Origin of the sequence: Streptomyces subrutilus, assembly GCF_008704535.1 — a bacterium.
Classification (GTDB): Bacteria; Actinomycetota; Actinomycetes; order Streptomycetales; family Streptomycetaceae; genus Streptomyces; species Streptomyces subrutilus.
Map to the genome: position 1 here is coordinate 342,199 of NZ_CP023701.1, position 57,078 is coordinate 399,276.

Genomic DNA, 57,078 nt, shown 5'->3' on the forward strand with positions numbered 1-57,078 from the left:
CGGGGCGGCCGGGCTGGTGGGTCGCCTACGGGGAGGTGCCCTGCTCGGCCTACATCGGGATGGAGATGGAAACCTCCTCGATCAGCTCCTACGAACCCATGGTGGTCCCTGGGCTGCTGCAGACCCCCGCCTATGCGGCCACGGTCATCGCGGAAACGATCCCGCGGCTCTCGCCGGAACACGTTGCGGCCCGTGTGGAGGTACGGATGCGGCGCCAGCACCGGGCGCACCATCCGGCCCGTCCCTTCCGACTCCGGGTCGTCCTGGACGAATCGGTACTGCTGCGTGTCGTCGGAAGCCCCGACGTCATGCGCGAACAGCTTGAACACCTGAAGCGCCTCGGAGCGCAGCCGCACGTCAGCGTGCAGGTGCTTCCTCACGGTGCGGGGGCCCATCCCGGGCTGTGCGGACAGTTCTCCCTCCTCCGTTTCGCCGACTCCCCCGGGGCGGGGACGGTCCATCTGGAGCGGCTGACGAGCGACCTCTACCTGGAGAAACGATCGGAGGTCCGGAGTTACGGTGCGCTGTACGACCGTCTGCGGGCCCAAGCCCTGGACGCGGAAGGCTCCGAGCACCTCATCGCCCGGGCGGCGATGGCCTATGCGGACCGGGCGGGCGAACCCCCGCCGCACCCGGCCGCGTTCGATCGGGCGCCGGGCGGTGCGGGCTGCCTGCCCTGTGAGGGGACCTTGCCGGGGGCCGAGGAGGCCGGCGGCCAGGGGACCTTACCCCGGCCCGCCCGGCGACACAACGCGGCCAGTGAGGCGTAGAAGCGGTCGGGGAGGAACACGGCGTCCGCCACGATCATCGCGCCGGAGAAAAGGGGCAGTCCCATGATCAACGCGATACCGAGGTGCATCCCCAGCAGCATCACCAGCACCGGATACTTGAGCCTGCCGAAGAGCACGAAGGGAAACGCCACCTGGAGGAGCACAGTGGTGTAAGTGGCGATCGCGATGAGGAGCGGGTACCCGTCCACGAGGTGGGAGAGGGCCGGCCAAGGCCGGAAGAGTTCGAGGTTCAGGACGTAGTGGAGTGCGGTGCCGCCGCCCCAGGAAGTGCCCTGGACCTTGTACAGGCCTGCGGATCCGTACAGGAAGCAGACTTCTGCCGCCATGACGAAGAGTGCGCAGTTGTGCACGACCGTCGTCAGGGTGTCGCGCGCTTCACGGACGGGGTGCGGCGCGCGGCGCGCGTCGTGTGCGGTGGCGCCGGGTGCCCGGGCCGCGCCGCGGCGTTCCCTGCGAGCGTCCAGGGACCAGCGGCGCCCGCACGCGGTGAAGGCGAGGTAGACGGACATCAGCAGGATCAGGTTGTCGCCTCCGTCCGTCATGAAGATCGCCTTGGCATGGAACGAGGTCACCACGACGGCGAAGAGGACGGACACGGCACGGGTCCGCCAGCCCAGCACGAACAGCGCCGACGTGAGGAGGGCGGCCGCGTAGCAGAGTTCGAAGTAGAGGCGACTTTCGGACAGGGCCAGGATGCTGTTCCAGCCCGTCTGGTCGAAGAGCTGCCGGGAGAGCGCGGGTGTCCAGGGGGAATCGGCCCCCCAGATCTCGTGTCGGTGCGGGAACTCGCGCAGCAGGAAGAGCAGGTAGAGCATTCCGTACCCGGCCCGCATGACCGATACCGCGTACAGCGAGACGGGCCGGCCCGTGACGACCGCGAGCCCGCGCTGCGCGCTCGCCCGCACGTTCCTGCCCAGGGTGCCCGACGGCGCGACGGCGCGAGGCCGAGCCGGGATGTTGTGTTCGTCGCTCACGGGGACGTCACCTTCCACCAAGGCAGGAGCCGCTCGTCGGGGGGACCCGGCGGGCGGTGGCCGGCCGCAGCGCCCGGTGCGGCAATGGGCTTCGTGAGAACGCGGAGTTGGATGAAGTCGATGGTGTTCGCCTCGGTATGGGCCTTGACGCGGTCCACGGCGATGTTCCGCAGATAGGTCTGCATCATCACGGCGCGTTCCGAGTCCGCTCCGTCGTTTCCTCCGTGGGTTTCCACGTAGGAGGTCCAGGCCCGACGCAGGAGGTTCTGCGCCGTGTGGCTCGGGAAGGCGTTGTGACGCACGGCGGAATGGTCCACGGCGCTCAGGTCGCTCCATGCACTCACCCGTACCGGACCGCCCGGAGTCGTCTGTGCGGTCCTCGCGAGGATACGCCGGTTGACCGAGTCGGGTTCGGGGGCGAAAAGACGCCAATTCTGTTCGAAGAGGGGGTAGACCCAGGCGTTGATCTGCGGGCCGAAACGGTTCGATACGGAGTTCGCGGGCGCCACGTGGAGGAAAAGCATCAGCACATGGGTCGCAGTAGTGAGCAGGCTCAGGACGACGGCGGTACGGAGCGCCACCGCCAGCACACGGGCACTACGCGATGATCGCCGGTGCGCGGCCGGATCCTCTCGCTGTTCCTGCCGGTCTGGATCAGGTCCGGCCTGTGAGTACTCCTTCACGGCCGCTGATTCGGTGCCGCTCAACTCACCTCACCTGACTTTCTCGTACGGGCTGCTCACGCTCGCCCTTCTGCTTGACCCGGGGGTGTGCGGCGGAGCCGATGGAGGCTCCGCCGCACACCGTGGTCCGGTTCGCGGATTCGTGCGGTCCGCGTCCCGGCCGTCGACGGCCTCGTGCTAGAAGTTCACGGGTTCGGCGCCATAGCCGTGGTGCTCACCGGGCTTGTCGTCGTGGCCGGGCTTGCCCGGGCCTTCACCGTGCTCGTGACCCGGCTTACCCGGACCCTCGCCGTGCTCGTGACCCGGCTTGCCCGGGCCCTCTCCGTGGCCGGGCTTACCCGGACCGTGACCCGGCTTGCCGCCGTGGCCCCCGCCGGTGTTGCCGACGGTGCTGGCTCCGGTCGTGTTGCCCGCGATGTTCCCGGCGACGTTCCCCGACGTGTTCCCGGAGATGTTCCCCGAGGTGCCTCCGGTGACGATGCTGGCGATGGGGCCGCCGAGCAGGCCGCCGCCCGTCGTCACACCGCCGAGGACGCCACCGAGGACGCCGGAGGTGCCGCCTGCCGTACCGCCCGTGGTGCCGGCAGTCGTACCTGTCGTGGTGCCGGTCGTGGTGCCCGTGGTCGTACCGGTCGTCGTACCGCCGATGGTACCGCCGGTCGCGCACGTCCCCAGGAAGATCCGGTTGGTGTCGAGCGAGACGGCGCCGTTGCGAGCCAGGGCCCGGCCCTCGATGTTCGTGCCCGTGGTCACACTGATCGAGGTCAGCGCCATGATCGTCCCGACGAAGGTGGAGTTGGTGCCGAGCGTGGCCGAACTGCCGATCTGCCAGTACACGTTGCACGCCGAGGCACCGTTGGTGAGCAGCACCCGGCTGGACGAGGCCGTGGTCAACGCCTCGGGGATCTGGAACACCCAGACGGCATTGGGATCTCCTCCGGCGTCCAGGATCAGGTCGCCGGTGAGCCCCACACCGGCCACGGCCGTGTGAACCCCGGGAAGCAGGGTGGTGCCCGTGCCGATTCCCGCCGGCAGCGCGAAGTCGGTGGCCTGGCCCGCAGCGTTGTTGTAGGCCACGACCAGGTCGCTCTTGGCCTGGAGGGCAGCAGCATCGGCGGAGTGCACCGCACCCTGCACCAGGCCGGGCGGGAATCCCGTGATGGCCGTGCCCGGATGTACGCCGAGGTCATGACTGATCACGGACGGGCCGGTGTTCGTGACCTGCGAGCCCGCCAGCACGGAATAGCTCGCCGCCGTGGCCAGCGGTACCGGCGTGGCGATCGCCAGTGCCAGCGTCGGGGTACTGGCGACCACGACAGCGGCAACCGTCGCGGCGACACCCGCGGCCAGCCCGCTGGACACAGCGCGGCGCCGGGCCGCTTGAAGGATTCTCAGTTTCATCATGAGGTCATTTCCTTGAGGGGCCGTGGCGTGCCGGGCCCTGCCCGATCGCCCGAAAAGCCTGATGGACGAGACGGCATATCACGCAGTGAATTGCACCGGGCAACGACCGCTGCGGGCACGGAGGGGGCGCAAGGTGGCACAGGACAGCGAAAGATGCGCCGGTAATATCCGAAATCACATGGGAGATCATCGGATATGCGACCTGAACACCACGAGCGCCTACTCCACGCGAGCCACGACCTCTGACTCTCGCGCGATAATCACACCCGCTTACCCGTGGGAAGATTCCGCCATTCTGGCGATTTGAAGAAATCCCGGCGCCGGGTGTGCCTGCCAGGATTTTGCCTCTGCGAGTGGAGTGGATCGCGCTGCTGCGAGCGGGCTGAAGGGGCATGCGCGTCTCCGGAGTGCCAATGCAGCTGTGCGCGCCGCGGTCGCGATGGCAACGCGGCCGAACCGGGCGGCAATAGCGGCGTGCCACTCGTCGACGGCGGACGTGAGCGTGGTGCGCGGCCAGGGCCCAGGACGCGCAGGTCGGTCACCAGCAGTGGTCCGGCGACGCCACCTCTCCCCCGGCCAGGTGCGTGGGGCCGCGCGGGGCAGGGTCGGACATGCTGGCGGAAGAAGCGGTCGGGCCTGCCCGGCTTTTGATCGCCCTCCGCGCCCGGCGGCGCGGCGGCCTGGAGGCGAGCGGCTTCGGTGGCGGCCTCGCGAGAGTCGTCGTGCGCGTGGCAGGTGGCCACACGGCCGCGGCTCCGGCCGTTCAGCCGTCGCGCTGCGACCGTCGGCGACCCCCGGGCGTCTTCGGCTCGCCACGGAACACTGCAGACCATGGCGGCGTTCGATGCCGTCTACCGGCCGGGGCACGATGGCGGCTACGAGGTGCGACGGCGCCGAGGCACTCCTCCCGGTCCTCCGCTACGGCCCTGCCATCACGACCAGCACGGGGCCGGCAGCCGAACTGCGGGCGGGTGGTGGCCACGACGGCCCCGTCGGGGCGGTTGACGGCGTACCGGCTGTCGGCGGCAGACCAAGAGCGGGCGATGGCGAGTGGGGCGGGTAGGGCGGCCATGTGCTCGCGGTCCAGGGGCGAGTCCGGTCTCTTCGACCAGCGCGCCCGGGACCGGGCCTGTCCGGCCGGCCCGGGAGCAGGGAGTCCGGCCCTCGCCGATGCGTCACCGGAGTTGTCGATGGACGCCTTCGATGAGATCGGCACCGCAACAGCCTGGCCGCGGACCGCCCCGCAGGGCGAGGCTGCGGCGGTCAGGACACGCCTCGGCCGACAGCCCAGCCGCTCACGATCGCTGCGTTCGGCACGAATCAATACCTGTCCCGGCGGTCTAAGAATTCAATGGACCTCGCAAGGAGAGTTTCTCTCACCGTGCGTCGGGTGGAAATATTTCACGCACACAACCCGTCGCAGCGTGCTACTGTCGATCTCGGTTGCAGTTTTGGTACCCAAAAACTTCAAGCGACTCGGACCGGCCTCACCTCTGCATCGAGCGCTTCATATTTCCGGTCATTTCCGGGCGGGGCATCATCGCGGCGACACGGTGTCCGCACTGTGCGGACGCTGCTGTACTGCCCCAAAGGAGATATGACATGGCTGCTGGCACCGTGAAGTGGTTCAACGCGGCAAAGGGATTCGGCTTCATCGAGCAGGACGGCGGCGGCGACGACGTCTTCGCCCACTTCTCGAACATCGCCGCCCAGGGCTTCCGCGAACTGAACGAGGGCCAGAAGGTCACCTTCGACATCGCGCAGGGCCAGAAGGGCCCGACGGCCGAGAACATCGTTCCCGCCTGACACTGACGCACATTCTGTAGCTGGGGCCCGCATCCCTCGGGGTGCGGGCCCCAGCTGCACACTTCCCCGCAGTGCGTCCTCCTGCGGGACAAAACGCTGAAGAATGCACCCTCCTTGAGGCTGCATTCGAATAATTTCTCTGGATTTATCGCGTCCGCATGACGCCATCCCGTTCCAGCGCCTGCGCCACCGCTGATTCCCTGTGAGCCAGTTGCGCTTTCGCATTGCATTCGGCCCGTTCCTGTGATTCCCGCACCGCTCTTCCACTGCCGGAATTCCTTGATGGGTGCCGCAATCAAGGAAGGTTCTGAATGAACCCCACACGTACGAACAACCGCTCCTCCTCCCGCAGCCGCACCGGCGGCCCCGCTTTCGGCACTGCCGCCGGTTCGGGTCGAACCAGCCGCTTCGGCTCGTCGGCCCCGAGCCGCTCCGGAGGCCCGAGCCGTTCGAGCGGCCATGGCCGACGGCCCGCGGCCGTGCAGGGCGAGTTCGCGCTGCCGAAGACGATCACGCCGGCGCTGCCCGCGGCCCTGGCCTTCGCCGATCTCGACATGCCCGAGCAGCTGCTCGCCGCCCTCACCGCGCAGGGCGTGAGCGTCCCCTTCCCGATCCAGGGCGCCACCCTGCCCAACACGCTCGCGGGCCGCGACGTGCTCGGCCGCGGCCGCACCGGCTCCGGCAAGACGCTCGCCTTCGGCCTGGCCCTGCTGGCCCGCACCGCCGGCCAGCGCGCCGAGCCGCGCCAGCCGCTCTCGCTGATCCTCGTCCCCACCCGCGAGCTCGCCCAGCAGGTCACCGACGCCCTGACCCCCTACGCCCGCTCGGTCAAGCTCCGCCTGGCCACGGTCGTCGGCGGCATGCCCATCGGCCGCCAGGCCACCGCGCTGCGCGGCGGCGCCGAGGTCGTCGTGGCGACGCCCGGCCGGCTCAAGGACCTCATCGACCGCGGCGACTGCCGGCTGAACCAGGTCGCCATCACCGTCCTCGACGAAGCCGACCAGATGGCCGACATGGGCTTCATGCCGCAGGTCACCGCACTCCTCGACCAGGTGCGCCCCGAAGGCCAGCGGATGCTGTTCTCCGCGACCCTGGACCGCAACGTCGACCTGCTGGTCCGCCGCTACCTGACCGACCCCGTCGTCCACTCCGTCGACCCCTCGGCCGGCGCGGTGACCACGATGGAGCACCACGTGCTGCACGTCCACGGCTCCGACAAGCAGGCCACGACCACGGAGATCGCCGCCCGCGACGGCCGCGTCATCATGTTCCTGGACACCAAGCACGCCGTCGACCGGCTCACCCAGGACCTCCTCAACAGCGGCGTGCGGGCCGCGGCCCTGCACGGCGGCAAGTCCCAGCCCCAGCGCACCCGCACCCTGGCCCAGTTCAAGACCGGCCACGTCACCGTGCTCGTCGCCACGAACGTCGCCGCCCGCGGCATCCACGTCGACAACCTCGACCTCGTGGTGAACGTGGACCCGCCCACCGACCACAAGGACTACCTGCACCGCGGCGGACGCACCGCCCGCGCCGGCGAGTCCGGCAGCGTCGTCACCCTGGTCACCCCCAACCAGCGCCGCGACATGACCCGCCTGATGGCCGCCGCGGGCATCGTCCCGCAGACCACCCAGGTCCGCTCCGGCGAAGAGGCACTGAACCGGATCACCGGCGCCCAGAGCCCGTCCGGCATCCCCGTCACCATCGCCGCACCGGTCTCCGAGCGGCCCAAGCGCAGCGCAACGTCCCGCGGCCGGCGCAGGCCCGTTTCGGCTGCCCGGCGCGTGAGCGCGCGACAGTCCGCCTTCGACGCGGCGGCCTGAGCGCCAGTGATCCGGAAACTGACCCATCTCTGCAGGAGGCACGTGTTGACGCTGGTCCAGATGCAGCAACGCCCGGCGAACGCCCCGGTGGCACCCCGGACGGTGGACGACGTGATGGAAGCGGCCGGCCCGCAAGTCTGCGACGACATGACGGTCGAGGTGGCCTTGGCCGTGATGGCCAGTGCCCGCGCGGACCATCTGCTCGTCTGCGACGAAGACGGCCTGTGCACCGGGCTGGTCACCCAGTCCCAGCTCGCCGCCATCCGCGACAGCGCCGCGTACACGGACCGGGTCCGGCTGCGCGCCGTACTAGGCGATCGCGGGCCGTTCGCCTCGCCGGCCACCACGATGGCCGAGGCGGACCACGCGATGCGCTACCGCAGGCTCGATGCCCTGCCCGTGGTCGACGAGCAGGGAAGCGCGCTGGGCGTTCTCGCCCTTGCACGCTGACTGGCTCGCAGCGGCACGACCGTCCCCTCCTTCTTCTCCCTGTGAGGCATCATGCGCTGCGTCATCGCCCGCTTCCCGTTCGACCTGACCAAGAGCGGTGTCCTGGAGTCCATGAAGGGCGTCAAGCCCGAGCAGGTCTTCGGTGAGTCCGTGATCATCGGCCGACGCCACTATCCCGTCAAACAGGTCGGGCAGGTCGTCACCCGCCAGGACCGCCGTGACTTCAGCGCCGGCGAGGTCGTCCGCGCCATGACCCGGCTCGGCTTCACCTGCCGCAGCCTGCCCCGGGTCGCCACCGTGCCCGCGCGCGTCCTCAGCCCGCTCCAGCGGGCATCCGCGATGCTCGGCGTCCCGGCGACCGTCTGACGGAGAGCCGGCGCGCGCCGCCATCCGAGCAGGGGGCAGCGGCCCGACAGATGTGTGCCTGTCGGGCCGCTGCCCCCTGCTCGGATGGTTCCTCAGGCAAATGTCGGGTCGGTGAGCGGAGCAGCTGAAGTCGCCCACGGCCCAGGCGCTGACCTCCGCGATCGAGACCTGAGCGGGTGACGGTCGGCTGGCGGTGGACGTCTCGCCGTGGTTGCGGCCGGATGCCGATGCCATTTCGGACCCGCTCCCTCTGCCATGGCCTCGGCAGGGGCCTGGGCAAGCACCAGTCGGTCGGCGGCCGACGTCGCCGCCGGTCACTTCGGACGGTCCCTCCGGTCGTCACCCGCGTGGGAAGCCCGTGCTGTCGGTTGCCCCGCGATGATGGTCCCAGCGATCACCGGAGCTCTGGAAGGGAAACCATGGCACACGTCTGGATCATGCGGAACACCGAGGGACAGTACGGCCAGGAGGAGACGTCCGGGCTCGTGCGGGCCGACGCCGTCACCTACATCCGCACCACCGTGGGACGCAAGGTCGTGGTCGCCGATGTCGCCTCGCAGGAAGTCGTGACGCTGGCGGACGAACAGGACGGCGTCCAGCACGGACGGCCACCACTGCCCCGGAACTTCCACACCCAGCTCTTGGCCCGCCTCAACGACCTCCGCCAGAGCGTCCTGGGCGACGACGACGAAGACCGGTTCGTCACCGCGGAGATCCGGGAGGGAAACTGGGTCTGGGCCACCTACACGTTCTCCGAACTGCCACAGAACTGACACCGCCCGAACACTCCGAGACCCCGAACACTCCGAGACCCGCGCTCGCCGGCGCTTGCGCTCGTCGGCCGCCCGCGCGCGACCACGACGGCGATCTGAACGACGCCGTCGCCCGTCCGAACCGGCGCGGCGAGAGGCCCGCGGGTCCGTCCGCCCCGGCCGCTGCCGCCGTGCGCGAACCCGTGTCGGCCCTGTGGGTGCCGCGGGCGTCGACGCAGCCGCCCTGAGGCTGTCGGCGACGCTCCAGTCCCGCCGTGATCAGCATGGCGACGACCGGATCGCAGACCGTCAGGTCATGACCAGTTCTGGCGGGCCATGCGGTCGGCGTATGCGTAGCTGTTGCGGGGGAACTGGTCGCACGGGGCCGCGGACGGGGAGGCCGTGATGGTGAAGACCGCGGCAGCGGACAGCGCGAGGAGGACCAGAAGGCGACGCATGGTGCTCCCTGCCACCGCTGCGCCTTTCGGGTGAACAGGGCTCGGCCATCGGGCATGTTGCGGAAGGCGGCCATGACGCGGCCGGTCCAGGAGCCGGAACATGGGCTGCCGGGCCGCCGGTGGGGCGGATGGTGCGGTTCTCTCTCCGGCTGAGCAGTCATGGGTGCCCGTGACCGCGGGTGGGGGCTGGCGGGGGTGCTTGCCTCTGACGAGGGGTATCCGGGAGAGTCCCGGCATGGACGTTCTGCCTCCGCCCGCGCCGCGCCCGCCGGGCTGGGGGGATCCGATCGCCGAGACGCTCGAACTGGCGGGGGCGCGCTGCGTGCTGACGCGCGGCTTCACGTACGCGGGCCGGTGGGCCCTGGCGTTCCCGCCGCCGGGGCGGATCAAGGTCCACGCGGTTCTCGAAGGCACCACCTGGCTGGTGATGGACGGCGTCCAGGAGCCACAGCCACTGCAGGCCGGGGACGTGGTGGTCCTCGCCGGTGACCGGCGCTACGTCCTGGCCAGTGACCCCGCGGTGGCCCCGGTGGAGGCCCTGCCGCTCCTGAAGGCGACCGTGGAGCCCTTCCATCACACGGGCCCGCCGGGCGTCCGGGACGTGACGGCGCTCAGCGGCCATGTCGAACTCGAAGCACCGGGGAAGGACCTGCTCCTCGGCGCCCTGCCGCCCCTGATGCACATGCGGGCGGGGAGCGTCGAGGCCCCGGCTGTCCGCTGGCTCCTCCACGAGGCGTTCCACGAGATGCGCGAGGACCGGCCCGCGGCCTCGTTCGTGGCGGACCACCTGGCCCGGCTCCTCTTCGTCCACGTGCTGCGCACCTTCCTCGCGGAGGCGGACGCCTTCCCGGCCGGCTGGCTGCGGGCGCTGGCCGACGAGCAGATCGCCCCCGCGCTGAGGCTCATGCACGGCGACCCGGCCCGCCAGTGGACCCTGGCCGAGTTGGCACGGGCGACGGCCATGTCACGCACCAGCTTCGCCGACCGGTTCAAGGCCGTCGCGGGCGTGCCGCCCGTGACGTACCTCTACAACTGGCGGATACGACTGGCCCGGCGGAGCCTGTGGCGCGAGGACACTCCCGTCGCCGAACTCGCCTCGGCCCTCGGCTACGCGTCGGAGAGCGCCTTCAGCAACGCCTTCAAACGCACGACCGGCATGGCCCCGCGCCACTACCGCCACTCCGCACGCATGGCGGGGACCGCACCGGTGCCGGTCGCGGCGTCGTCCGGCAGTGGCTCCCCGTAGCGGCGGCTGCGGCTGGCGGGAGGACGGTCCGGCCCGGGGCCCCTCGGAGGGCGTGAGCCGAAGCATGTGCCATGAAGCACCGAAGACCGGCCGGGACGGCTCACCGAGTATCAGTGGACCGTTCGGCGGGAGGCAGGAAGTCGACCGAGCACGACACCGGCACTGCCACCAGCCGGTTGTCGCACCAGCCGGTCGAGCGAAGTGCGCGCAATGCCCCGGACGCAGCAGCGTCCGGGGCCACCTGCTTCACGCGATGATGGGAGCAATGACGGGTACGAGGTACTCGATGACGGCAAGTACGTGGTCTACCCAGTTCATGACGCCAGGCCTCCTTTGTGTGATGGTCGCACGGGCAGCCGCATCCTCTCGCCCCGGAGGTGCGAGGGCCAGCCGTTCACTCACTGACCCCACCCATGGGTGAACCACCCGAGCCGGAGAAAGCCCGCCGTTCCGACGCTCAGGGAAGGAGAAGCGGGGATCTGGTCAGGTAAGGCGTTGGCCGTTTTCGGCGGAGCCGCGTGCGTACCGGACGATCCGGGTTCCGCCCCTTGTGCGGGCCGCGGCGCCCTCCTCCGCGTCGGGGGATGGAGACCAGCAGCCGCAACGGCGGGCCCTTAACGAAAACCATCGTTTCGGTTTAGATTGGAGGCGTGCCCCGGCTGACTGAAGAGACGAAGGAACTGCGGCGCCGTCACATCCTGGTGAGCGCGTGGAGCTGCTTCTCACGTGATGGCTTCCACGCCACCTCGATGGACGACATCATCGCTGCGACGGGCATGTCCTCCAGCGCCGTCTACCGGTACTTCCGCGGCAAGGACGAGCTCGTCGACGCCGCCGCGAACGAGGCCCTGGCCTTGGTGCGGGACATGTTCGGTCGGCTGCTGGAGCAGCGCCCTACGCCGCCGCCCGCCGAGGTGCTGGAGGCGATGGCCGGGGAAGCCCGCGACCGGGGTGAGGGCGAGCCGTACGATCTGACCCGCATCGCGATCCAGGCATGGGGCGAGGCCTTGCGCGATCCGGAACTGCAGGAGCGTACCCGCACCTTCTACCTGGCCGTGCACGACAGCCTCGCCGAGCTGGCCCGCCGCTGGGGCGAGGAGGGGCTCCTGGCGTCCACGGCGGATGCGGAGCAGGTCGCGACCGTCTTGATGACCCTGATGCCCGGACTGCTGGTCAGCCGTCACCTGGTGGCGCCGGTCAGCGCGGAACAGCTGGTCGGCGGCCTGTCGGCGCTCGCCTCCGGGTTCGGCGGCGCGCCGTCCCCCTGAGGGGCCCGCGCCGGTGGTCGCGGTGGCCCCGGCCGAGCACGTGATCCCGGCGTCCCCGGCCCGCTCGCGTGCGAGGGGCCGGACGCGGCGGTGTTCCGCGGCGGCGGGGTGTGCGGCGTCAGCGTCGGCGGCACGGGACGAGCGGCTGTGTGCGGGGCGGCGAGGCGGCCAGGCGGGCGACGTCGGTGCGGAAGCGGTCCATGCGGGGTGTGGCGTGGTGGGCGTCCAGTGCCTGCTGGCTCGCCCATTCCTCGTAGACGATGAAGGTGCCGGGTGTCTGCTGTCCGCGGTGCGCCCGGAAGGCCAGGCATCCGCTCTCCCGGTGCGCGGCGATGGCGAACTCGGAGAGGAGGAGCTCCAGTTCGCGGTCCTTGCCGGGTCGGGCGGTGAGCGTGGTGATGCCGCGCGGCCCGGGTTCACCGTCGTGGGCGCGGCCGGTCGTAGGGCCGGTGCCGATCCAGGGCGAGTCGTATTCCACGCGTGAGGCGTCCAGGCCGTGGGGAGTGGTGGTGTAGAGGCGCAGGCGCTGTCCGTCGGGGTCGGGGACGACCAGGAGCCAGCCGGCCAGGGCGACCAGCGGTGGGGAGTGTGTGATGCCGAGGGTGTCCAGATGGGCCGTCCACGCGTCGAGGGCGCTGCGGTCGTCGACGGCCAGGGTGAGGAAGTCGTATCCCTGCAGGGTGCTGGCGGTCGCGGGGTCCAGGCGCAGTTCGAGGGGGGTACCCAGGCCGGGGACGTCGAGGACGACGGCGAAGAGGATGCCGTCGGGGCGGTGGTGGTCCAGCTCGGCCAGTCGGCGGGCGCCCAGGACGGCGCCGTACCACCGTGCGCTGCGTTCCAGGTCGGTGACGGGCAGTTTGATGTGGTGGATGCCCGAGAAGGCGGGGGGCGCGGTGGGGTTCATGGGGTCACTCCTGAGGCTGCGGGGCGCGGCGGTCGACGCGGGTTCCGCGGCGCCACAGGGCCGTGGTGTCGCGCAGCGCGGTGAAGTCGCGGGTGGGGTCGGTCGCCGTCGACGAGAGATGGTCGTGTCTCGTGCCGGCCCGTGTGCCGCGCCGGGCGAGCAGGTCCTCGACGAACCGGGCGTCGGGCACGGCCGAACCGGCGGGGACCGGAGCGACGAGGCGGTACACGCCGGCGGCGAGCGGCGACAGGAGCAGCAGTCCGGCCCCAGAGAGGAAGAACGTCGGCTCCTCGCAGACCTCCTCCCCCGCTCCGCTCCCCGTGCCGGTGTTCGCGAGGCGCACGCCGGCGAGCGCGAAGAGCTGCTCGGGTGCATGGCCGGGGAAGGCGATCCCGGCGGAGGGGCGGACCGTGCTGTGCAAGCCCGCAGCAGCGGGCGTTCGCCGTCGTGCAGGCAGAACCCGGCTCCCTTCCGGCCTTCTTGGACCAGACCGGGTCCGACGCCGATCCGGTCCAGGTATTCCAGGGCGCGCGGCTGTCGGCCGCGGCTCTACTGCCGGAGCGGATCGCGTCGTTGCGGTCGATGAGGATGTGGTCCACGCCGAGCCGGCGCAGGCTGGCGGCCAGGGTCAGGCCCGTCGGACCGGCGCCGGAGACATGGCCATCGGTCCGGGAGGGGAGAGGGGGTGTGCTGCGTGGCTTCCCCATCGCGGGCGTTCAGGGTTGCAGGGAGGCTTGGAGGTGGAGCGCTAAGGGGCGCACTGCGCGTTCAGGTCGTTGATGTCCCGCTGGAGGGCCTGGGTGGCCGGGCTGTTCCAGGGATGGCTGCTGACGAAGCGCTGCGCGGCGTCGCGGACGTCCTGCCAGCCGTTGGCGTTCGTCGGGGCACCGGCGTTGCTGAGATCCGCCTTCGTCCGGGCGACCGTCTGGCGGCAGCTGGCCAAGGAGGCGGCCGCTCCGGCCGGGGCGTAAGCCCCGAGTGCGATGGCGGCTCCGAGCGCGACGGCCAGAGCGCCCGCGGGCAGCGTGTTCCTGAAGAGCTTCATAGGGTGACCTCCTGTGGGGTGGGGCCCCGTCCGGTGTGTGCGAGCCCGTGGCGCTCGGCCGGTCGGCGCGCGCAGGCGGGGGCGGTTGTGCTGCACCGTCGATCATTCGCGTCGGCCGGGCGCAGGTGAATACTCGTCAGTCCGGATCATGTGCGCGTCCGTCCGAACACCCACCGCCCCGCCCCCGGACCGGCCCCGGGCGTTCGGACGGAATCTGGTGCATGAGCGTGGGACGGGAGGATGGGGCGCACGGCCGGCGCCGGGTGGCCCCGCCTGCTGTCGGCGGCGGCGTGAAGGGACCCCGGAGGCGCCAGGGAATCAGCGCCGGCACTCGCGGCGACGGCGGTGCCGACCAGGAGTGCCGGCCGGAGGCCGCCTGCGCGTTGAACGCCTGGTAGCTGAGAATAATCCGGCCGGCGTCCGGGTGGTTGAGGACCTCGGCCTTGCGGCCCAGGCCGCTGACGCTGTGGTCCTGCCACGGAGCGGCGAACTCCGGGCTGTCCGCCAGGAGTGCCCGGACACGTGAGGCGATCCCGGGGTCGCGGCTTTCTCGGCCTGCGGCCAGGCGCAGTGCTCGACTGTCGACCGTGCCGATGAAGCCGTCGGTCGCCTCAACCTCGCGTTCCTCAGGTCATCCGCTCCCCTGCTCCCGGCGTGGACGGCGCCCAGCTCATGCTGGAAATCGCCGAGCGCGCGGACAACGTCTCCCCTAGGGATCCGGCGGAGGCACCGCCCGACCGGTTTCCCGTTCCCGGGGGGCCGGTCATGGCGTCAGGTTCTCGGCCGGCGGGCAGGCGGTCCTCAGCGGTCGAGTGCCTGCTCCAGCTGCTGCCTGTTCATGTGGGAGCGGCCTTCGATGCCGGCCTTGGCCGCCTCGTGGCGCAGTTGTTCCACGGTGCGGTGTGAGGCCGGGCCTGCGGAGTGGCGGCTGTCCTTGCGACTGTCCTTGCGAGTGTGCGCGCGAGCGCCGTTGCCGTTGCCGGCCTGGGGGTGCAGGACGACCTTGGTCCAGCCGTCGTCCCGGTTGTCGAAGTGCTCGTACGCGGAGGGTGCCTCGTCGAGGTCGAGTTCGTGGGAGACCAGGAAGCCGGGTTCCGCCTTGCCGCCGGCGATGAGGTCGCGCAGGGCGCGGTTGTAGCGTTTGACGGGGGCCTGGCCGGTTCCGACCTTCAGGCCCTTGAACCAGAGCATGCCGAAGTCGATCGGCATCTTGCCTTGGGCTTCTGCCTTTCCCTGGGTGTCGGCGGCTCCCGGGTCTTCGGGCAGGAACACTCCGACGACTCCGAGGCCGCCGGTGAAGCGGACCGCGTCGATGAGGCCGTTCATGGTGAGCGTGCCGTCTTCACGGCCCTGCGGGTCGTGGGCCTGGTAGCCGACGCACTCGCAGCCGTTGTCCGCGCCGAGGCCGAGGGTCGCCTCCTTGACGACCTCGGCGGGGTCTTCCTCGGCGGTGTTGACGGGGATCGCGCCGATCTCTTCGGCAAGGCGGAGCCTGTCGGGCTGGTGGTCGGCTACCCAGACGCGCCCGGCGCCCTTGAGGAGGGCCGAGTAGGCGGCCATGAGGCCGACCGGGCCGGCGCCGTAGACGAGGGTCTGGTCACCGGGCTTGACGCCGGCCATCTCGGTGGCGTGGTAGCCGGTGGGGAAGATGTCGGCCAGCATCACGTAGTCGAGCTGGCGCTCGGCGGCGTCCTCGCCCAGGCGCAGGGCGTTGAAGTCGCCGTACGGGACGCGCAGCAGCTCGGCCTGGCCGCCCTGGTAGGGGCCCATCTCGGCGAAGCCGTACGCGGCGCCGGCCTTGCCGGGATCGGGCTGCATGGTCAGGCAGTAGCTCGTAAGCCCCTGCTCGCACTGCTTGCAGAAACCGCAGGCGATGTTGAACGGCAGGACCACCCAGTCGCCGACCTTGACCTTGCCGACCGCTTTGCCCACCTCGACGACCTGGCCGAGGTTCTCGTGGCCCAGGGTCCGGCCCGTCTCGAAGGAGGTCCGGCCCTCGTACATGTGGAGGTCGGAGCCGCAGATGTTGGTGCTGGTGATCTTGACCAGGATGTCGGTGGGGTGTTCGATCCTCGCGTCGGGGACGTCCTTGACGGTCACCGTCCGCGGTCCTTCGTACACAGCCGCTCTCATGGTCCCTCCTTCTCGATGGTCTCCCCCCTCTGTCCCGCCGACGGGACCGGTCGCTTCGAGACGTGGTACGGCCCACCACCCCGGGACGGCGGCGGCTGCACGGGCGGCAGCCCGTCCGGCGCCTACCCCGGCCTTCCGGATACACACCTTCGGTCGAAGCCTCCCGAAGCGCCCACAACGCGCGATCTTCTTGCGACATGACAGCGCTGGAGCGCGGCCCGGCGAGATCCCGTAACGGACCACACCCGAGCCTCGGTGGGGGCCCATGCCGTGTCCAGTGGCCCTGGAGGGGTCAGGTCAGGCGGCCGCCGTGGCACGCGAGACGTCCCGGTCAAGGGCTATGCGATGTCCTCCCCTGGGCACCGGCGGGCCGGTCCACGTCGCCACCGCCCGAGGGATGAGGTGGCCGGGCAGGCGAGAGCGCCGACTGGGAGCAGCGCGCCCGGCTCTTCCTCACCGCTCAGGAACAGCCACGGGAAATACACCGTCGCGGTCGCGGGTGCTGCGCCCCCGGCTCGCCTATGTCCCAGGTACCGGCGGCAGCAGGTCCCCGGGGCGCGTCCGGGTGTCGAGGACGGCCACCATGCGCGGGCGGCCGGCGATGCTCGCGAGGACCGGCGTACCGCTTGGCGGGGCATGAGTCCGTCGACGACGACGTCCAGCATTCGGTTCAGCTGGGGACGCTGCTCGGGTGCGCCGGCCACGGAGAGCAACCGGCGAGGATGCCGCCCACCTCGACCGGGTCGATGTCGCTGCGCAGTTCTCCTGCTGTGGCCGCTGACCAGTTCAGGGCGGAGCGGACCGCGAGCAACCCCATGAAGCGCTACGGCACCGTCGAAGAGTTCGCAAAGGCGGCCGCATTCCTCGCCTTCGATGCCACGTACACCACCGGCATCGAACTGGCCGTGGATGGCGGCGAAACCCAGCTCTGAGCTCGTCTGCCGTCCCGCCACGGACGTGAGGCCAGCTACCGCGGCGGTTTCAGGGGGCGCTGCACTACGTGGTCGTGTCGATCAGGCCGCGAGCAGTTCATGCCGGTCTCCCCTCGGGGGCCCGCGGCCTGGCCACGGCGCCCCGGGCGGTCAGGTCCGGGTCGAGGCGTCTGTTCATGTCCAGCTCGAACCGGCCGTAGAGCTGATCATCGCCGCCCTGGAGGCGGAACCCGCCGGACTCCCCCGCCTCCCCCGGAGTGGAAGGTGGAGGGGTTCCGGACCGGCAGCGGCCCACAGGGGTTCCGAGTCCGACAAGGGACTGCCGAATGGACCGCGCCACACGCCACCGTCGCCGAGCCCGCACCCCGGATGGTCGCCGAGGGCTTGATCCCTTGCCTCTACTGCAGCCCGGACAACACCCTCGGCATCATCGGCTGACCAACCGGACAAGGCGCCCGGCCCGGCCGGCCAACCGGGGGACTTTTGTGCAAGCCGCCACTGCGCGGGGGCTCGTGGACCACGGTCGTCGTGGGACAAGCCCCGGCATGGCCCAAGAGGGCCCGGTACTCGTTCTCGTCGCCGCGAGGTCCCGGCGAAGCTTGATACCGACCCGCATCGCCGCACAGGCGCAGCGGTAGGAAGGGTCGGAAGGCGGCCACTGAGCCCGGTCCTCGGCGGCCATGGAACGGTCGAAGGCGGCGGACACCGCGATCAGCGTGTCCGGCGGCGCCTGGTCGCCCCCGCACACCTCACGCCGCCCCGCCGACCACCGCGTCTCCTCGGAGTCGAAGACCTCGACCAAAGGCACGAAGTGGTCGGCGTCCAGGCGGCCAGCACCCGTGACAACCAAGTCGTCGTACGCGCTCCGCCAGCTCCCGCCGGTCACGCGGCGTCGAGCTCGGCGGTGAGCCGAAGCTCCCCACTACACCGTAACGGGCTCTTCAGCGGCGCGGTCATCCCAGAAGACTGCGCGGTCAGCGCCGGCCGCCGCCGATGCGGCGGTCGTCGGCCAGTGCGGTGAGCGGGCCGAACTCGCGGGCAAGCTGGTTCCACGTCAGAACCTCGCCACAGCGGGCCGGGAACTCCTTCGGGTTGAACTCGGGCATGGTCCAGGTGCCGGTGCCCCGGTCCCGCAGCCACAGGTCCCCGTCACCGTCGACCACGGTCGGCGGGACCGGCACGGGTTCGGCCTGATCGGTGGGGTCCCAGGTGACTCGGCCCGGGTGGGAGACGCGGCGCAGCTCGGTGGTGGCCAGCCGCGCGGCCAGGTCACGGGTGGACTCTTCTGCGTCCTTGACCGACGCGAGTCGGAAGGCGTCGTCAAGTACGGGCAGGGCTGGATTCTTGCTGCGCTTTGAACTCATACGCTGACTACCTCCGGTGGGGGGCGTCACATCCGTTATGGCACCCCGTAGAGGAACACGGTATCCGAGGCGGGAACCGGGCCGGCTGTATGTCCAGGTGGAGGCGCCGGCACACCGGGCGGGACGGCTAACTGATGGTGCAGACGAGGTGGAGGTCGGCGCACCTCTCGTATCGGATGCGGAGTCGTTTGAACTGGTGTAGCCAGGCGAAGGTTCGCTCGACGACCCAGCGGGTCTTGCCCAGGCCGGATCCGTGAAGTGTGCCGTGGCGGTCGACGATGAGGTGGTGCTTGCTGCCGGGGCGGGCGCGGTCGACCGGCGAAGGTCCGGTGTGAGCCCCCTTTTGAGGGCTCTGACGTGCGAGGCGTCGATCGCCGCGTCATCCATGTCCAACAACTCCGCTGCCCGTGGTTCCGACAGGAGGACCTGGTGCAGACGGGGCCACACCCCTGCCTCGGTCCAGTCCCGAAGACGCCGCCAGGCCGTCACACCACTGCAACCGACCTGCTCGACGGGAACATCATGCCAGCTCACGCTCTTGCACAGCACGTAGGCGATGGCCCTCAACGCCGCACGATCGTCCACCGGCCGACGTCCGGGATACCGGTACCGGCGAAATAGACGTACCGGTAGCAACCGGGCCACAGGTTCCCACAGGTCATCAGGCATCAGATCAGCGGACACACCCCGGATCCAGCCGACACGACACTCAACTGCCACGGCCCTCAACGAATCTCATTCTGAAACCATCAATCAGAGGGGCCGTGGCCTGCGATGCGCATGGTGGTCCAATTGCGTTCTGCCGGGCGGCGGGCTGCGAGTTCGGACAGGGGGCGTGCGTATCTACTGCGACCGATTGTCCAGGAGCGCAGCCATCAATCCACGCCCGCTGGAAACCATTTGATCTGTTCGCTTACACGGCATATAGGTGAGGCTGCTCCAGACAGTTCCAGTGGGGGCCATTACAGCCCGTTGCGAACACAGGGTTGCTAATGATTGACAACGAGTGGTGCTGCTCCCCGGGCCGGCGCGGGCGACTGACGAAGGTCCGGATGCACGGACCCTTGCCGACAGTCCGCGGCCGACGGCCCGGCGGACACTTCTGTCGTGCAGAGCCAGCGAGCGGCGAGCATAGTGGACTAGGGGGTGAGGGACGGCGCGGGAGGTCATATGAAAGCAACTGGTCTTCTACTCGGACTGGCTCCCTGGGTGCTGTTCGCACTGGTCGTAGAGCGTCTGGGGGCAGACTCCGTGGGGTGGGCTGCGCTCCTGGCCTGCCTGGCCTCTGTGGCCCTCATCCTCTATGGCCTCCGGAACGGCAGCGGAGTGAAGGTCATCGAACTGACCGGAGCGATAGCCTTCGCGATTCTGGCGGCCGTCGGTTTCTACGGAAGCAATCACACCCTGAACCTGCTGGCAGACTACGGACGAGGCGGATCCGTCCTTTTGCTGTCCGTGGTCATGTTCATCTCGGCATTCACCATCCCCTTCACGGAGCAATACGCACATGCCTTCGTCGATCAGAAGTACTGGGGAACGCCGAGATTTCGCCAGGTCAACCGCCGCGCTTCGCTCATGTGGTCGGGAATCATCTTCGTGATGGCGGTCTGCCACCTGATCTCCGGCGCTCTGCAATCCTCCACCGGCAGCAGTCCGCCCCCGGGACACCTGCTGCTCAATTGGGTGATCCCCATCATACTGATTATCGTCGGCGTCAAGCGCACCAACCACCTCTCCGAGGCGTCGCCGTAAGCCCTACGACCATCCGCTGGTACCGCGGGATGAAAACCGTGGGAAATACCGCGAACCCAGAGCGCAGCCAGAACGCCGACAATCGCGCTGCCTACGGCCGGGGCATTCGGCTTGTGTGCTCGGTGGCGTTACGCGTTGGCTGGGAATGAGGTCAGTGTGCGTTCGCGGCAGGTGGCGAGGGACCTGGAGTCGATGCCGCCGGGGCGAAGGCGACAGATGCAACAGTCTCGCGAGGCCTTTATGGGTTACATCCAAAACAGGCGCGGAGAATACAGATCAAATCTGCCACCCGCTCTCCGCGGCTACGGTGTTCTGCGTGGAATTGCACCCTGGATAGTCTTTGATGTACTCGCCAGCGCCAGCACCTGGGAGCTTGCTGCGTTCAGTGCATTCATCGTGGCAACCCTGTTTAGCGTTTCAGATTTCTGGCATGGAGAATTCAAGTTCCTTGACGTGGTCGGGATACTTTTCTTCGGCATAATCGGCTTGTTGGCATTCTTCTTCGATCGCCGGGAACTGACATGGCTGGAAACTTACGCCTCCGTGCTCTCCAGTGGCGTTCTCGCGGCTGTTGCGTTCGGCTCTCTAGCCGCAGTACCATTTACCGAACAGTATGCGGAAGAATCCGAACACCGAGAAGTGTGGAAGACGCCTGAATTTCGCAGAACTAACCGGATCATCGCCGCCGCCTGGGGGGCTGCATTCCTCACAAGAGCGGTACTGGGGCTCACCTTGTTGCATGTTTCGGCCATGCGAGGATGGCTGAACTGGGGTTTCCCTATAATTCTGCTGATATTTGCGGTTCACTTCACCGCGCGATATCCGACGCGCGCACGAGAGCGAACTCGCTCTCGTCGGCCCCTCTAAAACATATTGCGTTCGCACGGACGCAGTCGCCCAAGACCTGCCCATTACGGCCTGACAGCGACAGGGCGCAGGGGAATGATACGAAAAGGTCGCCTGACCGGGACCGGGCCTGGATACGTATCGACGACATGTGCAGCCACCCCGCCTTCCTCATTCGACGCAACCGGTCCATTGATGAACTCCCGTCATGGCTCGGAATCGAAGGACGGTTCGGAAGGATTGAACCTCTGGCGACGGACCTCTTCGGCGGCCGGCCGCTCCCTTCCTCCGCCGCCGCCGCGGACGCAGTTGGCGGGGACGGCGGAGGTTCGGGCGGTCTCGGCCGAGCGCAGGCAGCCAGCGAACTGCCCGTGGTCATGTCTTGTCGATGGGCGTTACGACCGTGCGGGCGACACGGAGCTCCTGACGGAGTGGTGCGAGGACGTCGTCCTGCTCGATGATCGGCTCGACGTCGGCGTTGTCGAGCACCGCACCCGTCCGTACGGTGTGGGCCAGTTCCCTCAAGTGGCGTTCGATGTCCGTGACGGCCTGGGGCGCAGGCGGCTGTGCACCGTGTTCGCCGCGGACCTGGGCGGCTGCGATCGCACCGACGATGCGTTCGACCGCGATGACCAGTGGCCACCACGCGGCGGCCTGGGACCCGATGGGCGCAGGCTCGGTCAGGGCACGCTGGAATTCCGATCGTACAGACGAGAGGTCTTGGTAGAGCCGTCGTTGCCAGCGCACCCGCTCGGCGTAGGAGATTCCACTGAACGCGTGTGCGATGTAGGTTCCGGTGTCGTCGATGGCCCTGGCCAGCCGGTCGCCGACGCGGGTGCTCCAGCTCTCCGGCCACAGGAGGTATCCGGCGACCAGGACGATCGCGCAGCCGAGGAGGCTGTCTGCCAGCTGGGGGCCCATGAGTGCGAAGCCCTGCCCGGTCATGATGTCCGACTGCAGGAGCACCACGGGTGACACGGAGGCCGTCATGAAGGCGAAGCCCATGGCGTTACCCGCCGGGATCAGCGCGCCCAAGCCCATCAGGACGGGCACGTAGGCCCAGCCGGACGGCACCACCGCGAGGATCAGGGCGGCGGCGAGGAGCCCTACCGCCGTGCCGACGGCTCGCTGCACGGCCCTGGAGAAGACGGACCCGAAGTCGGGCTTCAGGACGAAAGTCACTGCGAGCGGCACCCAGTACGAGCGGCCTGCCGAGGACACGGAGACCAACGACTGCGCCAGGCCGATGCACAGGGCAAGCCGGAGCCCGTAGCGCCACGACGTCGTCGAAGTCAGCATGTTGCGTGTCGCTCGGCGTACCCGCAGGGGCAACGGCTCCGGGTTGCCCAGGAGGTCATCGTCCTGGTGGGGGGTGGGGCCCGGAGAGTGGATCACTGCCGAGGCGTGGCGCAGGCTCCGGTCGACGGCTCGGTCGGCGGGCCCTTGCGGCTCGGGAAGCACCAGGGCCGGGGGCGTGCGCCGCTCCGAGGCGACGGAGTCGGCCAGGCCGTTCACGGCGGCAGCGACCTCGGGGTCGCGTGAGGTCCGGCCGTGGTGGTGGGCGGCGGCCGCCGATTCCAGGAGCGGGATCAGGGCGTTGAGCTGGGCGAGCAGCCGCACCATGGGGCCGCGAGGTCCGTGGTCGTGTGCCCGGTGCGCGAGCAGCACTTCGTAGGCGCTGTCGACGGACTGCGTGACCGCGTGCCGCCGGGCGTCGTAGACGGCGGTGTCACGGGTGCCGACGACGGCATACAGTTCGGCGACGCTGCGGTAGGCGGCGGCGACGGCTGCCCGGTCGGGCGCATGGCGCCGGAAGGGCCAGCCCAGAAGGGTCAACAGGAGGATGAGCAGTCCGCCGAGCGTGAGGAGCAGGGGAGCCGTCCACCACGGGTCGGGCATGGGCAGTCCCGCGCCGACGACGGCGTTGAGGAGCAGCATCAGTCCGGACACCGACGCCAGCGCTCCGACCGAGGAGATCATGCCGGAGACGAGCGCGATGGACGCGAGGACGCTCACTGCGGCCCAGCCCTGGCCGTAGGCGAGGGCTCCCAGAGTGACGCCGACGGCCCCGAACAACTGGGGTACGGCGATGTTGAGCAGTCGCATCCGGTAGGCACCGGCGGTGTCGCCGATGACACCCGCCAGCGCGCCCATCGACGCGAGTGCCCCGTATTCGGGGCGGCCTGCCGCGATCCCGGCCACCACGGGGAGGGACAGCGCGAGGGCTGCCCGCCCCATGGCCGGCCACGGGAGGGGGCCCCTGTTCGGGCGGATGCTGTTGGCCAGCCACACAGGCGGGACGAGGCGAGGGGACGCGGTCATTGTTCTCAGCTCTTGTTTCTTTCGACTCGGCGGGGGCCACCGGGGCAAAGAGCCCACCGGGCCGCCGCGGGGCACGTTCACACGGAGCGGACCGGGGGCGATCCAGCGTCTGGGCTGTGATGGCCCGGGAGGCTGAAGCCCACGTCGGTCCGGCGAGGGGCCTGCCGTCTCCGTGATGAGTGTCGGAGAGAGGCCCATGCGCCAGTTACTTTACCTTCCAGACGGTAAAGTTCCAAGGGTTGGAGAAGCCCTTTCCCGAGCGGACGGCCCGGCCGGCGACGCACCCCGGCGCGAGGGCCGCCGAGCCATCCGGGCAACACCGAGGAGCGTCGCCCCGGCCTCGCCCCGGCCTTTCGGGCAGGCCATCGGGCACGGCCGATCCTCCGAGGTCCTCAGGAGTGGGGCCGATCCTCACCGTCACGCGTGGACGTCCCGGTGCCGGGATTCACGGGCAGAGCACGGCGACGAGGACTGCGGGGCGGACCGGCACCACCCGCCGGGGATCCCGGAGCGGCTGCCCCGGAGCCGAGGCCTTGAGAGGACGTACCGCAGTACGAGCGGACGAGCGGCCCCCAACGGACGTTCGTCCGGGGCCGCCGCATACGACCCGCCCGCGCCCTGGCCGGCTCGCCCTGCCGGGCGCGTCCGGGCATCACCCGCGGGCGCCCGTCGACGGGCTGCCCGCATCGCTGGGCGGCAAGGTGGAATCGTCATCGCTCCGGGACGCCCTCCGGCGCGGGCCGGCGGCGCGACCGGGGCGCCAGGCGGGTGGGGGCGCTCGGGGCCCGCACGGCTCGCGTCGCGTTCCGCCGCCACCGCAACGGAGCGGGAGGCCCTCGGTAGCCACGCGGGGTGGCGGGCGTCCGCTCCCCGGGCGCGGTCGCCGGCGGCACGGTCTGTTCATGACGTGCCGGCTCGGGTGATGGCCTGCGGCTCGATGGGCCTTGAGGTCGACGCGCAGCCCGGATGGCCGCCGGTCAGCCGGTGCCCTCCGGCCGCTGGGTGAGGGCGATGATGCGGGCGACGAGCGCTTCGCGGACGGCAGGGGTGAGCCTGGTGTGTGTCGTGCCCTGCAGCATCCAGAGGCCGTCGGCGGCCATGCGGGCGAGCAGCAGGTCGATGTCGTGGGGGTCGGCCGTGTCGGGAGTGGGCACCCTTCGGTCGAGCAGGTTGTTCCACACGGCTTCGACCTTGGGATCGTGCTCGACCATGAAGGCGAGTTCGGCTCGACTCGCCGTGAGGCGTGTGCCGACCAGTACATAGGCGGCGACCTTCTCCTGGTCCGTCGCCTCGTCCAACGGCTTGCCGAGCCGGTCCGCGAGGAGCGCCTCCCAGCGTGCGGTCAAGTACTCCTGGATCGCCACCACGAGAGCCTGCCTGGTGGGAAAGTGGTACATCAGGCCCGGTTTGGTCACGCCGGCCTCTTCGGCAGCGGACTGGAGGGTCAGGGCGGTGATGCCATCGCGCTCGGTGACGCGGACGGCCGCTTCCAGGATGCGGGTTCTCGCACTGGGGCGCATGGATCTCCTCTGGGCTGGCTGGTCCGGGGTGCTCGGAAGCAAGGGGGGCGACGCGGAGATCACCAGCCTCTTCTCCTCCTTCGCCTCCGTCGACATGGACCTCGAACAGCTACGACGCCAGGGTGCGCGGATATCCCGCGAGCAGAGGCAAATGGCGCGCTCACCATGATTACTTTACCATCCAGAAGGTAAGCATCGAGTGGGCGCCCGCCGCCCTCCCACCAGCTCACGCTGGGCAGCCCCCTTCGAATCGAGCGCCGCCGGCCGCCCGGCCCGACAGTCATCACGGCATGCCGCACCACCCGCACCCACCCAGCATCGGATGCGTCCTGGCGATCATCGGTGGGGGCGGCCGCAGCGGCCACCCCCACCGGGGCCATCGGCGCGTCACCCTTCGACCGCGCACCCGTCGGGCGGGATGCACTTCCTGCCTCCTTCCGAAGTGTGGGCCGGACAGTCGCCCGAGTTAGTTACTTTGCCATCCGGATGGTAAAGTAACTAGCCTGCGGCGATGGCGGCACGACCTTCACGCTTTACCTTCTGGATGGTGAAGTAATAGAGGGGTGAACACAGTCTCCCGCCCGTCCACAGCAGCCGGAACACCCCGTACAACCTGGAGGAACCATGACTCGAGGAGACTTCGACCGCTTTGCCGAGCGCCTCAGCGGGAGGGTGCTGCTGCCGGGAAGCGAGGGCTTCGACTTCGAGCGGGGCGGCGCGGATCCGGCTTTCCGGCACGAGCCGGATGTGATCGTCTGCGCCGAGACGGCCGAAGACATCCAAGAGGCAGTGCGGTTCGCCGCGGAACGCGACATGCCGATCGCCGTTCAGGCGACGGGGCACGGTCTCGCGAGGCCGGCCCGGGGCGGTGTCCTGCTGTCCACCCGCCGCATGTCACATGTCGAGATCGACTCCGAGCGGCAGACGGCGACGGTCGGGGCGGGCACCCGGTTCGGACAGCTCATCCCCTTGGCCGCGGAACACGGCCTGGCGCCTCTGAGCGGGTCCTCGCCCGGTGTCGGTGTCGTGGGCTACACCCTGGCCGGCGGGCTGAGCCTGCTCACCCGGACTTACGGATGGGCTGCCGATTCGGTCCGGTCCCTCGACCTGGTGACGGCCGACGGCACTCTGCGCACCGTCACTCCGGAGAGCGACCCGGACCTGTTCCGCGCCCTCTTCGGAGGGCGGGACAACTTCGGGGTTGTCGCCCGCCTGGAGATCGAGCTCGTCCCCGTCACGCGTCTGTTCGGCGGCGGATTCTTCTTCGACGGCGAAGCGGCCGGTCGGGTCCTGAACGCATGGAGCCGCTGGACCCGTGACCAGCCACCCGAGATGAACTCCTCCGCGGCGCTGATCTCCTTCCCCGACGCCCCCGACGTGCCGCCGGCCCTGCGTGGCCGCGACGTACTGCATGTGCGCATCGCCTACACCGGCACCGCCGACGACGGGCGAACCCTGGTGGAGCCGCTGCGGCAGGCCGGGCCCCTGCTCCTCGAAGACCTGCGCGACATGCCCTTCACGCAGAGCGCCACCGTCCACAACGACCCGCCTGTCCTCCTGGCCGCCCACGCCGACACCGCGCTGCTGGAACGCCTGGACGAGGCGACCGTCGACACCCTCCTCACGATGGCGGCCCCATCCACCGGCTGGCCGACCGCGATCGAGATCCGACACCTCGGTGCTGCCGCCACAGACCCGTCTCGCGCCATCGCCGTAGCGGACCGTAACGCCGAATTCCTCCTCTCCCTCGTCACCCTCGTCGACGCGGACGTCACACGCGACAAGGTCGCGGACCTCTACGACCGCGCCCTGGCAGCGCTGGCACCGGTCACACGCGGTGCGGCACTCAACTTCCTCGGGGCCGGCGCCGATCCGCACCGGCTCCGGGCCGCCTACAGCGAGCAGGACTTCGCCTTCCTGCAGAACATGAAGCGCACCCACGATCCGAAGAACCTCTTCCGGAACAACCACACGATTCCCGCGCCCGACCCCGACCCCGACCCCGACCAAGCGACATCGCCCCGAGCAAGCGCGGGGGCCTCGTGATGCTGCGCTCCGACACCCGGGCGATGACCCCCACCAGCCAGCCGGACCCGCCCTCCTCATGAATCGCGGGCCCCGGTTCCGAATGTCCCATCGATCTCGAACACCAGAAGTGCTTGTAAGGAGAGAATCCATGACCAGGTCAGCAGCAACGACCGAATCGAGTCCTGGAGCCAGCCGCCGAAGCGTGATGGTCAGCGCCGCCGCAGTCGGAGCAGCGGCAGTCGGCGTAGCCGCGGTCGCGTCCCCCGCTTCGGCCACGTCCGGATCCACGCCGACGGCGGCGGAGCCGACGACCGGACCGCGCGCCTTCCCGGCCGACCGTCCCGTCCTCTTCCGTCGGGCGACCGTGATCACCATGGATCCGCGCCGCGGCGTGCTGACCGACACCGATGTCCTGGTCCGCGGCACCACCATCGAGTCCGTCGGCAAGCGGCTGCCCGCGCCGCCGCACGCCACCGTCATCGACGCAGCGGGAGCCCTGCTGCTCCCCGGCTTCGTCGACACACACCGCCACCTGTCCGAAACGGCACTGCGCGGCGTGGGAGCGGACTGGACCCTGGGCAACTACTTCCAGTGGATGGTCCAGAAGTGGGGACCCCTCATGCGGCCGGAGGACATCTACGCGGCCAACTACATGGGCGTGGTCGACGCCGTCAACGACGGCGTCACCACCGTCACGGACTGGTCCTACGCGATGCTCACTCCGGAGCACGCCGACGCCGCCGTGGACGCGCTGGTCGCCGTACCCGGGCGCGCCCGCTTCGCCTACGGCAACGGCTTCTCCCCCGACCTCGGCTGGGTGCTCGACGGGCGCATCGACCGCATGCTCAAGAAGCGCTTCAGCGGCCGCCCGGACCAACTCGTCACCATGCAACTGGCGCTGGACGTCAACGGTTCCATGGGCCATGCCCGCGAGGCCCTGAAGTTCGCCCGCGACCGCGACCTGCCGGTCACCACCCACGCCGGCGTCTTCCAGTTCGCGGAGGACGCGCAGATCAAGTTCCTCGCCGAGACCGGCTCACTGTCACCGTCGTACACCCTGGTCCACGGCGGGGCGTTGACCGACGACGCCTACCGGATCATCGCCGACAGCGGAGCCCAGCTGTCCATCTCGGCGGAGAGCGAACTCAACGCCGGGCAGGGGTACCCGCCCACCGCGAAGGCGCGCGAGTTCGGCATCCCGGTCTCGCTGTCCCTGGACACGGTGGCGTGGTGGAGCGGCGACATGTTCTCCATGATGCGCGCCACCCTCAACGCCGACCGGGGACTGGCCCACCTGCGCGCACATGAGGCCGGCAGAACGGTGGCCAGCAACCAACTGCGCGCCCAGGACGTGCTGGAGTACGCCACCATGGGCGGCGCACGAGCCCTCGGCCTGGACCGCCTCATCGGCTCCATCACCCCGGGCAAGCACGCGGACCTCGTGATGCTGCGCACCGACACCCCGGCCATGACCCCCACCATCAACCCGGTGGGACAGGTCGTCTTCCAGGCCGGACGCGGGGACGTCGACACCGTGATGGTCGACGGACGCGTCCTCAAGCACCGCGGCACTCTCATCGGCGCGGATCTGGGCCGCGCCCGGCGGCTGATCGAGGATTCGCTGGAGTACCTGCGCTCGAAGATCCCGAACAACGAATGGGAACAGGCCGTCAACCCGCCGCAGGACGCAGCCACGCGTTCCTGAGACCGAACACTGCCGGCGAGTCCTGTGGACCACCTGTGCGAGGGCAGTCCGGCTCGGCTGGCCGCGATCGCGGCCAGCCGAGCCGGACGAAGACTGCCTCCGCACGGGTCAGGCCGATGCCAGGCCGTGGCGCGCCCACGCTCCCGCCGCTTTCGTGGGGCTCCCGCCGGCGGATGACCGCGCGGGATGCGGAGCATCGTTCGCGTATGTACGCCGACGCGAGCCGGGAAAGGCGTGCCGGCCGAACGGACCGGTGCCCGGCGCCGCCTTCACGAGGTCCGGCCGGACCGGGCCTCTCCAAGAGGGCTCCCCCATCGCCAAGAGGCCTTTCCAGCCCGCCCTCGGCTCCACGTTGCCCTCGTGTTCAAAGGGGCCCTCGGCCACCGGCTCGCACCGATGACCGCAGGGTGGAACACCTCCCGCCCGCCGCGACCTCGCACCTTGATCCGCACACCGAGCGGTTTCCCGCGCCAGTTTTCCACGCCATCATTACTTTGCCTTCTAGAAGGTGAAGTAATGATGGCGTGATCCCACGCACCCTATGACATCGACCTTCCCGTGCAGCTCGGCCGCCGACGGCATCCCCGTGCTGCTGCGGAACGCATCCGGCGCTTTCCGTTCCGTCGTGAAGCGCTCGTGCACGCATGACCGTCCGGCTGATGAGCCGGGCGTACACCGACCGACTCCCCCGGCTCGCGCCGCCCGCGCGAGCCGGGCGTACGAGAGGAATCCGAATATGAGCAGTCCACGCCGTTGGTGGCTGCTGGCGACGGTGTCCCTGGGCCTCGTCATGATCGTGGTGGACAACACGATCCTCTACACCGCACTGCCCGTCCTGACCGGCGATCTCGGCGCGGACCCCTCCGAGATGCTGTGGATCATCAACGCCTACCCCCTGGTCATGGCCGGCCTCCTCTTGGGCGCCGGAACGCTCGGCGACAAGATCGGCTACCGGCGGATGTTCCTCTGGGGACTCGTGGTGTTCGGCCTCGCGTCGCTCGCTGCCGCCTTCTCCTCCTCGCCCACAGCGCTGATCGCCGCCCGCGCACTGCTGGGTGTCGGCGCCGCCACCCTGATGCCGGCCACGCTGTCCCTGATCCGCGTCGCCTTCGAGGACGCTCGCGAACGCAGCATCGCCATCGGCATCTGGGCGACCACCTCCGTACTGGGCATGGCTCTGGGTCCGATCCTCGGCGGTGTACTGCTGGAGCACTTCTGGTGGGGTTCCGTCTTCCTCATCAACGTACCGGTGGTGGTTGTGGCCCTCGTCGCAGGAGGGATCCTGGCGCCCAAGACCTCTGCACGCCGTGACACACCCTGGGACCTCGTAGCTTCCCTCATGGCCATGACCGGACTCGTGGGTCTCGTCTACGCCCTGAAGGAGAGCGTCCGCCCCGGCGGGAACCTCCTGCACATCGCCGTGGCCGCTGCCCTCGCACTCGTCGTCACCCTGCTCTTCGTGCGTCGTCAGCGAGACCAGGAACATCCCCTGCTCGACCTTGCCCTGCTGCGCGCTCCCCGACTCCAAGTGGGATTCGTCGCCGCCGCCCTGGCACTGTTCGCCACCACCGGCGCTCAACTCGTCCTGTCACAAAGGCTCCAGCTCGTCGACGGCCAGACCCCGCTGGGGACCGGACTCGTCGTAGCGGCCCTCGCCGTGGGCTGCCTGCCGACGGGTCTCATGGGAGGGGCGCTCGCGCACCGGCACGGCATCCGCCGCATGATCATGAGCGGTCTGATCGTCAGCGCCGCAGGCACCCTGCTCGTCCTCGCCACCAGTCCCGGCGTGCTGCCGCTCCTTCCCGCGACCGCCGGACACGCCTGGGTCGTACCCGGCCTGCTCGTCCTCGGAGCCGGCATGGGACTCACCATGACCGCCGCGTCCGCCACCATCATGAGCAGCGCCCCGGCCCACCGCGCAGGCATGGCCGCGTCCATCAACGAGGTCGCCTACAAGATGGGCACCCTGTTCGGCATGGCCGTCTTCGGCAGCGTCCTGGGTTCCCTCTACACCGCCACCATCGACCTTCCCCCGGCAGCACCCCCGGGCGCCGCCTCCAGCATGGACCAGGCCCGCGCGCTCGCCCAGGCCCTCCCCGCCGCGCCTGCCCGCGCCCTGCTCGACGCGGCGACAACCGCGTTCGACCGGGGATACCTCTGGACCCTGGTCATCGGTACCGCCCTGCTGGCCTGCGGCGCCCTGTTCACCGCACTACGTCTCGACAAGACGGCGCCGGCGCGGGAGACCTCGCCCCAGTCGGCAGCCGCGCCTTCCGAAGCCGGACGGTGACGTAGCAGGCGAGCCGCCGGCTCCCCGGCCTATGCCCTGTCCGAACGAGCGGCTCCGCCCCGAGGAAATGCGCGCGATCGCCGCCCTCGACGACGCCGGCGGCCGGCGCGGCTGACGGGCCCCGATGCCTCCGGGCTCGTACCCCCGTGGTGGGGCGGGCCGGTGCGGGTCCCGCTCCGACGCAAGCACCGACACACCTGCCGTCTCCATCGCGGACGGACTGCTGCCGCGCGGTATGTCCGACCCGATACCGTGCCGGTGGGAGCACGGCTCCCGCAAGCGGCCGGACCGGGAGTACACCGGCATGCTCTGCCGCGACCATGGCGCCACCCGCTGCCCGGCCTGCGCCTCCCTGAACCGTACGAAGGCGGCCCCGCCAGCTCTTGGCCGAGATCTCGGAGGGACGAGAGCTCCGGCGGGAGCCCGTCGCTCTGGGACTTCGGCATGACCGTCACCCCCGACGGGCAGCACATCCGGGCCGACGACACCCCCACGACCGAGCCGTACAGCGCGCCATCGCCCTCCCCGGCCGAATCGGAGTCGGGCTGAAGCTCCCGGTGGCCAGGGCTTCGGCTAACGCATCGTCCCGGCCACCGGTACGAGCCGTTGCCGCCCCGTGGGCCACCCGGCCGGCGCCGCCCCGGGGAGACCGGTCCCGCGACGGCGGGCGTAGGTCAGGCCGTGCCGCCGCCTCAGAGGAACGGACCGCGCGGATCCGCGCCGGCGGACCTGGGGTCGGATGGAAGGCCCGGGCCGTCACCGCGTGCGCAGGACGTCTCACCAGCCTGACTTCGGTGAAGATCCGACTGGACCTGGTCAGTCGATGCCTTCGACGATGCGGAAGTCGCGCTCGACGCCGTCGGAGAGGGCGGCCAACGCCTCCTGGTAGGCCGCACTCCCGTGCGCCGCGACGGCCTGCTCGAAGCTGTCGAACTCGATCAGCACGGTGCGCTCGGCGATACCGGCGTCGTGTGCGACGACCCGACCTCCACGGGCGAGGAACCGTCCGCCCCCGGCCTGGACGGCCGGACCGGCCAGCCTGCTGTAGGCAGCCAGCTTCTCAGGGTCTGAAATGGTGCGGTAGGCGCTGACCCAGTAGCCCTTGGGCACGGAACCTCCAGTGTCGGGATGGGTGCATCTGACGTACGGGGTGGTCTCGGACGAGCGTCGGCGGGCGAGAGCGGGGCTTGTCAGCGTCGCGATCGCCACGGCGACGATACCGACCAGGGGCGCGGTGGTGTAGGCGCTGTCGTCGGGGAGCCCTCGGCACGCCGAAAGCGGCGAAGCAGAGCAACGGCTACCGGACGGGGAGAGGGGGCTTGGTGCTGCGGCGCCTGGAGGGCCGGCCCGCCGGGTCACCGCAGGCAGGCGAGAGTCCCGACAAGGCAGGGCCGGTTCTGGAGCCCACGGGAGGACTTCAGGTTTCGCGGGCCGTCTCGCTCCCCACGACCACTGTGCCGAGCAGTCCCCTTCCCTGCGCCGTCCGACCGAAGCGATCCCTACCGACCGCGGCTCGCCGCCCCGGGCTCGGCGGACGGAACCACGTCGCTGCACTGTACGAACGACCGATAATGTCGACCAGAGAATCCGGCGCCCGGAAGAACGTCCTGAAAATAGTGATGCCCGAAGCATCCGCGAAGTTCTCGGCGCGCGCTTTGTCGTAAATCGGTCCTGCGGGATGACGACGGACGAGGGGGAGGTTCAACACGGTACGGAAGTTTCTCATGTGAGATCCACATGGAACAATATTCGGACATTTATCATTTCCCTTTCCTTTCGCCATCGGGCAAGGGCAGGCAGTTTACGCAGTTCAGACGCACCGTCGAGCCGGCCGCCCGGGATGCGAGCAGCCAGACGATAAGCAGATCCACGGTGGAGAACCCGATCCGCTTGCTAGGTCCGTCCTGGAGGGCAATCATGGGCCGTGCCGGCACGTGCCGCGAGAGCTGCGTCGAGCACGCGGCCCGTCCGCCACGTCGGCCCTTCCGCTTTTGGCGCACTCCTCTTGCCGCCGTCCACGATCTTCCTTCAAGGAGGGCTTGCTCTTGCCTGGCACCGAGTTTATCGACCGAGTCGGGATAAACATTCCCGAACACCTCAGCGCCAACGAGTTCCTTTCACTGGCCCGGGAAGGGATGATCGAAGAAGAACATCTGCGCAGTTTCGCACTGGCCGAGTTCCAGTCACAGGAAGCCGAGTTCACTGCCTACGGCCTGCTGACTTCCCGGTTCCCGCACGAGGTCCCCGGCGGGTTCTTCTCCTTCGTCACGCGCGAGCTGATGCAGGCACGCCAACGCATGGTGACCGACCTCGCACCCGCCCTCGGCATGTCGGTCGACCGCATGCGCCGGGAGCCCCGGCTGGAAGCGGTGCGGCGGTTCACCGAATTCATATCCTGGGTCGCCCTGCACGCCGGAGCGGGGGAGGCGGCTCTTCTGGCCCGCACCGACTTCGCCCTGTGGTGCAACTCCTGCGCGGTCCTCGCCGACGTCCTCGCCGAGACGGAACAAGTGCCTCAGGCCGTGGTGGCGTACGTGGAAGCCTATCGGGACAACCCGCCGGAGGTCGCGGACGGTGTTCTGGAGGTCATCGAGTACGGCAGGGCGCACCACGAACCCGACGCGTGGATCACCCGCAGCGCGGTGCGGATGGAGCCGGCACTGCGTGAGTGGTGGCGCGCGGTGGCCACGGCCGGCTGAGCGCACCGGCACCGCGACCGCTTTCGGAGGACAAGGGCACGGCCGTGCAGGGGAGTGACATGGGCCGCGAGGTCGGTCGGGTGAGGTTCACGGAGCGGGACCACATGTTGTTCCGGTCCCGCCTGACGGAGTGCCTTTCCGCGCTGGGGAAAGTGATCACGGACTCCGATTTCGGGACGGGGCCGCCCACGTTGGGAGCAGAACTCGAATTCTCCCTCATCGAGCCGGACGGCCGTCCGGCGCCAGTGAACGCGGCCGTCCGGGAAGCCTCCCAGGACGACCGGCTCACCTTGGAAGTGGCCCGTTTCAACCTGGAGGCGAACCTGACCCCGGTTTCCGCGCGCGGGCGCCCCTTCACTGCCCTTGCCGCGCAGGCGTCACAGACCCTGGCGGACATCGCTGCCCCGGCCTCGCACCCCCGCGCCGTCGTCGCGATCCCGATCGGAACCCTGCCTACGCTCACACCGGCCGATCTGACCGCGCGGGCTCTGACTCATCTCCCCCGCTACCAGGCGCTGGAGCGGGCGTGGGCGCGCCGGCGTCCTTCGCCCTTCGTCCTGCCGCTGGGCGAACGGGACGCGCTCAGGGCGGAGTCCGTGGCCGTCCAAGGTGCGGCGTGCTCCTGGCAGGTGCACCTGACGGTCGCCCCGGACCTCTTCCACCGCGCTTTCAACGCCGCTCAACTCGCCACCGGACCGGTTCTGGCAGCCGCGGGAAACTCCCCTCTCCCTCTCGGCCGCCCCGGATGGCAGGAGGCCCGCATCCCGGTGTACGAACACGGCTTCGGCGACCGCGTCGCGCCCGGCTCCGGCATCCGTCGCCCCCGGGTCGGATTCGGCCGCGGATGGATGCGGGGTGGTCCTCTCACGGCGTTCGAGGAGGCGGTACAGCGCTACGACGTCCTGCTGCCGGAGAGCTCTTCCGGCAACCACGACGCGCCCGGCTGCTGGCCCGCACTGGAGGAACTCCGACTGCACCTGAGCACGGTGTGGTGGTGGAACCGGCCGGTATACGACCCGCTCGGCCACCTGCGGATCGAGTTCAGGGCGCTTCCGTCCGGGCCGACCCCGCTGGACATGGCCGCGAACGCCGCCTTCCTGATAGGTCTCACCCTCTTCCTGACGGCCGACGGACGCGACGTGGCGGCGGACCTTCCCTTCGCCTACGCCAAGGAGAACTTCTACCGCGCCGCGCGTGAGGGCCTGGGCAGTTCCCTGTGGTGGCCCTCGCCTGGCGCCGCCCCACGGGAGCACGGGGCCGCCGCCCTCATCGAGGAGTTGCTGCCACGGGCCCGGGAGGGACTGGCCCTCCTCTCCGTGGACGCCGAGGAGGCCGACGCCCTGCTGGACCTGATGCACCATCGGGTCGTGACGGGCCGTACGGGGGCCTGGTGGCAACAGCGGACACGAGAAGCGCTGCGCCGGCCGGGACCATCGGACACCCGGCAGTCCGAACGCCGGCGGGACGTCGCCGAACTGGCAGAGCTTACGGTCCACTACGCGAGGCTCGCCGCAGGGGCCACTCCGGTGCACACCTGGCAACTGCCCGCCCTCCCACCCTGGAGCCAGCGATGAGCCCGACCACTCCCCCACCCGCCACCGACCTCCAGGTCGACTTCCCCTTCGACTACACCGCGCACGTCGGCGGCAGCCGACGCATGGGACGGCTCCCCGAGGCGGCCCGCGGGGCGCGCGTCGCCGTCGTCGGCGCCGGCGGCAGCGGGCTGGCCGCCGCCTACGAACTGCTGCGGGCCGGCTGCCGCCCTGTCCTGTACGAGGCCGAGCGGAGCCCTGACGGGCCGGGCGGCCGGCGTCTGGGTGGACGCATGTACAGCCGCCGCCTTCGAGAGGAGGACAGCGCCGTGGTCGAGCTGGGCTGCATGCGCTTCCCCGACTCCGCCTCGCTGCTGCGCCAGTACGCCCGGACGTTCGGCGTCCGACTGGAACCGTTCCGCGACAACTACGCCGCCCCCGTCACACCGCTGACCGTGCTGGACGTGGACGGCGCCCAGTACGCTGCCGAGAAGATCGAGGACCTGTACCACCGGCACGACGGCTTCCGCGAGGCGCACGTGCGCTGGCAGCGCGCCCTCGCCCGGGTCGGCCTCCCGCAGATCCGGCGGGACCTGGCCGCGCGTGACCTCACCGCGGTGCGACGGCGCTGGAACCAGGTGCTCGAACGATTCGAATCCTGGTCCTTCTACCGCTTCCTGCGCGAATCCGGGGGCGCGGGGTTGAGCCACGACCAGGCACGGCTCCTGGGCACCGCGGGGGTGGGGCCCGCCGTGTGGGACTCCTTCTTCGAGATCAGCGTGATCGAGATCCTGCGGCTGCTGCTGTGCACCGAGGGAAGCGACACGCTGTACGCGCCCGACGGCATCAGCCGGCTCGCCGAGGGCTTCTGGACCTGGCCCGTCAACGACCCCCGCGGACGGCCGTGCAGCCTGGAGGCGGTCAACGAGGGGGTCCTCCGGCCCGCCGTGCGTCTCCTGGAGGTCGATCCGGACGCGGCACGCGGTGTGGTGGTGCACGATGAGGACGGGAGGGACGAGCGGTTCGCGGCCGTGGTGTTCACCCCGCAACTGCGTCTCCTGGAGACCGGGGTCGAGGTGCGTTCCACCACTCCCCGCGTGCCCGTGTTCGGTCCCCGGTTGTGGAGGGCCATCCGACGCCTCTCCTACTGGCAGTCCGCCAAGACCGCCCTCGTGGTCGAACGACCGTTCTGGGAGACGACGACCATGGACGGAGTGACCCTCACCGACCGGCTGCCACGCGCCGCCTACACCATGGATTACGGGCCCGCGCGCGGCCCCGGGGGCCGCCGGGGTGTGCTCGACCTCAGCTTCAGCTGGGCCCAGGACGCCCTCAAGGTGTCCCCCTCCGACCTGGAGGAGAGGGTCGCCCTCTTCGTCCGCGACCTCGCGGACATCCACCCGGCGATAGCGGAGGAACTTCGCGCCCAGGTGCGCCTGGGCGAGGCGGTGACGGTCTCGTGGGAGAACGAGAAGAACTTCCGCGGCCTGTGCCGCTGGTCCTGCCCGGGCGACTACCCGTACCAGCGGGACCTTTTCGCCCACTTCCTCAAGGATTTCACCGGAGCCCCCGCCGTAGAGGGCGAACCACCGAACGCCCTCTACCTGGCCGGTGACGACACCTCCTGGTCACCCGGCTGGCTCGACCACGCCCTCGCCTCGGGCCTCAATGCAGCCTGGGGAGTTCTGCGACAACTCGGCGCCGCCCCCGAGCCCGGCAATCCCGGCCCCGGTGACGTCTGGAGCGACCCCCGCTACACGCCGCTCCCCAGCTCCTGAAGGGCGCCGACGCCACCCTCCGCACTCGTCGAACCGTGTCCGCCGCTCCGGAGGTACCCGTGCCCGCACCCGCCAGCCGAGAAGTCCTGCTGCGACCCGACCGCGTATGGGACGCGGTCGGGGACACCCCCGTCGAAGGCCTGTACGTCCTCGTGCGCGACGGCCGTGTCGCGGCCGTCGCGCACGACCTCGCCCCGGCTCCGGACGCGGACGTCCTCGACATGCCCGGCTGCACGTTGCTGCCCGGACTCATCGACTGCCACGTCCACCTGCTCGACGAGGAAGCGGAGACCGGACCCGCCGCGTACCAGACGCTCACCGCCGTGCCCGTCCTGCGCACGCTGCTGCGCAACGGATTCACCAGCGTCCGGGACCTCGGCAGTGCCCACCTGCCTCTCAACGTGTCGCTGCGCAACGCGGTCGAGGACGGCCTGATCGAAGGACCACGCATCTTCGCGGCCCCCAACATACTGTCCCCGCGCGGCGGCCATGCCGACAAGAGGCCCCATCTCGCCCAGCGGTACGGGCATCAGATCGGCACCCTGGCCGAAGGCGTCGAGGAGCTGCGCCGCGCGGTACGCGAACAGGCCCGCGCGGGAGCAGACTGGATCAAGTTCGCGGGCGGCGGCGGATTCACCTCACCGGTGGACAGCCCCACCAGCACCTCCTACTCGCGCGTCGAGGTGCACACCATCGTCGCCACCGCCAATGACCTCGGCCTGCCCTGTGCGGCCCACGTCTTCACCGACCGGGCCGTCCTGCGCGCCGTCACCGCCGGGGTGCGCAGCGTGGAACACGGCTGCTTCGCCACCCTGCCCACCTACCGGGCCATGGAAGAGGCGGGTACGTACCTGGTGCCCACCCAGTACGTCCAGACCCACTTCCTCGACCGCCTCGACGACGACGCCTTCTGGGACGGCTCCGCGGCCTTCGCCCGCGAGAAGTACCGCGAGCACGCCGAGGCGCTGCGCGAGGGACTCGTGCGGCCCGCCCGGACCGATGTGAAAACGGCGTTCGGAACCGACGCCGGGATGTTCCCCCATGCCGACAACTGGCGGGAGTTTCCCACCCTGATGGACCACGGCTACTCCGCCCTGCGGGCCCTGCGGGCAGCCACGAGCGTCGCGGCCGAACTCCTCGGCCGACCCGACCTGGGCACCATCGCCCCCGGAGCCACCGCCGACCTGGTCGCCCTCGAAGGCGACCCGTTCCAAGACATCGCCGCCGTCGCCCGGGTACGCCACGTCATCCAACGGGGCCGCCTGGTGCCCCGATGACCGACCACGATCACCCTGGGTAGCCCTCCCCCGCGCTCTCCTCTCCCCTACGCACTCGCACTCGAAAAGCCCGCTGGCCTTATTCACGGACCCTGCTCTGTTCAGGTTGTCCTCCCGGCCACGTACGGTCTGCGCATGACCAGGACCGCGCCGGCCAGACCGGTCTCCCCGGAGGCCGTGTTCCCGGAGCCGGCCCTCTACCGGGGCCGCGACCCGCTTGCATCCCCGGCCGGGGCGGCCCGGCATGCGCGAGAGCCATGTCGGCGGGCCGATGCTGTGGGGACGCCGAGCCGTGGCCGGTCTGCCGCGAGCCGCACCGGCCCGAGGCCGATGGGCACCTGCCGGACGAGATCCGCAGGGCCCGGGCAGCGGGTGTATGGCCGAGGAGCCGGCCGTGGCCCGGCGCGGGCACGCCCGGGGAGGACGGGCCGGTCCGTTCGTCTCACGCGGGCGCTGCGAACGCCCTGACCGACCGTGACCGATACCGGCCGACGTTCTGTCCGACCGAACGCGTGCCGAGCCCGCTCGCGACGCATCGTCCATCCGGTGGTTGGTGCGCCGCGGCGGCCCTGACCTCCTCCTTCCGGGACTACTGCTTCTTGAACGAACGGATCTGGTAGTTGCCCTGGAGGTTCCCCTCGCCGCCGGACGGAGTGGATCCGACCCGGGAGTGGAAGTTGGTCTGCGTGTAGTACTGCACGCGGTGGCCGGTGTTGTTCCGCACCGAGCGGACGTTCTGCCCCCGCTGGATGAACGAGCAGTCGTCGGCGGTATTGGCCTTGCTCTGCTGGGACCACTGACAGCGGGTCCCGCCGCCGTTCCAGTCGCTGTAGATGCAGAAGTGGCCCTGCGCACACGAATAGGCCCGCGCCGGCGGCGCGGCCGCGGCGCTGGCCATCGGGGCGATGCCGAGGGCGACGGCCGCGGCGAACGACGCGAGACCGAAGGAACGAAGACGAAGCATGGGAGGCTCCCTTTCGATTGTCCCATTGGGATTCCATTGCGCGATGTATCAGCATGAATGCGCATAGACAACCGCTCACACACGCCCAGTTACTGCTTGTCGTTACTGATCCACTCAGAGCGTCGCGCCACCGAGGCCGGGGGCGACATGCGCAACGAACGCAACCGGCTCCCGGCGCCCTCCGACGACTCTCGCTGCCCTCCCTCCTCCGGGCGGAGCCCGCCGCGGCCCCACGCCGCCGGGTCTTCTCCTCGTCTCGCTGCGCCGCCCGAAGCCGATGGCCGGCCGCTCTCCGCCGGATCGACTACCGGATTTCCTCGTCCTCCTGGAGGATCGCCACGGGGCGCCCGTCATGTGCCGCAGGAGCACGGACAGCACGTGCGGACGCGGACGTCGTCGATCACCGGCCCGTAGGCGCCGGCCACGGTGCTGGCGAAGCCCAGGGTCGTGGACGAGGCACCCGCGACGAAGGTGACCTGCCGGGTCACATAACCCATGGCGGCGCGCGTCTTGCCGGTGGAGTCGAAGGAGAAGTCCTGGATGTTCTGGCCGTCCAGCAGGACCCGCCCGGTCTTGACGGCGGGTCCGCCTTCCGGGTTCGCGCTGAGAGAGTAGGTGACCGTGTACTGCTGGCCCGCCGTCGTGGCGAAGGTCTGCGCCACCGCGCCGGGCTGGGCGGCGTTCAGGTCCACGGACTGGTCGCCCTCGGCCGCCTGCCAGAACCCGGCGCCGATCAGGTCCACCGCCCCGCTGGTGACCTTCCACGGTCCGATGGGCTGCCCGACCGAGACGGTGCTGTACGCGTTCACGGGCGCGGCGGGGTACTCGAAGCTGCCGTCATCGAAGCGGCTCACCGCCGCGGCCGCGGCGGGTGCGGCGAGGGCCGTGCCGGATCCGGCCGAGAACAAGGCCGCGACCGCGACAGCGGCAAGGACCGTACGGGTGGACGTCATGGGTTCCTCCATGGGGCCGAGGGTCGGTGCGACCACTCGAATGTCCTCAGTACCGACCGGCGTGCGCAAGGATCGCGGGGCGGTGCGCGGGGGCAGATGCTCTTCGAAACGACCGCTGTCATATCAGCGCGCGCCACCGGAAGCCGTTTGGGAATTGCCGGGCCGATCATCCGACTGCTCCCCGTTCATCTGGTTGTACGGCCGCGCCCAACACCTGGACGACCACCGAGCTCATTCTTCTCCTGCGCGAGCGAGGCATCAGCCTCTCCACGGCGCAGGTCCACCGGCTGTTCGCCGACCGGCCCGAGCATCTGCCCCTGCCCCGATCACGCTTCTCCCCCGGACTGCCCCGCCGCACCGCGACCGGCGTCCGCGCCTGGGCGTAGGTGGCGGACGACCGCTCCCAGGTCGGGCCGCGGCCATCCAGGGACGCCGGATGCCGGCGTGATCCCGGGCAGGGCCGCGAGGTGCTCGGCGGCCCCTGGCCGGTCTCGGTCGCCTTGGATCAGCGCGCGGGCCGGGCAGGGCAAGCGGCTCGGTGTTCGGGCTGGTCAGCGCCTTGAAGTACCCTGCCCTGACTTTAGGGGAGAACGAAATGACGGCTATCGGACGAGCGCGCAGTTGGGCGGCAGCGGGAGTGCTGCTGATCGGGGTCGCTGGATGCGGGTTGGTCCCGCACGCGTCAAGGCCAGCCGGGGGCGGCCCGACGGAGGCGAAGATCACGGCCCATGAGGCGGCTCTCACCGCCACCGAGCAGCAGCACGTCGAGCAGTACTGGGCGGGCCAGGGGATCGCCGCGATGGCGAGGACCGACCGGTCCGGTGCTTTTGTGCAGCCGGAATGGGACAAGGGCGGCGCGATCGCCCGCACCGTCGGCCGCATCTACGTCACGGGCGCCCAGGACGCGGCCTGCACTGCGACGGCCGTGGGCACGAACACGGTCGTGACCGCGGCCCATTGCGTGCGCACGACCCTGCCCGACGGATCCTCGCGTACGGCGACATGGGACAAGAACCTGTACTTCGTTCCCGGCTACCGGGACGGACAGAGCCCTCACGGCGGGTTCACCGTGCGCAGGGTGCACATGGCCGAGGACTGGCAGGCCGATGGCAGCGATGTCGCGATGCTGGAGATGAACCCCGCTGCCGACGGACGGAGCGTCTCGGCGGTGGTCGGAGCCCAGAAGATCGCCTTCGGGGCCAAACCGGGAGGCTCGACCCACCAGTTCGGGTATCCCTACACGAGCCGCGTGCTCCACTGCGAAGGTCCCGGCACGCAGCCGGGGGACGCGCCGCGGTTCTTGCGGATTCCCTGCCGCATGGGCGTCGGATCCAGCGGGGGCCCCTACATCGTCGATCTCGATCCGGCGGGCATCGGGACCGTGGTCGCCGTGAACGTCAGCAGCGACGCCGCCTACAGCTACGGCACTGCGCTGGGGCCCGTCGCCAGCAGGCTCTTCACCCAGTCCGAACACCCCTGACAGCAGGACCCGACCGCGGGGCTCCCCACGGTGCCGGGTCCGGCCGGGGAAGCGCGGCCGAGCCTCCGTCCCGTCAACGGCGCACGCCGAGGACGACATCGACTGGACCGTGTCAGTGGACTCCACCGTCGAGCGGCCCCACCCCGCACGCCGCCAGCGCACGCGCCAAGCCCGGCCGGTACCGCTCGCCCGTGGCCGGAGCGTCGGTTCAGCGTCGCCGCACCGGACAGGCGCCAACTCGGCGCACCGGGACCACGATTACGAACCTTCGGCCGGGCGCGCGGGAGCGCATGGCTCTGCGGTCGAAACCGTCCTCGACCCCGGGAAGGGAAAGGCCCGGCCCTCCCGAGTGGTTTCGGGAGGGCCCGGTCCGTGCCGTGCGCGGCCCATCGCCGACGTTTTCACCATGGGCTCCGCACGCCCTTGACTCCCAGGCCCGGACGCGGCCCTGGGCGTGCGGGTGGAGCTTCAGCAGCAGGTCCTCGCCGACGAATCCGTCGCGCCGCCAGATGGTGCACAGGGTCCCCGGACCCGCCTCGGCGACCTCCCGCTCCGCGTCGGCCGAGGTCCGCACCAGGGCTTCGACGACCGGCCTGCCCCGCTGTCCCCCGACCGCCCGTGCCAGCCGGACCCGCCGCCCGGCGGGGACGGCCCGGTCGGCCGGGTCGGCCGGGTCGCGGGCGTCCTGACAGGGCAGCTCCCACCAAGTACACGAGGTAACGAGCTGCGCGCCGACCACGATCAGGTACTGCAAGGGCACGAGCAGGGCCACGGGCAGCTTCAGGACCACTCAAAGGCTTCCGCGGAATCGCCACCCGTACGAGAAGACCGCCACCTCCTACGAAGCAGCGGACACACTCGCAGCAACCGCGATCTCGGCAAGATCATTGTGGGGACGGACCCTGGGGCACGACGTCGAGCGGCCGCAGGAAGCGGCGCTCATACCGCTTGATGCAGCGGGTGTTGCGAGCCAGTTCGAAGGCATCCTGGCACTCTGGGTCGGTCATGCTGTCCGTGCGGTACTGCTCGTACGCGGCGAGGCTGGGAAAGGAGAAGAGGGCGTATGCGATGTCGCTGTCGCCCTCACTCGGCAGGAAGTAGCCGTGGTGCGTCCCGCCGAAGCGGTTGACGAGCCCGACCCAGCGGCGTCCGTACTCCGCAAAATCCTCCAGCTTGTCGGCGTCGATCTCGTATTTCAGATGAATGGTGATCACGCCCACATGATGCTCCATGCCGGTTCGGGGTCGGAGGCAGCCCGTGTGCCTCGGCGCCCGCCGGGCAGATGAGCACGGGTCTACCTCCCGGACCACCACGCAGCCCTCCCGCCCAGTCCTGAACCCAATCCCACCCAGGTCGTTGGGCGCTGACCGGCGGGCGCCCTTTGTACGGCGGTGAGTACGCGCGCTGCTCCTCGCGCGGCAAGAAGGATGCGGCGGACCGTCTTGGGCCGCGAATACGCCGTCTACCGGCGCCTTCCTGACCGGTCATCGCCGACGTGGTCCGCGGGCTGCCGAAGGCCGCCCCGTCGGCCCGCTCGGCTTCGCGCAGGTCTCCCCGCACCTAACCGAGCACACTGAGCGATTCGACGAGTACTCCACCGCCGAACTCGGCATCGCCCCCGACGACTGCGATGCCCGCCTGGACATCGGCTTCAGCATGCTCGGCGACGACAAGAGGCGACAGCGGCATGACGGACAAACCGACGCCGTCCGAACAGGCCGTTCGCGGTCTCGGGGGCATGGAGCCGAGACTGGCGGGGCGATCACATCGAACAGGAAGAATCGCTAGCCGTGACGTTCAACTCTGACATCCTGTCCATCTCCGTGAACCGTGCGCCCCCTATCACCTACGAGGGCATTAGGAACTGGATGACGTCGACCCTGCCGCCACCCGTTCACCTGGGACGGGGACGAGGAGGAGCATCCCCGCTCGCCGGTCCGCGCGTGGGTGCCACCCGCGCTCTCCGGTATGGCGGGCTGGTGTCAGGGAGAACGCTGGTGTGAGGATCAGGTGGACGCGATCATCCGATACCGCCGTCGGGCGGTCGGCGAGTACGGCGGCCCGCTCGGTTCTGTCATACCCGGATGGCAGAGTGCGTCTCATGGAAACTGACGAATTCTGGCACCTGATCGAGGCCGCCCGCTCCCAGGCCGGGGAGCGCCGGACCTTCGACCAGGCGTTGGTGGAGCTTCTGGCCGCCCGCTCGAAGAAGAAGATCCTGGAATACCAGGAGCAATTCGATGAACTCCACCATGCCCTCTATCGCTGGGACGTGTGGGCGGCGGCGTATCTCATCGGCGGTGGCTGCTCGGACGACAGCTTCATCGACTTCCGAGCGGGCGTGATCGCCCAGGGGCGCGGCTGGTACGAGCGGATTGCCCTCGACCCCGATGAACTCGCGGAGCACCCCCTCGTCGTCACTGCCGCAGACGCACACGACGACCTGTTCTACGAGTCGGTCAACTACTCGGCTCGCTATGCGTTCAAGCAGCTCACCGGCGGCGAAGAAGACTTCCATCAAGCGTGGGAGCACTACCGGAGCACCCGAGCCCGTGAACAGGTGGACGCGGACATGGGCGAGGACTTCGACTTCGACGACGACGAACAGATGCGTCACCGCCTGCCGCGGCTCGCCGCCCTGTGCCTCCAGGACCGCCCAGCGTGAGCTGGACGTACGGGTCGAGGCTTGCGTGGGGACGGCCTCGCACCGATCGCCTGCGCCCGGACCAGTCGATGCTCTCCGTCTCCGCCGCCTGCGCCTGGAGGCCGTGGGCCCCGGCCACCCATCCGGGTGGGTGTGGGCGTCAGGCGGGGTGGCCGATGGGGCCCAGGAGGTAGTTGCCGGGGGCGTCGGGGTTGTTGCTGAGGTAGAAGTCGACGATCGCGGCGCGGAACTCGTCGTGGCTGATGACGCCGTTCCCGTCGAGGTCGAGCCTCGTGAACGCCGGCCCGGAGTGTTCGGGCGCGACACCCAGGGTTTCGTACATCCGGATGTACTCATCGCGGCTCAGAACGCCGTCGGTGTCGGTGTCGGCGGCGTTCATGACGGCGTCGGCGATCGCCATGACCGCGCTCTCGAAGTGCTCGGGGGAGGTCACGCTGGCTTCCATCGTGGTGATGAACTCCGTGCGTGAGATCTGTCCGTCGCCGTCGGTGTCGGCGTGCTGGAGCAGGAGCTGCCACCACTGCTCGAACGCGCTGTGGATGGCGCCGATGTTGCTGTGGTCCTCGTCCCTCGCTACCTGGGCGAAGACCTTTGCCGTGGTCCGCATGTCGTCCTCGGAAAGCTGCCCGTCCTGGTCCTGGTCGAACCAGGTGAACAGGACGGCGAACTTCTGGTTCTTCACGGCGCTTGCCATCGGGTGTTCCTCACATCCACAGGCCGTCGGCCCTCATGGCACGGCGGTCTGACCGAACGCTACGGACGGCCACGGCAGCCCGGGCAAGGAACGTTGCGGAGCCACCAGCACGGGGGAAGGCCCGCACGCACACCCGGACGCGAGAACCGGGCCCCTCTCCAGGTGTCGTGGTCCGCACCCCTCGGCCATACGGCTGCTGGAGATGGGCGAGGCGGACGTGCTGCTCGCCACGGACCCGCGCCCGGCTTCCTGGGCCTTGGGAGGTGCTCCACCGGGAACGGAGATCGAGCACGCGTTTCCGCGGGAAGCGTGGCATCGCCATTCCGTTTTCCCGACGCCCTCCTCGCCGCGCCCAGTGGGCGTGACAGCAGACCTACGCCGAGCTCGCCCGTACCCCGGCCAGGGCGGGTACCACCCCGCTGCGCCGCCGGCCGATCGCCTGCCCGGGCGCCTGTGCACCCACCCGTACCTGAGCACAACCACCGGCCGGCGGGCCGGCGCCGTCGAGCCGCGCCGCCGACGGCCGTAGCAGCGCCGACCGAGGCTCGGCATGGACGATCGGCCCGGACCACTCGATCGTCTCGGACCAGACGCCGCCGAGGGCACCCGCGGCGCGCTCGTCGGTCGCACTCGTCGGTCGCACTCGTCCGGCGCGGGCCGGCTCTGCGAGGGTGCGACTGGGCAGGCTGGTTGGCCTCTGGGCGACGGAGTTGGAAATTCCGGCGGCCAGGGGCCCAAGAGGGCCTGTTCAGTCGAGGACCGCGGTGGCTTCGATCTCGACCAGGTGGTCGGGGACGTCCAGTGCCGCAACCCCTATCAGGGTGGCCGGCGGGGCCGGTGTGACGCCCAGCTTCGCGGCTGCCCGGGAGATGCCTTCCAGGAGGGCGGGCATCTTGTCGGGGGTCCAGGCGACGACGTAGAAGGTCAGCTTCGCCACGTCGTCGAATGAGCCACCCGCCTCGGCCAGGGCGGCGGCGACGTTGAGATAGCACTGCTCGACCTGGGCGGCGAGGTCGCCCTCACCGATCGTGACTCCCTCGGCGTCCCAGGCGACCTGCCCGGCGACAAAGACCAGCTTGGACCCGGAGGCGATCGACACCTGCCGGTAGACGTCGATCTCGGGCAATCCGCCGGGGTTCGCAAAGGTGATGGCCATGCTGCGTGTCTCCTCGTCCTGAGCGCTTGGGTGAGCGCGTCCGCGCCGACCCACACTCACACTCTCTTGTGGTTACTCAGGAACCGTAAGAGAGTGGGCGCGGACGTGGAAGAACGCACTTTTCAGTGACTGGAGAACCCCATGGTGACCAAGCAGCTCACAGGCTCGCCCGAGGACGCGGACCTGGCACGGGCGGATTCCCTGGCGCGGGAGATCTTCTCCGACATCGCCAACAAATGGGCGTTCCTCATCGTCGAGGGCCTCGGTGACCGCACCCTGCGCTTCAGCGAGCTGCGGAACGAGACCGAGGGCATCAGCCACAAGATGCTCACCCAGAACCTGCGCATGCTGGAGCGCAACGGCCTGGTCGAGCGCACCGTGTACCCCACCGTCCCGCCGCGGGTCGAATACACCCTCACCGAGCCGGGTCAAGCCCTGCGCGCAACGGTCGACGGAATGTGCGGCTGGACCCACCAGTACTTCGCTCACATCGAGGCCGCGCGCCAACGCTTCGACACCTGACGGCCGGTGCACGCGCCGCCGGTACCGGCCGGCTGCGATGCCCAGGGTGGCCGACCAGAGAGTGCTGACCGCTCTTCCGTGGCGGCTACGCCGGAAGAGCAGCAGCCGCGTCGAGACCGGGACGGCGCTGAGCAGCACCGGGGCCGCGACCTGGTGTGGTGCGTGAATGCGGATGGCGGTGCCGCCATGGCGACGCCCGTACGGGCGGTGAGGACGTGCGGCAGGCCAGGGTGCTGACCCTGGGCTCAGTCTCCTGGCGGCCCGGAGCCGTTGCGCCGGCGAGCATGGCGGCCTCCGCACGGTTCGGCGAGCCGTCACACCGGACGGCTCTCAGGCCGCCGTGACGATCGAGGCCCGTATCGCCGCGGCCCACTCCTCCAGCAGCGCCGCGTGGCGGGCGCGCTCGGTGTCGGACAGGCGGCCCTGGGCTCGGGCGAAGAGGCCGCGGATGTCGGTGTTGATCTCGGCGAGGGGGCGGTCGGGGACCGGCTGGTCAGGGGTGGGGCTCACGTGATCAAGAGTAGGCGGGGGGTCTGACAGCCGACGGGCGTGTCCGTCATGCGGACGCCGTACGGCCGGCACCCCCTCCCGCGTCCTGTGCTCCCCCGCCCTACTGGGCGGTCAGCTTGCCCCGCTTCAGTCGCAGCACCTCGTCGCAGGCCGCGGCGACCTGCCGGGAGTGGGTGACGACCACGACGCACTTGCCCTCGTCGTGCGCGAGGCTGCGGAACACCTCGATGATGTCGGCGGCGGTCTCGTGGTCGAGGGCCCCGGTGGGTTCGTCGGCGAAGAGGACGTCGACCTCGCAGGCGAGGGCGCGGGCGATGGCCACGCGCTGCTGCTGGCCTCCGGACAGTTGGAGGGTGCGCCGGTTCCGGTCGGCGCGGTCGATGCCGAGGAGGTCGAGGAGCTCCTCGGCGCGCTGCCGGTGGCGGACCCCCTCGACCTTGGTGATCTCCATCGCGGAGGTGATGTTCTGCACCGCCGTCAGGTACGTCAGCAGGTTGAGGGACTGGAACACGGTCGCGGCGTGCCGGTTGCGGTAGGCGCCCAGGCCGAGGTCGCGCACGTCGCGGCCGGCGAAGCGGACCGTTCCGGCGGTCGGGGAGTCCAGGCCGCTGGCGAGGGAGAGCAGGGTGGTCTTTCCGCTGCCGGAGGGGCCGATCACCGCGTACATGCGGCCCGCCTCGAAGGCGTAGTCGATGTCCTTGAGCACCACGCGCTTGCTGTTTCCGGTGCGGTAGGTGTGGCTGACACCGGCCAGTTCGAGGAGTGCGGTCACGGTCAGTTTCCCTTCGAGAGGATGTCGCGGGGGGTGAGCCGCAGGACGCGGATGCCCGGGACGAGGGTGGCGAGGGCCGCGATGCCGAGGCCGGTCGCACCGATCCTGGCGATGTCGGCGGGGCCGGTACGGATGTCGATGCGGTCGATCGGCTCGACCTGTTCGCCGTCGTCCTCGGACGTGATCCCGTTCACCGCGCCGGGGTCGGGTGCGCCGTCGTCGGACGCGCCCTGGGCGCGGGCGGACGAGACCTCGCCCGCCAGCACCCGGTCCCCGATCGCCTGGGAGAGGACCTGGCTGCCGGCCGCGGCGAGGCCGATGGCCACCAGGGCGCAGGCCGCCACCTCCACCAGGTGCTGGCCCAGGAGCTTCGGCTTCTTCTCGCCGAGCGACATGAGGATGCCGAGCTCGCTCCGCCGCTCGCGCAGGTTCGAGGCGACGACGAGGGCGAGGATCGCGGTGCCCGCGACGGCCACCAGCCCTACGGTGAGGCCGGCGAAGGCCGCGGTCCTGGTGATCGGGCCGACCAGCGTCTTGTACGCCTTGTCGTTGACGGTCAGCGGGAAGATGCCGAGGTCCGCGCCGGCGGCCCGGGCGTCGGCCTTCAGCCGGTCGAGGTCGTCGGGGCCGCGCAGGGTGAACGTGGCCGACTTGACCACGCCGCCGTCGGCCGCGGTGTCCTTGCCGAGGAGTTTGCTGCCGCCTTCGGGGGTCACGTAGATCTGGTTGGCGGGGTGCGTCATGGCCGGTACGTAGCTGCCCGAGTCGGGGGTGCCGCTGCGGTAGACGCCGCCGACGACGAAGTCGAACTGCCGCGTGTCCGGCTCCTGTCCGGCGATCGGGGCGTTGCCGATCCGGAGCGTGACGCGGTCGCCGACGGCGAGGCCGTTGGCCTTCGCCAGGCGCTCTTCGATGACGACCACGTCGGCCGCGCTGTCGGGCTTGATGCCGGTGCCGGAGACGAGCGCGTCGTCGCCGTTGCGGAAGGCGGAGAGGGCGTCGAGGTCGCGGACGCCGTCGGCCTTGAAGAAGTCGAGGCCGTCGTCCTTCCGACCGGCGGGCAGCGGCACGGGTTCGTAGAGCTTCATCCGGTCGGTCGGCTTGGCGCCGGAATCGGTGGAGTAGTTGCACCGGGTCACCGCGGACGAGCCGCATATCCGGTCGACCAGATCGCGGTGCAGGTCGCCTCCGGCGCCGATCGTCCCGGGGGTCGCGCCATTGTTCTTGGACGCTTTGCCGGAATTGATCAGGGCATTCAGATCGAGTTGCATCGTGGCCACCGCGCCCACGCTCTCCTTCGCGTCGTCGGCGGCGCGGGCGGCTGCGGTCTGGATGAGGAATCCAGAGAGCACGAGGGTGCAGATGACGAAGAACAGGCCGGTCAGCATGACCGTCTTGCCCAGCTGGGCGGCGAGCCGCCAACCGGCCCGCTTGAGGAAATTCATAAATTTCTCATCCTTTCGCCAAAACCCGATCGCGTTTCCGGGAACGGAGAACAACGCTAGATTCCCGGGGTTTTGAGCCGCGTTCAGCGCGGGAAGGCCGCCCGGCCAAAATCAAACACGGCTCATATACGTGCTCTGATATCCAGGAGCCGGACCGCGGGCGGCGCGGGCCGGACACGGGACGGAAGAGGGACGCGGAGCGTGCGAGTACTGGTGGTGGAGGACGAGGCGTACATGGCCCGGGTCCTGGAGATCGGCCTGCGCCGCGCGGCCATGACCGTCGACGTCGTGCACGACGGGCAGTCCGCCCTCGACCTCCTGGCCGTTCACGACTACGACGCGGTGGTCCTGGACCGGGACCTGCCGGAGGTGCACGGCGACGAGGTGTGCCGACGGTTGCAGCAGTTGGACCCCGGCTGTCGCATCCTCATGCTGAGCGCGGCCGGACAGCTCGGCGACAAGGTCGCCGGACTGTCGCTCGGCGCCGACGACTACCTGGCCAAGCCCTTCGACTTCCCCGAACTGGTCGCCCGGCTGCGCGCGTTGTACCGGCGCAGCCCGGTCGCGCACGCCCCCGTGCTGGTCTTCGCCGACCTCACCTTCGACACGCACCGCCGACGGGTTTCGCGGGCGGGCGCCGAAGTCCGGCTGACGCCGAAGGAACTGGCGGTCCTGGAGCTGTTGATGCGGGCCGAGGGCGGGGTGGTCAGCACCGAGTACCTCCTGGAGAAGGCCTGGGACGCGCACACCGACCCGTTCACCAACGCCGTGCGGCTGGTGGTGCACACGCTGCGCAAGAAGCTCGGCGAGCCGCAGCTCGTACGGACGGCCGTCGGGGCCGGCTACCGGCTCGGCGACGCGTGAACCGCCCCGGCACACCGAACGGCACGGCCGGCCCGCACGGCACTGCCGGCCCGCACGGCGCGGACGGCCCGCGTCGGCCGTGCGGGCGGTCCGGACGGCGCGGGCTGCGGCGGCTGGGGGTCCGCCGGCTGGGCATCCGCGGGCGGCTGTTCGCGGGGTTCGCGGGGGCGCTGGCCGTGTGCGCGGCGCTGATGGTGACCCTCATCTACGTCGGCATCCGGTTCCTGCCGACCTACGACATTCCGGTGGAGCGCGTTCCGGGCGGTGCCGCGGAGCCCGCACCCGGTTCCCTCGTACCGGCGCTGCCGCTGCACACTCCCGCCAAGGGCAGTCCGTACGAGGGGGCGGCCACCACCAAGCTGGTCCGTACGAAGCAGGACGTGTGGGCGGCGGTGCTCGGCATCTCGACGGCCGGGGTCCTGGTGATCATGACGGTGGGGCTGGGTGCGGGCTGGATCGTGTCGCGGCGCCTGCTCGCACCGTTGCACGAGGTGAGCGAGGCGGCGGCGAAGGCGCGGGACGGGGACCTCGCCTACCGCATCAACGCGGTGGGCCCGGACGACGAGCTCCGGCGGCTGGCCGACACCTTCGACGCCATGCTGGAGCGGCTGGAGGAGTCCTTCGCCGCCCACCGGAGGTTCGCGGCCAACGCCTCGCACGAGCTCCTCACGCCCTTGGCGACCACCCGCGCGATCCTCCAGGTGGCGGGCGAGGACAGCAGCGGGGAGGAGTTGGCCGAGCTCGCCCCGATGCTGCGGGAGACCAACGAGCGCAACATCGGCGTCGTCAAGGCGCTGCTGGAGCTCGCGGGCGCCGAGCACGCGGCCTTCGACGCCGATCCGGTGGACCTGGCAGCCCTGGTGCGGCAGGTGGCGCGGGACCGGGCCCCCGCTGCGGCCGAACGGGCCGTGACGGTGCGGACGCACACCGAGGCGGGCTGCCCGGTGGCCGGGAACGCGGCGCTGCTGCGGCAGTTGGCGGTCAATCTGCTGGACAACGCGATCGGGCACAACCGGGCGGACGGCGAGGTGCGGCTGGCCGTCCTCCACGACGACGGCCCGGTCCTGGAGGTCGAGAACACCGGACCGCTCGTGGCGGCCGAAGCGGCCGGCCGGCTCTTCGAGCCCTTCTACCGGGCCCGGCCGCGGGTCGGTACGGGGCACGGTCTCGGGCTGGCGATCGTCCGCTCGATCGCGGTGGCGCACCACGGCTCGGTGACGGCGACGGCGCGTCCGCGGGGCGGCCTGACGGTGCGGGTCCGGTTCCCCGCGCGCTGACGTCCCGGCCGTCACCGCGGGTGCGGGAGGGCCGGGACGCCGGCGCGTACGGTGGGGTCAGTTGTTGGAACCGACCATGTTGTCGTGGCCCGCGTTGAACACGTCGTCGGCGGCGAACTGCAGCCAGTCGCCGAAGACCAGCGTGTACGAGTTCTGCGGAGCGACGTTGACCGAGACGTCGGCAGCAGCTGCGGACGCGCCGCCGAGGACGATGACGCCGGCGGCGAGGACGGAGAACAGGGTGCGCGCAGAACGCATGGTTCCACCTTTCACAAGGGGTACATCAGGGGGGTGATCGGGCACAGCAGAACCTAGAGAGACGGGGCTCGGATGTCCCGGCACCCGGCCGGACCGGGCCGAGAGCCAGCCGATCGGACCAACCCGACGCACCACGACCAACCCGGCCCCACCGGCCCGGCCGACCCCGCCGGCACGGCCCGGCCCGTTCGCCGGCGGTCCGCCGTCCCCCGCACCCCGGTAGACCACTGTGCGGGGATTGGCCTTGCCGTGACCACGATTGGCCTCGGTACGTTCGCGGCATGCGCATCCAGATCGTGGACTCCTTCACCACCCGCCCCTTCGCCGGCAACCCCGCGGGCGTCTGCCTGCTCCCCGCCGGGGAATGGCCCGATGACCGGTGGCTCCGGCGGGTCGCGGCCGAGCTGAACCACTCCGAGACCGCCTTCGCCCTCCCGCTCCCGGCCGGTGGCGAGGCGGAGCTGGAGATCCGGTGGTTCACTCCGCTCGTCGAGACCAACCTGTGCGGGCACGCCACATTGGCCACCGTGCACACACTGGCACGCGAGGGCCTGCTCACCGGCCCGGTCCGCTTCCTCAGCCGGTCCAGCGGGATCCTCAGCGCCAGCGTCGCTCCGGACGGCGCCGTCACCCTGGACTTCCCCGCGGCTCCCGGCAGCGAGGTGCCCGTACCCGACGGCCTGGCCGAGGCCCTGGGCGTGCGCCCCGTCGCGACGCTTCGCACCGGGGCGCTGGGCGACCTGCTCACGGTGCTGCCCGACGAGGCCGCCGTCCGGGCCGTGCGTCCCGACCTCGCGGCCGTCGCGGCCCTGACCCGCCGGGAGGGCCTGCGCGGCATCATCGTCACCGCGGCCGCCGCCTCGCCCGCGGCGGATCGCGGGGACGGGGGCTACGACTTCGTCTCCCGGTTCTTCTCGCCGGCCGAGGGGATACCCGAGGACCCGGTCACCGGCAGCGCCCACACGGCCCTGGCCCCGTACTGGGCGGCCCGGCTCGGCCGTACGGACGCCCTCGTCGGCTTCCAGGCCTCCGCGCGCACGGGTCTGGTACGGGCCTCGGTCCACGGTGACCGCGTCCACCTCACCGGGCACGCGGTCACCGTGCTGGAGGCCGACCTCCGGGTGTGACCGGCCCGGAGGTCGGCCGGGCCGTCCGGCACGGCCGCGCGGCGTCTCCGGCGGCAGCGCGGCGTCTGCGGCGGCGGGCCGTTGCGGAGGTCCGGCGCCGCGATCCGTACGCCGGGGCCCGGTCCCGGCGTCCCGGCCCGGCGCCGTGGGCGGTTCTGCCCGGATGCCGCCGGGCGCTCAGGCCCGGGTGAGCCGGAGCACCGGGATGTCCCGGTCGGTGTTGCGCCGGTACTCCTCGTACCGCGGGAACACGGCCAGCAGCAGCGGCCACACCCGCGCCTTCTCCTGCGGGGACAGCACCTCGGCGCGGGCCGCGAAGCGCTCCGCCAGGACCCGCACGTGCACCTCGGGATGGGTTTCGACGCTCGCGAACCACGCAGGGTGGCGGTCGGCGCCGCTGTTGGAGGCGACGATCAGCAGGGTGTCGCCGTCCTCGGCGTAGATGAGTACGGTGCGGCGCCAGTCACCGCTGACCCGCCCGCGGTAATCGAGCAGCAGGCAGGGCGAACCGTTCATGTCGGTGTCCTCGGTGCCGTCGGACTCCTCGTACCGGGCGGCCTGGTCCCGCACGCGCGGGTTCGGGCTGGGCTTCACGGTGCTCGGGTCGTAGTCGCTCATGGGGATGCCTCCGGGACGCGGGTGACCTCGGCTGGGTGACCTCGGCGACGATCATCCCCCACCGCCGGGCGGCCGGGAGCGCGGCCCGTCGCGCGGCCCGGCTCGCCGCCACCGGGCGACGGGGGGTCCCCGTGCTCCGGCCCCCGGGACGGCTCCGGCCGGCTCAGGGGAGCGGAGGAGGAGGCGTGACGGTCGTGTCTGCTTCCACACGTCCACTCAAAGGTTGAATCCAGAACCGGTGTGCCGCCCGTGCGCCCCCTCCGCGACGGGCGCATCCGATCCGCCGGGCCGATAGTGAAGAGGAGGGGGCCTCTTCGATTGGGGAACGCCCATGGACCGCTACCCGCCGATCGCCGAGCACGGCCTCATAGGCGATCTACAGACCGCAGCACTGGTGACCTCGCGCGGCGTGGTGGACTGGTTCGCCGCTCCCCGGTTCGACTCCCCCAGCATCTTCGCCGCGCTGCTCGACCACGACCGCGGCGGGTACTTCCGGCTCGCGCCCGACACCGCGGACGCCACCTGCAAGCAGCTCTACTACCCGGACACCGCCGTGCTGGTGACCCGGTTCATGTCGCCCGACGGCGTCGGAGAGGTGATCGACTGGATGCCGCCGGACACCGGAGGCACCGCGACCGACCGGCACACACTCGTCCGTACGGCGCGCACCGTGCGCGGCTCGGTCCGCTTCGACATGGAATGCCGCCCGCGCTTCGACTACGGCCGGGCCGCACACCGGGTGGAGCTGCGCCCCGGCGCCTCGGTGTTCCGGGCACCGGGGGCGACAGCGTACCTGCAGAGCACGTTTCCGCTGGAGCGGGACGGCGACGACCTGCGCGGATCGGTCACGTTGCAGGTCGGCGAAGTGGCGGCGGCCGTCTTCACCGTGTGCGGTGCGGAGGGCGGGGCCCCGCCGGCGCCGCCCACCCTGGAGGGCATGACCCAGGAGCTCTGGGACACGGTGGAGTTCTGGCAGAAGTGGGTCCGCGGCTCCAACTACCGGGGCCGCTGGCCCGACATGGTCAGCCGCTCCGCCATCACCCTCAAGCTGCTGACCTACCGGCCCACCGGCGCACCCGTCGCCGCGGCCACGATGGGCCTGCCCGAGCAGGTCGGCGGCGAACGCAACTGGGACTACCGCTACACCTGGGTGCGCGACGGTTCCCTCTCCGTACGGTCGCTGCTCGACCTCGGCTTCGTCGAGGAGGCCACCGAGTTCACCCGCTGGCTGGGAGACCGGCTGCGCGAGAGCGAGGGCAAGGGCGGCGAGCCGCTGCAGATCATGTACCGGGTCGACGGGGAGCCGCTGCTGACCGAGGAGATCCTGGGCCACCTCGAAGGCTACCGGGGCTCGGCCCCGGTCCGGCTGGGCAACGCCGCCTCCGACCAGCTCCAGCTGGACATCTACGGGGAGGCCCTCTACGCCCTGTCGGAGGGGCGCGAGGTCGCCGCGCAGTCCGGCTACCGGGGCTGGAAGGTGCTGTCGCGCACCCTGGACTGGCTGGCCGACTCCTGGGACCGTCCCGACGAGGGCATCTGGGAGACGCGCGGGGGCCGTAAGGACTTCACGTACAGCCGGGTGATGTGCTGGGCCGCGTTCGACCGGGGCCTGAAGCTGGCCGCCGACTTCAGCCGGCCCGCCGACACCGAACGCTGGACGCGGGCCCGCGACTCCATCATCGAGCAGGTCATGGCACACGGCTGGAGCGAGTCGAACCAGGCCTATGTGCAGCACTACGGCGGAGAGGACGTGTTGGACGCCTCGCTGCTGCTCATGCCCCGCGTCGGATTCGTCGCCCCCAAGGACCCGTCCTGGCTGTCCACGCTCGACGCGATGGACCGGACCCTGGTGTCCGACAGCCTGGTCTACCGCTACGACCCGGCCGCGTCACCGGACGGGCTGCGCGGCTCCGAGGGCACCTTCAGCCTGTGCACCTTCCTCTACGTGGACGCGCTGGCCCGGGCGGGACGGCTGCGCCCGGCCCGCTACACCTTCGAGAAGATGCACACCTACGCCAACCACGTCGGCCTGTTCGCCGAGGAGATCGGTCCCAGCGGCGAGCAACTCGGCAACTTCCCGCAGGCGTTCACGCACCTGTCGCTCATCACCGCGGCCTGCACCCTGGACGCGGCCCTCGACGGGCAGCGCTACTGACCGCGCCCTGGCGCGGTGCGGGGAACGGCGATCGCGGGGCGGGGCGGACGGCGGCGCCGTACCCCGTCGGCCGCTCCCGGCCCTCAGCGGTCGTCGTCCATGCGTTCGTCGTCGTGATCGTCGTCGTGCAGCCGCCGCCAGAGGCGGGTGCGGTGCAGCACGTACAGCGCGACGAAGAGGAAGGCCACCTGCAGTCCGACGGCGAGCAGCCAGAAGATGGCCCCGCTCTCCAGCTCGTCCGTCAGGTAGGCGAAGTTCATGCCGAAGAAGCCGGTCACGAAGGTCAGCGGCAGGAAGATCGTCGAGACGATGGCCAGGCGGTTGATGACGCCGTTCTGCTCGCCGGAGACCAGCGAGGAATAGCTCGCGAAGGCCCGCCGGGCGGCCTCCTGGAGCGACTCGATGTCCGTGAGCACCAGCTTCGCGGTGCGCTGGTACTCGCGGACGAGCGCCTTGCGGTCCTCGGCGAAGCCGCGGCTCATGGTCCGGCGCGTGACGGTCTCCTCCGCCACCCGGTAGTAGGGCAGCAGCGTGTGGTGCAGGAGCGCCGCGGTCCGCCGCAGGCGCGCGAGCTCGTAGAGCTGTTCGGGCTGACGCCGGCGGAACATCTCGTCCTCCAGGTCCTCCACTTCCAGCAGGGCCTGGACGGCGGACCGGCGGTAGGTCTCCATGGCCTCCTCCAGCAGGAGGAACAGTACGGCGACGGCGTCCGAGGGGCTTTCGTGGGGGAACCGGCCGGCCAGGCGCTGGATCAGGGCGAACGGTCCGCGGTGCACCGTGATCAGGTAGCGCTCCGTCACCAGGGCGTGGACATGGACGACCCGGCCCGCCTCGACCGCGGGAATGACGAACGCGGCCTTGTCCTTGAGGACATCGGCCCGGGCGGCCTCGCCCTCCCGGCCGAGCCACGCCAGGTCCTCGGCTTCCAGGCCCAGCAGGTGCGCCAACGGCTGTTCGTCGGGGTCGGTCTCCTCCGGCAGTTCGACGTCCACGAGCAGGAAGGACGAGACCGCGAGACGCTCGCGCGCGTCCGTCACGTGCGTCCGCGTCATGACGGCTTCCGGCATGGACACCACCGAAACGATCATCGTCCCCTGCCGTACGTCGTCCAGCGCAGCCTGACTCCCAGCCTGCGGCCCGCGGGGCCCCGCGCAAGCTCAGCGGCGCATTCGCCCGGCATCGGGCACCCGAAGGGGTGAAGGGGCCAGGATCACCCGCCGGTCGCAGACCGGCCGCTCCCGTCCTCCTCCGCGTCGAGAGAGGCCAGGATGGCCTGAACGGGAATGCGGCCGCTCGCCACCATCTGCGCGCCGCCGCGGCGCAGGGCCCGGGCGAACGGTGCGGCCCAGCGGTTCTCGTACACCAGGATCGCGGCCGCGTTGCCCGGTTGGAGGGCACGGCCGGCTTCCTCCAGGTCGTCCTGGCCGAGCAGGTCGGAGGAAGCGCCGTCGAACACGGTCAGCGCGGCCG

At 70.4% G+C, this 57,078-nt stretch carries 50 protein-coding genes and 4 pseudogenes (2 of these 54 cut by a window edge); 26 read left to right on the forward strand and 28 right to left on the reverse strand.

The window, feature by feature from the left end:
• Positions 1–575, forward strand: a pseudogene (locus CP968_RS01535) (helix-turn-helix domain-containing protein) (its annotated part extends 319 nt beyond the left edge of the window); the annotation flags it as partial.
• 23 nt (positions 576–598) lie between these two features.
• Here the strand turns inward: CP968_RS01535 and CP968_RS01540 are convergent.
• The 3 genes from CP968_RS01540 to CP968_RS01550 form a co-directional block, all read right to left on the reverse strand.
• Positions 599–1,624: an HTTM domain-containing protein gene (locus CP968_RS01540; protein ID WP_150521631.1), complete on the reverse strand. Its 1,026-nt coding sequence runs from the start codon at positions 1,622–1,624 to the stop codon at positions 599–601.
• 137 nt (positions 1,625–1,761) lie between these two features.
• Positions 1,762–2,472: a DUF5819 family protein gene (locus tag CP968_RS01545; RefSeq protein WP_373304147.1), complete on the reverse strand. Its 711-nt coding sequence runs from the start codon at positions 2,470–2,472 to the stop codon at positions 1,762–1,764.
• A gap of 153 nt (positions 2,473–2,625) precedes the next feature.
• Complete coding sequence (locus CP968_RS01550; RefSeq protein ID WP_150521633.1) at positions 2,626–3,849, reverse strand: ice-binding family protein; 1,224 nt, start codon at positions 3,847–3,849, stop codon at positions 2,626–2,628.
• Positions 3,850–5,454: 1,605 nt separating this feature from the next.
• Here CP968_RS01550 and CP968_RS01555 point away from each other — a divergent pair.
• The 5 genes from CP968_RS01555 to CP968_RS01575 all read left to right on the forward strand — a co-directional run bounded on the left by CP968_RS01555 (position 5,455) and on the right by CP968_RS01575 (position 9,070).
• The gene (locus tag CP968_RS01555; RefSeq protein WP_150516262.1) at positions 5,455–5,658 is read left to right on the forward strand and encodes a cold-shock protein; all 204 of its coding nucleotides are present in this window, start codon (positions 5,455–5,457) and stop codon (positions 5,656–5,658) included.
• Between the two features lie 311 nt (positions 5,659–5,969).
• A complete protein-coding gene (locus CP968_RS01560) occupies positions 5,970–7,481 on the forward strand; it encodes a DEAD/DEAH box helicase (protein ID WP_150516263.1) in 1,512 nt (503 codons plus the stop codon).
• A 45-nt stretch (positions 7,482–7,526) separates the two neighbouring features.
• Complete coding sequence (locus CP968_RS01565) at positions 7,527–7,931, forward strand: CBS domain-containing protein (RefSeq protein ID WP_150521634.1); 405 nt, start codon at positions 7,527–7,529, stop codon at positions 7,929–7,931.
• Between the two features lie 51 nt (positions 7,932–7,982).
• The gene (locus CP968_RS01570) at positions 7,983–8,297 is read left to right on the forward strand and encodes an SCO5918 family protein (protein ID WP_150516264.1); all 315 of its coding nucleotides are present in this window, start codon (positions 7,983–7,985) and stop codon (positions 8,295–8,297) included.
• Positions 8,298–8,716: 419 nt separating this feature from the next.
• Complete coding sequence (locus tag CP968_RS01575; protein WP_150516265.1) at positions 8,717–9,070, forward strand: hypothetical protein; 354 nt, start codon at positions 8,717–8,719, stop codon at positions 9,068–9,070.
• Positions 9,071–9,363: 293 nt separating this feature from the next.
• Here CP968_RS01575 and CP968_RS33950 read toward each other — a convergent pair whose 3' ends face one another.
• Positions 9,364–9,507, reverse strand: a complete 144-nt coding sequence (locus tag CP968_RS33950) for a hypothetical protein (RefSeq protein ID WP_167536741.1) — start codon at positions 9,505–9,507, stop codon at positions 9,364–9,366.
• A 235-nt stretch (positions 9,508–9,742) separates the two neighbouring features.
• On the opposite strand from CP968_RS33950, the gene CP968_RS01580 reads away from it, so the two are divergent.
• Both CP968_RS01580 and CP968_RS01585 read left to right on the forward strand, forming a co-directional pair.
• Positions 9,743–10,753, forward strand: a complete 1,011-nt coding sequence (locus tag CP968_RS01580) for an AraC family transcriptional regulator (protein ID WP_150516266.1) — start codon at positions 9,743–9,745, stop codon at positions 10,751–10,753.
• 650 nt (positions 10,754–11,403) lie between these two features.
• The gene (locus tag CP968_RS01585; RefSeq protein WP_150516267.1) at positions 11,404–12,021 is read left to right on the forward strand and encodes a TetR/AcrR family transcriptional regulator; all 618 of its coding nucleotides are present in this window, start codon (positions 11,404–11,406) and stop codon (positions 12,019–12,021) included.
• A 118-nt stretch (positions 12,022–12,139) separates the two neighbouring features.
• On the opposite strand, the gene CP968_RS01590 is transcribed toward CP968_RS01585, so the two are convergent.
• The 7 genes and pseudogenes from CP968_RS01590 to CP968_RS01610 all read right to left on the reverse strand — a co-directional run bounded on the left by CP968_RS01590 (position 12,140) and on the right by CP968_RS01610 (position 16,920).
• Entirely contained in the window at positions 12,140–12,925 is a 786-nt protein-coding gene (locus CP968_RS01590; RefSeq protein ID WP_150516268.1) for an antibiotic biosynthesis monooxygenase, read from the reverse strand.
• A 4-nt stretch (positions 12,926–12,929) separates the two neighbouring features.
• Positions 12,930–13,346: a hypothetical protein gene (locus tag CP968_RS34550; protein ID WP_167536713.1), complete on the reverse strand. Its 417-nt coding sequence runs from the start codon at positions 13,344–13,346 to the stop codon at positions 12,930–12,932.
• 133 nt (positions 13,347–13,479) lie between these two features.
• Positions 13,480–13,632 (reverse strand): annotated as a pseudogene (locus tag CP968_RS35625) (FAD-dependent monooxygenase); the annotation flags it as partial.
• Positions 13,633–13,673: 41 nt separating this feature from the next.
• On the reverse strand, positions 13,674–13,970 hold the full coding sequence (locus CP968_RS01600; RefSeq protein ID WP_150516270.1) for a hypothetical protein: 297 nt from the start codon (positions 13,968–13,970) through the stop codon (positions 13,674–13,676).
• 136 nt (positions 13,971–14,106) lie between these two features.
• A complete protein-coding gene (locus tag CP968_RS35630) occupies positions 14,107–14,565 on the reverse strand; it encodes an MmyB family transcriptional regulator (RefSeq protein WP_167536910.1) in 459 nt (152 codons plus the stop codon).
• A 206-nt stretch (positions 14,566–14,771) separates the two neighbouring features.
• Positions 14,772–16,103 carry a glutathione-independent formaldehyde dehydrogenase gene (locus CP968_RS01605; protein ID WP_150516271.1) on the reverse strand — a complete coding sequence of 444 codons (1,332 nt, stop codon included), beginning with the start codon at positions 16,101–16,103 and terminating at the stop codon, positions 14,772–14,774.
• A gap of 670 nt (positions 16,104–16,773) precedes the next feature.
• Positions 16,774–16,920 (reverse strand): hypothetical protein, encoded by a 147-nt coding sequence (locus tag CP968_RS01610; RefSeq protein WP_229885879.1) that lies wholly within the window; start codon positions 16,918–16,920, stop codon positions 16,774–16,776.
• Between CP968_RS01610 and CP968_RS01615 the strand changes: the two are divergent.
• Positions 16,886–17,035, forward strand: a pseudogene (locus tag CP968_RS01615) (SDR family oxidoreductase); the annotation flags it as partial. The gene CP968_RS01610 and the pseudogene CP968_RS01615 overlap by 35 nt on opposite strands.
• 974 nt (positions 17,036–18,009) lie before the next feature.
• On the opposite strand, the gene CP968_RS01620 reads toward CP968_RS01615, so the two are convergent.
• Both CP968_RS01620 and CP968_RS01625 read right to left on the reverse strand, forming a co-directional pair.
• On the reverse strand, positions 18,010–18,399 hold the full coding sequence (locus CP968_RS01620; protein WP_150516272.1) for a hypothetical protein: 390 nt from the start codon (positions 18,397–18,399) through the stop codon (positions 18,010–18,012).
• Positions 18,400–18,526: 127 nt separating this feature from the next.
• Positions 18,527–19,083: pseudogene (locus tag CP968_RS01625) on the reverse strand (transposase).
• 525 nt (positions 19,084–19,608) lie between these two features.
• On the opposite strand from CP968_RS01625, the gene CP968_RS01630 reads away from it, so the two are divergent.
• Positions 19,609–20,151, forward strand: coding sequence for a hypothetical protein (locus tag CP968_RS01630; RefSeq protein ID WP_208835967.1), 543 nt, complete (start codon positions 19,609–19,611; stop codon positions 20,149–20,151).
• Between the two features lie 216 nt (positions 20,152–20,367).
• Positions 20,368–21,018, forward strand: a complete 651-nt coding sequence (locus CP968_RS01635) for a DUF3159 domain-containing protein (protein ID WP_229885777.1) — start codon at positions 20,368–20,370, stop codon at positions 21,016–21,018.
• A gap of 354 nt (positions 21,019–21,372) precedes the next feature.
• Here the strand turns inward: CP968_RS01635 and CP968_RS01640 are convergent, their stop codons facing one another.
• Together CP968_RS01640 and CP968_RS01645 are read right to left on the reverse strand one after the other, a co-directional pair.
• Positions 21,373–23,319 (reverse strand): FUSC family protein, encoded by a 1,947-nt coding sequence (locus CP968_RS01640; RefSeq protein ID WP_150516274.1) that lies wholly within the window; start codon positions 23,317–23,319, stop codon positions 21,373–21,375.
• A gap of 977 nt (positions 23,320–24,296) precedes the next feature.
• Entirely contained in the window at positions 24,297–24,839 is a 543-nt protein-coding gene (locus tag CP968_RS01645; RefSeq protein ID WP_150516275.1) for a TetR/AcrR family transcriptional regulator, read from the reverse strand.
• Here CP968_RS01645 and CP968_RS33970 point away from each other — a divergent pair.
• From CP968_RS33970 to CP968_RS01660, 4 genes are all read left to right on the forward strand, one after another.
• Positions 24,838–25,008, forward strand: coding sequence for a hypothetical protein (locus CP968_RS33970; RefSeq protein ID WP_167536742.1), 171 nt, complete (start codon positions 24,838–24,840; stop codon positions 25,006–25,008). The two genes, CP968_RS01645 and CP968_RS33970, sit on opposite strands and share 2 nt — an antisense overlap.
• A 455-nt stretch (positions 25,009–25,463) precedes the next feature.
• Positions 25,464–26,885: an FAD-binding oxidoreductase gene (locus CP968_RS01650; RefSeq protein ID WP_150516276.1), complete on the forward strand. Its 1,422-nt coding sequence runs from the start codon at positions 25,464–25,466 to the stop codon at positions 26,883–26,885.
• A gap of 187 nt (positions 26,886–27,072) precedes the next feature.
• The gene (locus tag CP968_RS01655) at positions 27,073–28,572 is read left to right on the forward strand and encodes an amidohydrolase family protein (RefSeq protein WP_268253229.1); all 1,500 of its coding nucleotides are present in this window, start codon (positions 27,073–27,075) and stop codon (positions 28,570–28,572) included.
• A 736-nt stretch (positions 28,573–29,308) separates the two neighbouring features.
• Positions 29,309–30,862, forward strand: a complete 1,554-nt coding sequence (locus tag CP968_RS01660; RefSeq protein WP_208835968.1) for an MFS transporter — start codon at positions 29,309–29,311, stop codon at positions 30,860–30,862.
• An 816-nt stretch (positions 30,863–31,678) separates the two neighbouring features.
• Here the strand turns inward: CP968_RS01660 and CP968_RS01665 are convergent.
• The gene (locus tag CP968_RS01665) at positions 31,679–31,972 is read right to left on the reverse strand and encodes a DUF1330 domain-containing protein (RefSeq protein WP_150516278.1); all 294 of its coding nucleotides are present in this window, start codon (positions 31,970–31,972) and stop codon (positions 31,679–31,681) included.
• Between the two features lie 935 nt (positions 31,973–32,907).
• Here CP968_RS01665 and CP968_RS01670 point away from each other — a divergent pair.
• The 4 genes from CP968_RS01670 (at position 32,908) to CP968_RS01685 (ending at position 38,148) form a co-directional block, all read left to right on the forward strand.
• Positions 32,908–33,561, forward strand: coding sequence for a hypothetical protein (locus tag CP968_RS01670; RefSeq protein WP_150516279.1), 654 nt, complete (start codon positions 32,908–32,910; stop codon positions 33,559–33,561).
• 191 nt (positions 33,562–33,752) lie between these two features.
• Positions 33,753–35,135, forward strand: a complete 1,383-nt coding sequence (locus CP968_RS01675) for a glutamate--cysteine ligase (protein WP_150516280.1) — start codon at positions 33,753–33,755, stop codon at positions 35,133–35,135.
• Positions 35,132–36,871 carry a flavin monoamine oxidase family protein gene (locus CP968_RS01680; RefSeq protein ID WP_150516281.1) on the forward strand — a complete coding sequence of 580 codons (1,740 nt, stop codon included), beginning with the start codon at positions 35,132–35,134 and terminating at the stop codon, positions 36,869–36,871. The genes CP968_RS01675 and CP968_RS01680 overlap by 4 nt, the downstream gene beginning before the upstream one ends.
• A 59-nt stretch (positions 36,872–36,930) precedes the next feature.
• Positions 36,931–38,148, forward strand: coding sequence for a metal-dependent hydrolase family protein (locus tag CP968_RS01685; RefSeq protein WP_229885779.1), 1,218 nt, complete (start codon positions 36,931–36,933; stop codon positions 38,146–38,148).
• Between the two features lie 589 nt (positions 38,149–38,737).
• Here CP968_RS01685 and CP968_RS01690 read toward each other — a convergent pair.
• On the reverse strand, positions 38,738–39,112 hold the full coding sequence (locus CP968_RS01690) for a peptidase inhibitor family I36 protein (RefSeq protein ID WP_150516282.1): 375 nt from the start codon (positions 39,110–39,112) through the stop codon (positions 38,738–38,740).
• 350 nt (positions 39,113–39,462) lie between these two features.
• On the reverse strand, positions 39,463–40,065 hold the full coding sequence (locus tag CP968_RS01695; RefSeq protein ID WP_150516283.1) for a choice-of-anchor C family protein: 603 nt from the start codon (positions 40,063–40,065) through the stop codon (positions 39,463–39,465).
• A 595-nt stretch (positions 40,066–40,660) separates the two neighbouring features.
• Between CP968_RS01695 and CP968_RS01705 the strand changes: the two genes are divergently transcribed.
• Positions 40,661–41,545, forward strand: coding sequence for a trypsin-like serine peptidase (locus tag CP968_RS01705; protein ID WP_150516284.1), 885 nt, complete (start codon positions 40,661–40,663; stop codon positions 41,543–41,545).
• An 884-nt stretch (positions 41,546–42,429) separates the two neighbouring features.
• On the opposite strand, the gene CP968_RS01710 is transcribed toward CP968_RS01705, so the two are convergent.
• Positions 42,430–42,759 carry an NIPSNAP family protein gene (locus CP968_RS01710; protein WP_150521637.1) on the reverse strand — a complete coding sequence of 110 codons (330 nt, stop codon included), beginning with the start codon at positions 42,757–42,759 and terminating at the stop codon, positions 42,430–42,432.
• An 887-nt stretch (positions 42,760–43,646) separates the two neighbouring features.
• Here CP968_RS01710 and CP968_RS01715 point away from each other — a divergent pair.
• Positions 43,647–44,210 carry a DUF4240 domain-containing protein gene (locus CP968_RS01715; RefSeq protein WP_150516285.1) on the forward strand — a complete coding sequence of 188 codons (564 nt, stop codon included), beginning with the start codon at positions 43,647–43,649 and terminating at the stop codon, positions 44,208–44,210.
• 139 nt (positions 44,211–44,349) lie between these two features.
• Here the strand turns inward: CP968_RS01715 and CP968_RS01720 are convergent, their stop codons facing one another.
• Positions 44,350–44,904 (reverse strand): EF-hand domain-containing protein, encoded by a 555-nt coding sequence (locus CP968_RS01720; protein ID WP_150516286.1) that lies wholly within the window; start codon positions 44,902–44,904, stop codon positions 44,350–44,352.
• A gap of 748 nt (positions 44,905–45,652) precedes the next feature.
• On the reverse strand, positions 45,653–46,060 hold the full coding sequence (locus tag CP968_RS01725) for a RidA family protein (protein ID WP_150516287.1): 408 nt from the start codon (positions 46,058–46,060) through the stop codon (positions 45,653–45,655).
• A 141-nt stretch (positions 46,061–46,201) separates the two neighbouring features.
• Between CP968_RS01725 and CP968_RS01730 the strand changes: the two genes are divergently transcribed.
• The gene (locus CP968_RS01730) at positions 46,202–46,582 is read left to right on the forward strand and encodes a winged helix-turn-helix transcriptional regulator (protein ID WP_150516288.1); all 381 of its coding nucleotides are present in this window, start codon (positions 46,202–46,204) and stop codon (positions 46,580–46,582) included.
• Between the two features lie 330 nt (positions 46,583–46,912).
• On the opposite strand, the gene CP968_RS01735 is transcribed toward CP968_RS01730, so the two are convergent.
• The 3 genes from CP968_RS01735 to CP968_RS34565 form a co-directional block, all read right to left on the reverse strand.
• Positions 46,913–47,092, reverse strand: coding sequence for a hypothetical protein (locus CP968_RS01735; protein WP_150516289.1), 180 nt, complete (start codon positions 47,090–47,092; stop codon positions 46,913–46,915).
• 100 nt (positions 47,093–47,192) lie between these two features.
• Entirely contained in the window at positions 47,193–47,864 is a 672-nt protein-coding gene (locus CP968_RS34560; protein ID WP_229885782.1) for an ABC transporter ATP-binding protein, read from the reverse strand.
• A gap of 2 nt (positions 47,865–47,866) precedes the next feature.
• Entirely contained in the window at positions 47,867–49,309 is a 1,443-nt protein-coding gene (locus CP968_RS34565) for an ABC transporter permease (protein WP_229885783.1), read from the reverse strand.
• 201 nt (positions 49,310–49,510) lie between these two features.
• Here CP968_RS34565 and CP968_RS01745 point away from each other — a divergent pair, with 201 nt between their 5' ends.
• Positions 49,511–50,173: a response regulator transcription factor gene (locus CP968_RS01745; RefSeq protein WP_150516290.1), complete on the forward strand. Its 663-nt coding sequence runs from the start codon at positions 49,511–49,513 to the stop codon at positions 50,171–50,173.
• On the forward strand, positions 50,170–51,450 hold the full coding sequence (locus CP968_RS01750) for a sensor histidine kinase (protein WP_229885785.1): 1,281 nt from the start codon (positions 50,170–50,172) through the stop codon (positions 51,448–51,450). Before CP968_RS01745 ends, CP968_RS01750 begins: the two co-directional genes overlap by 4 nt.
• 57 nt (positions 51,451–51,507) lie before the next feature.
• On the opposite strand, the gene CP968_RS01755 is transcribed toward CP968_RS01750, so the two are convergent.
• A complete protein-coding gene (locus CP968_RS01755) occupies positions 51,508–51,708 on the reverse strand; it encodes a hypothetical protein (RefSeq protein WP_150516291.1) in 201 nt (66 codons plus the stop codon).
• A 281-nt stretch (positions 51,709–51,989) separates the two neighbouring features.
• On the opposite strand from CP968_RS01755, the gene CP968_RS01760 reads away from it, so the two are divergent.
• Complete coding sequence (locus tag CP968_RS01760) at positions 51,990–52,835, forward strand: PhzF family phenazine biosynthesis protein (RefSeq protein ID WP_150516292.1); 846 nt, start codon at positions 51,990–51,992, stop codon at positions 52,833–52,835.
• A gap of 177 nt (positions 52,836–53,012) precedes the next feature.
• On the opposite strand, the gene CP968_RS01765 is transcribed toward CP968_RS01760, so the two are convergent.
• Complete coding sequence (locus CP968_RS01765) at positions 53,013–53,453, reverse strand: nitroreductase/quinone reductase family protein (protein WP_150516293.1); 441 nt, start codon at positions 53,451–53,453, stop codon at positions 53,013–53,015.
• Between the two features lie 331 nt (positions 53,454–53,784).
• Between CP968_RS01765 and CP968_RS01770 the strand changes: the two genes are divergently transcribed.
• Positions 53,785–55,608, forward strand: coding sequence for a glycoside hydrolase family 15 protein (locus CP968_RS01770; protein WP_150516294.1), 1,824 nt, complete (start codon positions 53,785–53,787; stop codon positions 55,606–55,608).
• A gap of 83 nt (positions 55,609–55,691) precedes the next feature.
• Here the strand turns inward: CP968_RS01770 and CP968_RS01775 are convergent, their stop codons facing one another.
• On the reverse strand, positions 55,692–56,660 hold the full coding sequence (locus tag CP968_RS01775) for a magnesium transporter CorA family protein (RefSeq protein WP_244330567.1): 969 nt from the start codon (positions 56,658–56,660) through the stop codon (positions 55,692–55,694).
• A gap of 158 nt (positions 56,661–56,818) precedes the next feature.
• A protein-coding gene (locus CP968_RS01780) for a DUF6325 family protein (RefSeq protein WP_189828792.1) crosses the window boundary here: on the reverse strand, positions 56,819–57,078 show its 3' portion. The gene runs 202 nt beyond the window's last position; the window shows 260 of its 462 coding nt (coding positions 203–462); its start codon lies beyond the right edge, outside the window; it ends in the stop codon at positions 56,819–56,821.

Coding starts and splice junctions, on each gene's coding strand:
- CP968_RS33970 (WP_167536742.1), top strand. CDS start 24,838: ATGGATCTCCTCTGGGCTGGCTGGTCCGGGGTGCTCGGAAGCAAGGGG.
- CP968_RS01560 (WP_150516263.1), top strand. CDS start 5,970: ATGAACCCCACACGTACGAACAACCGCTCCTCCTCCCGCAGCCGCACC.
- CP968_RS01765 (WP_150516293.1), bottom strand. CDS start 53,453: ATGAGCGACTACGACCCGAGCACCGTGAAGCCCAGCCCGAACCCGCGC.
- CP968_RS01580 (WP_150516266.1), top strand. CDS start 9,743: ATGGACGTTCTGCCTCCGCCCGCGCCGCGCCCGCCGGGCTGGGGGGAT.
- CP968_RS01620 (WP_150516272.1), bottom strand. CDS start 18,399: ATGAGTTCAAAGCGCAGCAAGAATCCAGCCCTGCCCGTACTTGACGAC.
- CP968_RS34565 (WP_229885783.1), bottom strand. CDS start 49,309: ATGAATTTCCTCAAGCGGGCCGGTTGGCGGCTCGCCGCCCAGCTGGGC.
- CP968_RS01660 (WP_208835968.1), top strand. CDS start 29,309: ATGAGCAGTCCACGCCGTTGGTGGCTGCTGGCGACGGTGTCCCTGGGC.
- CP968_RS01650 (WP_150516276.1), top strand. CDS start 25,464: ATGACTCGAGGAGACTTCGACCGCTTTGCCGAGCGCCTCAGCGGGAGG.
- CP968_RS01570 (WP_150516264.1), top strand. CDS start 7,983: ATGCGCTGCGTCATCGCCCGCTTCCCGTTCGACCTGACCAAGAGCGGT.
- CP968_RS01695 (WP_150516283.1), bottom strand. CDS start 40,065: ATGACGTCCACCCGTACGGTCCTTGCCGCTGTCGCGGTCGCGGCCTTG.
- CP968_RS01705 (WP_150516284.1), top strand. CDS start 40,661: ATGACGGCTATCGGACGAGCGCGCAGTTGGGCGGCAGCGGGAGTGCTG.
- CP968_RS01590 (WP_150516268.1), bottom strand. CDS start 12,925: ATGAACCCCACCGCGCCCCCCGCCTTCTCGGGCATCCACCACATCAAA.
- CP968_RS01600 (WP_150516270.1), bottom strand. CDS start 13,970: ATGAAGCTCTTCAGGAACACGCTGCCCGCGGGCGCTCTGGCCGTCGCG.
- CP968_RS01540 (WP_150521631.1), bottom strand. CDS start 1,624: ATGCGGGCCGGGTACGGAATGCTCTACCTGCTCTTCCTGCTGCGCGAG.
- CP968_RS01715 (WP_150516285.1), top strand. CDS start 43,647: ATGGAAACTGACGAATTCTGGCACCTGATCGAGGCCGCCCGCTCCCAG.
- CP968_RS01730 (WP_150516288.1), top strand. CDS start 46,202: ATGGTGACCAAGCAGCTCACAGGCTCGCCCGAGGACGCGGACCTGGCA.
- CP968_RS01635 (WP_229885777.1), top strand. CDS start 20,368: ATGCAACAGTCTCGCGAGGCCTTTATGGGTTACATCCAAAACAGGCGC.
- CP968_RS01640 (WP_150516274.1), bottom strand. CDS start 23,319: ATGACCGCGTCCCCTCGCCTCGTCCCGCCTGTGTGGCTGGCCAACAGC.
- CP968_RS01690 (WP_150516282.1), bottom strand. CDS start 39,112: ATGCTTCGTCTTCGTTCCTTCGGTCTCGCGTCGTTCGCCGCGGCCGTC.
- CP968_RS33950 (WP_167536741.1), bottom strand. CDS start 9,507: ATGCGTCGCCTTCTGGTCCTCCTCGCGCTGTCCGCTGCCGCGGTCTTC.
- CP968_RS01645 (WP_150516275.1), bottom strand. CDS start 24,839: ATGCGCCCCAGTGCGAGAACCCGCATCCTGGAAGCGGCCGTCCGCGTC.
- CP968_RS01550 (WP_150521633.1), bottom strand. CDS start 3,849: ATGAAACTGAGAATCCTTCAAGCGGCCCGGCGCCGCGCTGTGTCCAGC.
- CP968_RS01605 (WP_150516271.1), bottom strand. CDS start 16,103: ATGAGAGCGGCTGTGTACGAAGGACCGCGGACGGTGACCGTCAAGGAC.
- CP968_RS01755 (WP_150516291.1), bottom strand. CDS start 51,708: ATGCGTTCTGCGCGCACCCTGTTCTCCGTCCTCGCCGCCGGCGTCATC.
- CP968_RS01725 (WP_150516287.1), bottom strand. CDS start 46,060: ATGGCCATCACCTTTGCGAACCCCGGCGGATTGCCCGAGATCGACGTC.
- CP968_RS01770 (WP_150516294.1), top strand. CDS start 53,785: ATGGACCGCTACCCGCCGATCGCCGAGCACGGCCTCATAGGCGATCTA.
- CP968_RS01655 (WP_268253229.1), top strand. CDS start 27,073: ATGGTCAGCGCCGCCGCAGTCGGAGCAGCGGCAGTCGGCGTAGCCGCG.
- CP968_RS01555 (WP_150516262.1), top strand. CDS start 5,455: ATGGCTGCTGGCACCGTGAAGTGGTTCAACGCGGCAAAGGGATTCGGC.
- CP968_RS01760 (WP_150516292.1), top strand. CDS start 51,990: ATGCGCATCCAGATCGTGGACTCCTTCACCACCCGCCCCTTCGCCGGC.
- CP968_RS01720 (WP_150516286.1), bottom strand. CDS start 44,904: ATGGCAAGCGCCGTGAAGAACCAGAAGTTCGCCGTCCTGTTCACCTGG.
- CP968_RS01775 (WP_244330567.1), bottom strand. CDS start 56,660: ATGACGCGGACGCACGTGACGGACGCGCGCGAGCGTCTCGCGGTCTCG.
- CP968_RS01575 (WP_150516265.1), top strand. CDS start 8,717: ATGGCACACGTCTGGATCATGCGGAACACCGAGGGACAGTACGGCCAG.
- CP968_RS01610 (WP_229885879.1), bottom strand. CDS start 16,920: ATGGGGTTGCTCGCGGTCCGCTCCGCCCTGAACTGGTCAGCGGCCACA.
- CP968_RS01680 (WP_150516281.1), top strand. CDS start 35,132: ATGAGCCCGACCACTCCCCCACCCGCCACCGACCTCCAGGTCGACTTC.